A 44,845-nucleotide genomic window follows, 5' to 3' on the forward strand; every position below is an offset into this window, starting at 1 on the left:
CGGCGAGCAGCCGTTGGCCCGCGCGATGGCCGCGACCATCGCGCGGGCCAACGGCTGGGGGAACCTGACGCCCCGGGGCTCGACGCGCACCAGGCCCGCGACCTCCGCCGGGGCGAGCGCCTCCACCGCGGTGCCGGCGGCGGCCGCCGCCCGGACCAGGGTGGCCGTCCCGCCGTCCTCGTCGAGCGCGGCGAGCAGCAGCATCCGGCGGGTGTCCGGGGGCAACCGGTCCAGCCGGGCCCGGTAGGCGCGGCCCAGCGCGCCGTCGGCCGGCGGCGTGGTGGGCAGTGGCTCCTCCCCCCGCCCCTGCCCGGGGCTCAGCACCTCGGCGACGTCCACCAGCGCCTGCGGGTTGCCGCCGCAGATCGCGGCGAGCGCGGCCGCGACCGGCGCGGCCGGCCGCTCGGGCAGCCGGTCGGTGAGAACGGCGACGCTCTCCCCCTCGTTTAGCGGCCGGAGCCGGAGCGCTGGTATCCCGTCGACCGTGGTGGTGACGTCCGCGGTGAGCAGGACGGCGATCGGCAGGTGCCGCAGCCGGCGGGCGACGAAGGCCAGCACCTGCGCGGTCTGCCGGTCCCCGCGGTCCACGTCGTCCATGGTGGCGAGCAGCGGGCGGTCCCGGGCGGCGGCGGCGAGCAGCCCCAGCACGGCCATCGACAGCGCCAGTTGGCGGTCGGCCGGGCAACCGTCGCCGTCCAGCGCGCGCCGCAACAGGTGCCGCTGGTGCGACGGCAGGGCGGTGGCACGGTCGAGCACCGGATCGAGCAGGCGTTGCAGGCCGGCGTAGGGCAGTGCGGCCTCCTCCACCAGCCCGGCCCCGGCGAGCACGGCGCACCCTTCGGCGTACCGGTGGGCGTGCGCGACCAGCGCGGACCGGCCCGATCCGGGCTCGCCGTGCACCAGCAGGGCACCGCCGCCGCCGGTCACGCCGTCGAGCAGGCTCCGGACAGCCCGGCACTCGTCGTCCCGGCCGCGCAGCACGGTTATTTGCACTGGTGATGCATTAACCATGCATTCAGTGTCACCTATCGGTAACCGGATGGAAAGAGGTGGGCGCTAGCGCGCCGGACCCGCGTCCGCCGGCTGCGCCAGCAGGGCGCCCACCGTGCGCGTCATCACCGCGCGGGCCTGGTCCACGCCCAGCCCCAGGCCGTCGCGCAGCATCGACCAGGCCGGCCACATGCTCGCCGCGACCAGCGCGTTGAGCAGCTGCTCCCGCCCCGGCCCGGCCTGCGCCAGCTCGGCGGCGAAGAGCTGCTCGACCTCGTCCCGGACCCGGTCGATGTGCTTGAGGCGGTTGCGGTGCAACTGGTCGGAGACCGGCTCCCGCATCTGGGCGGCCCGCGCCGACGGCGCGATGAGCTGGAGCAGCCGGGCCCGCTGCCGGCAGTACGCGTCGATCCGCTTCGCCAGCGGCAGCCCCGCGGAGATCGGCCGGTAGGCGGCGTCCTGCTGGCGGAGCACCTCCGCCCCGCTCGCCTCGAAGAGTGTCTCCATGTCCTTGAAGTTGGTCCAGAGCGTCCGCAGCGAGATGCCCGCCCGCTCGGCGATGCGCTCCCCGGTCGGCCGGAGGTCACCCTCGGAGATGAGCGCGAGGTGCGCCTCGACGATGGCCACGCGGGTGCGCTCGGCCCGGGCGGTCCGCCCGTCGACCCGGCCCGCGACCTCGACCCCGTCCATCCGCCCTCGCCTCTTCACCGCCATGACGTCCCCCGACGCGCCGAGTCTAGACACGCGGTGATCAGCGCCATCCGGGCGACCATGGGCGTCATCCGGCCCGGCCGGTCAGCGTGACGCCACCGTCGCAGACGATGGTCTGCCCGGTGATCCAGGCGGCGTCGGCGGATGCCAGGAAGGCGACCGCGCCGGCCACGTCCTGCGGCAGGCCGAGCCGGCCGAGCGGGTACCGCGCCGCCACCTCGTCCTCCCGGCCCTCGTAGAGCGCGGCGGCGAAGCGGGTCTTCACCACGCCGGGGGCGACCGCGTTGACCCGGACCGTCGGCCCCAGCTCCACGGCGAGGCTGGCCGTGAGGTGGTTGAGAGCGGCCTTGCTCACCCCGTAGAAGGCGATGCCGGGTGACGGGCCGAGGCCGGCGACCGACGAGACGTTGACCACGCAGCCACCCCGCTCGGCCATACCGGCGGCGCAGACCTCCTGCACCCAGCCGAGCGCGGCCACCAGGTTGACGTCGAGGATCTTGCGGGCCGCGGCCAGGTCCAACCCGACCAGCGGGCCGTGCACCGGGTTGATGCCGGTGTTGTTGACCAGGAGGTCCACCGGCCCGAACGCGGCGCTCACCTCGCGTACCGCGGCGGCGCGGTGGGCGGCGTCGTCGGCCCGCCCGGGCACGGCCAGGGCGTACGCCGGCCCGCCGAGGGCCGCGACCGCGTCGGCCAGGGCCTCCGGTCGTCGGGCGGTCAGCCCCACCCGGGCGCCCTCGGCCACCAGCCGTTGGGCGATGGCCAGCCCGATCCCCCGGCTGGCACCGGTGACGATGGCGACCCGACCCGAAAGTCGACCTGAATCTGCATCCACGGTGCAGATACTAGGAGCAGCGATCGGTGTCGGTCAACGTCATGAGGGACCCGTCGGCCTGCGAGCAGGCCTTCCCTGGCCGCTGGTCAACGATCGCCGATCAGATTCGGTCGCGGCAGCGGGCAGCCGTACGACCGGACGCGGTCCCGGCGGTGTGCCGTGACCACGCCCGGTCGACTGCCGGGAGTGCGGGTCGTCAGGAGACCGTCGGCACCCCGTTCGCCGGCGGGGCCACCGGCGTGGCGGTGTACTCCTTGACCGGCCCGTCCGCCTCGTCGGTCTCGTATGCGGGCCCGAAGTAGCTCTGCACTCCACCGCTCACCCGGCTCAGCCGCTGCCCGCCGTAGCCGGAGTGGTCGTTGGCGGAGAAGCGCAGCGGCACCAGCCCAGGGCCCTGGAAGCCGCCCTTCTGCACGGCCTCGAGCACCTTCTCCCGGGTGAGGTCCTTGCCCGCGCCGAGCAGCGCCTGCACGAACAGGTACCCGACCGACATGCCGTAGACGGTGTTGCCGTCGAACGGCGCGTCCCCGTTGTGGGACTTGTTGATTCGCGTGAAGAGCTGGATCCACGGGTTCGCGGTGTCGTTCTGCATCGGCAGGTAGTTGGTGCCGACCATGCCCTCCAGCAGCGGGGCGTTGGCGCCGAGCTGCTTGGCGAGCGTCGGGTGGTCGGCGCCGACGTTGGAGACCAGCCACTGTGGCTTGAAGCCCAGCCGTGCGGCGGTGCCGATGGAGAGCGCGGTGAAGCCGGGCACCGTGGCGAGCACGACGACCTGGCAACCCGCCGCCTTGAACGCGCCGATCTGTGGCGCCACGTTGGTGTTGCTCGTGACGTACGTCTGCTTGACCGCCACGGCCGAGGCGCCGAGCACCTTCTCCACGCCGGCCAGGCTGTCCCGGCCGAAGTCGTCGTCCTGACCGAGGAAGCAGAGCTTCTGGCCGGCCAGGTCCGCCTTGGCGTAGTTGGCGAGGATCTTGCCCTCGACCGTGTAGTCCGGGTTGAACCCGAACGTGCCGGGATACTTGTCCGGCTGGTCCCAGCTGCGGCTGCCCGAGGCGACGAAGAGGTCGGGCACCCGGTTGCTCTTGAGGAAGTCGAGCACACCCGTGTGCGTCGGCGTGCCGAGGCCGTTGAGGATGGCGAAGACCTTGTCCTGCAGCACGAGCTGCCGAACCACCTGCTGGGTGTTCGCCGGGTTGTAACCGTCGTCCATGATCTTGTAGGTGATCTTCCGGCCGTGCACGCCGCCGTTGGCGTTGACGTAGTCGAAGTACGCCTTCGTCGCCGGGGCGATCTTGGAGTAGCCGGCCGAGGCCGGCCCGGTCAGCGGCATGTGGGTGCCGACGACGATCTCGGTGTCGGTGACGCCCGGCACCGATCCCCCGCCGGGGCCGGAACCGTCGTCGCCGCTGCAAGCGGCGGCGGTGATCAGCAGGGCGATGGTGCTGGCGATCGCGAGACCGCGTCGTGCCGTACGGTGCATGGGAAACACCGACCTTTCTCGGTCCGGTTCTCAATCGAACTTCTGTGGTGGTGGGGCGCCCGGCCGGAGGCCGGACAGGGAACAGCTCAGGAGCGCCGGGCCGGCCACCGGGCCAGCAGTGCCCGGCCGAGGCGCGACAGCAGGCCCTGCACGCCGCCAGGTGCGGCGATCATGACGACGACCAGCGTGATTCCGAAGATCGCCAGCGGGAGGTTGCCCTCCAGCCGCTGCGCCACCGCGGGCGAGAGGGTGAGCAGCTCGGTCACGGAGTGGGTGAGGTCGGGCAGGGCCACCAGCAGGACGGCCCCCCACAGGGCACCGGCGAGGCGACCCAGGCCGCCGATCACCACGGCCATCAACAGGAAGAGCGACAGCGTCAGCGAGAACGCCCCGGGCGAGACGCTCTGCGCGAGGACCGCGAGCAGCGCGCCGCCCAGGCCGGCGGTGGCGGCGCTGACCACGAACGCGAGGACCTGGGTGCGGGCCACGTGGATGCCGGCGAGGCGGGCCGCCACCTCGTCGTCGCGAACCGCCCGGAAGGTGCGCCCGTACCGGCTGCGGATCAGGTTGGCCAGCAGCAGCAGGGCGAGCAGGGTGGCCGCGCCGGCCAGCCACAGCTGCCACCGCTCGTAGGGGAAGTACGGGCCGAGCGACGCCGGCGGCGGCTCCACCGGCACCGACAGCCCCTGCTCGCCGTTGAAGACGCCGTCGAAGGTGACGGCCAGGGCCGGCACGACGACGGCCACGGCGAGGGTCACCCCCGCCAGGTAGGGACCGCGCAGCCGCGCCGCGGCGACGCCGACCACCGCGCCGACCGCGACCGTGCTGACGATCGCCGCGCCCAACGAGACCGGGAGCAGCCAACCGCCGGTCATCCCCCGGTCGGCGAAGGCGTTCTGGCAGAAGGCCACGGTGTACGCGCCCGTCGCCATCAACGCGCCGTGCCCCAGCGAGAGCTGCCCGTTGAGCCCGGTGAGGACGGTCAGTCCGGCGGTGGCGCAGAGGTAGGCGGCCACGGTGGCGAGCTGGAAGTTGCGGAACGGCTCGACGGCGTAGCTGACCGCGACCAGCACCAGCGCGGCCGCGAGCGCGAAGGCGAGGTGGCGCAGCAGGGTCGAGCCGCGCCGCCGGTCGACCGGGCGCTCACCGGCGCCGGCCGGCCGCTGCTTCGGCGGCACCGCCGCCTGGGTGGCGCTCACACCCGCCTCGCCACGACCGGGGCGAACAGCCCACCGGGTCGGACCAGCAGCACCGCCAGCAGCAGGACCAGCACCGCCAGGGGGGTGAGGTCACTGCCGGCGTAACCGCTGACGTAGGAGAGCAACAGGCCCACCACGAGACCACCGACCACCGCCCCTGGTGGACTGTCCAGACCTCCGACCACCGCCGCGGTGAACGCCGAGACGAAGACCAGATCCATGGCGTGCGGGTGCAGGCCCAGTTCGGTGGGGATGACCAGCATGGCGGCCAGCGCGCCCACGCCCGAGGCGAGCGCCCAGCCGAGCGTCAGCATGCCCCCGACGTTGACCCCGAGCAGGCGGGACACCTCGGGGGCGAACGCCGCCGCGCGCATCCGCAACCCCACCGGCGTCCGCGAGAACATCCAGGCCAACCCGACGACGACCACCCCGATCGCCGCGAAGACGAACAGGTCGTACGGGGAGAGCACGGCGATCCCGCCGACGGTGAGGGCGGACCGGCTGAACGGCGCCTCGGCGGGCCGGAACTCACTGCCGTACAGCATGCCCAGGACGGCCTGGATCAGCAGCACCAGCCCGAGCGCGACGATCACCGGGTTGAGCGGGGACGTGTGGTCGACGAAACGCATCACGGCGCGGTCCACCAGCGCGCCGAGCAGCAGCCCGGCGACGATCGCCACCACGAAGCCCAGCCAGTACGAGCCGGTCTCCGCGGCCACGGTGTAGGCGACGTACGCGGCGGCCACGGCCATCGCCCCCTGGGCGAAGTTGACGACACGCGCCGCCCGCCAGATGAGCACCAGGGCCAAGGCGAACGCGGCGTACACCGCGCCCCGGGACAGGCCGTCGATGGTGAGGAAGACGAAGCGGTCCAACAGTCCTCCCTCCGGGGAGACGGGGTGATGGTCAGAAACCGAGGTACGCGTGTCGCAGGTCGGCGTCGTCACGCAACTGGGTGGCCGGTGCGGCGATCACCACCCGGCCCAGGGCCATCACCACGCCCTGGTCGGCGACGGCGAGGGCACTGCGCACGTTCTGCTCGACCAGCAGCACGGTCAGGCCGGTACGGTCCCGCAGCTGACGGAGCAGGGCCATGGTCCGGGCGACCACCCGCGGCGCCAGGCCGAGCGAAGGTTCGTCGAGCAGCAGCAGGCGGGGCCGGCCGACCAGCGCCCGGCCGAGCGCCAGCATCTGCCGTTCACCGCCGGAGAGCTGGTGGCCCAGGTGCCGACGACGCCGGGCCAGCGGCTCGAAGAGCTGGTAGACCTCGTCGAGGGCACGCCCGGCGTCCGCCCGGTCGCGCCGCCACAGCCCGCCGAGGCGCAGATTCTCGTCGACGGTCAGCTCGCTGATCACGCCCCGCCCCTCCGGCACGTGCGCCATGCCGCGCCGGACGAGCTGCTCCACGGGAGTGCCGCGCAGATCCTCCCCGGCGAGCACGACCTGACCGGCGGTCGGGCGGATCATGCCGGACAGCGCACGCAGCAGCGTGGTCTTGCCGGCGCCGTTCGCGCCGACGACCGCCGCGATGGTGCCGGCCGGCACGCTGAGGTCGACGGCCTGCAGCACGGGCGCCGCACCGTAGCCCGCCACCAGCCCGCGCACCACGAGCAGGTCCTCCCCGCTCATGCGGCATCACCGTCCGTTCGCGACTGCGGGGCTCGCAAACCCGGCTCACTCCTCGCGCTCACCGAGCCACCGTCCGTTCGCGACTGCGGGGCTCGCAAACCCGGCTCACTCCTCGCGCTCACGCGGCGGCCTCGTCGACTGCCGCGCCCAGGTATGCGTCGGTGACCGCCGGGTCGTCGCGGATCTCGTCCGGGGTGCCGGCGGCGATGACCCGACCGAAGTCGAGCACCACGATCTCGTCGCAGACCGCCATCACCAGGTCCATGTGGTGCTCGACCAGCAGCACCGCGCAGGGGTCCTCGTCCCGCCGCGGCAGCTGCCGGATGAGCTCCGCGAGCTCGGTGATGTCGTCGCCCCCGAGGCCGCCGGCGGGTTCGTCGAGCAGGAGCAGCCGGGGCCGTGCGGCGAGCGCCCGGGCGAGGGCGACCCGTTGGCGTACGGCGAAGGGCAGCGTGGTCGGCGCGGCCTCGGCGTGCCCGGCGATCCCCAGGTCGTCGAGGATGTCCAGAGCGTGCCGGCGCAACCGCCGCTCGTCGCGGTCGCTGGCCGGCAGCCCGAGCAGTGCCGGGACGAAGCCGGCCCGGGCGGTGTGCGAGGCGCCGGTCATCACGTTCTCCAGCACGGTGAGCCCGGCGAAGAGCCCGGTCCCCTGCAGGGTCCGGGCGATGCCGAGCCGGGTCAGCCGGTGCGGCCGTGGTCGCAGCGGCCGGCCGTCGAGGGTGAGCGAACCCGACTCCGGCGCGACGAAGCCGCAGATCACGTTGAACAGGGTCGTCTTGCCCGCGCCGTTGGGCCCGATCACGCCCACCACCCGGTTCGGCGCCACCCGCAGCGAGACGTCGTCGAGGGCGGTGAGGCCGCCGAAACGTACGCCGATGTGGTGCAGTTCGAGACCGCGCTCCATCACCCATCCCTCTGTCGTGGCGGGTGTTATTTACACTCGCAGTGTACGTTTCTCGGATACCGCGTCAAGACCTTCAATGCCCTCACCGCCACACGCGAACGGGGCGGCCGCCACCGGCGACCGCCCCGTGATCACGCTCAGGCGCTGGGGCAGGTGTTGCGGTACTCCTCGATCTGCAGGCCGCTCGGCCCCGGGCAGAGGAACGGCTCGTAGCGGGTGTCGTTGTCGACGAACCGCTTCAGCCAGGCCACCATCTGCCGCGCGGTCGGCGTGTTCACCGACTGCGGGAAGAAGTGGCTCGCCCCGTTCAGCTCCAGGTACGCCTTCTCGGCGGAGGCCGGGATGCTGTTGTAGAACGGCTCGGAGTGCGACGAGACCGGCGCGACGGTGTCGCTCTCGCCACCGATGATCAGCGTGGGAACCCGCAGCTCGGACCAGCTCTTGTCGGTGTTCCACGGCGCGAGCGGCACCGCGGCCTGCAGCGACGGCCGCGCCGACGCCGCCTCCAGGCTGCCGCCGCCACCCATCGAGTGGCCGGCCACCGCGAGTCGGGTGCTGTCGATCCGGGTGCGCACCGAGCTGCGCTCCACCAGGTAGTCGAGCGCGGCGAGCAGTTGCTGGCCTCGGCTGTCCGGCTGGTCGAGCCGGGAGTTGGTCTCGATGCCGATCACCACGAAGCCGTGCGAGGCGAGCCGCGGCCCGAGCCAGCTGATGCTGGACCACGCGGCGGTGAAGCCCGGCGAGATGGCGATGGCGCCGAAGGTGCCCTCGCTCGTGCTGGTCGGGTAGTAGATGACGCCGCCGCCGAAGCCGGTGACGCTCAGCGAGGACACGTTCTGCGAGGACGTCGCGAAGGGGCCACGACTGGCCTCGAGGATCGCGGTGGTCGGGGCCGGGCCCCGCTCGTACGGGTTCTCCGCCGCCTGCGCGGCGCCGGAGGGACCGGTGAGGACTCCACCGGCGACCAGGGCGGCCGCCAGCGCGAGTCGGGCGGCCACGGAACGGGGACGGGTGGTGGTTGGTGACGACACGTCGGGCACTCCCTAGAGTCGAGGGATATCGACGTGCGTCAGTTTTAGCTTCTCCGCCGATCCACGCATCGGCGAAATCACCAGTCCAACGGTCGGCGCGGGTAGCGACCGGGGCCGTGACGCCGACGTCAGCCCCGCTCTGGGTCCCTGACCTGGGGTGGGGTACGGGCCCGCCTGGTCATCGACGCACCATGGCGGGTGCCGCTGCTGATCGCCCGCACGGTGGCATGGTCGGCGGTGTGCCGGTGCGACGGACCTTCGCCACCGGCCGGTCGGTCGAGTTCGACGTGGATCCCCGCGCGCTGCTCCTCGTCGAGGAGTGCTGGCGGCACGCGAAGGCGATCAGGGCCCGGGGCGCCAGCGTCACGGTGCTGGAGCAGGCGGGGGGTGGCCGGCACTCCCGGCGTCGTCGCGGCGGGCTCCGGTGCCGAGGCTCTGGCGGCGGTGCAGCGGCTACCGACCGCTCAGCGGCACCAGCCGTCCGTCCCGGGATCGCGACGAACGCCCTCCTCGCGGGCAAACGCTGGCGGGACCTCTACGGTCCGGAACGAACAAGTGTCAGCCACCGTCGACCTGTGGGTCGTCCTGCAGACGCACAACCACCGGTACCGGTTCCTGCGCCGGGCGACCCGCCGACTGCAACATGGTTTCGCCGTGCTGTCCTGCTCGATCGGAGCAGTGATCGTCCTCTCGATCATCGACCTGTTCCACGGGTAGGCCGCGCAGGGGGAATCAGCCGATGTCGGTCAACCGCGGCAGCACCTCGTCGCCGAGCCGCTGCGCGAACTCCACCGGGTGCCGATCGGGCGTGACCTGCACCTCGGTGACCCCGAGCGCGGCGTACTCGGCCACCTCGGCGAGGAACGCGTCGACGTCGGCCAGGGGCGGCCGGTGGGCGACCACGGTCTTCTCGATGGTGTCGTAGTCACGGCCCTCGGCAGCGCAGTGCTCGCGCAGCACGTCCAACTTCCGCGCCACCTCGCCCGCGCCGGCGGCGGTGCCGAACAGGTTGCAGGCATCGGCGTACCGGGCGACCAGGAGCAGCGTCTTCTTCTCGCCGCCGCCGCCGATCATGATGGGCGGGTGCGGGCGGCTCACCGGCTGCGGCGAGTTGATCGTCTCGGCGAGCTGGTAGTGGCGCCCCTCGAACGACCCGTTGTCGTCGCTCCACATCTGCAGGCAGATGCGCAGGGTCTCCTCCAGCCGCTCGAACCGCTCGGCCACCGGCACGACGGGCACGCCGAGGCCGCGCTGCTCCCGCTCGTACCAGGAGGCGCCGATACCGAGCCGGGCCCTGCCGCCGGAGAGCACGTCGAGGGTCGTCACGGTCTTGGCGAGCAGCCCCGGGTACCGGTACATCACGCCGGTGACCAGCACGCCGAGCGTCATCCGCTGGGTCTTCGCCGCGACGAAGCCCAGCGTCGTGTACGCCTCCAGCATCGGTTCCTCGGCTGAGGCCACCGCCTCCATCTGGAAGAAGTGGTCCATCACCGTGAAGGACGCGACGCCGGCCTGCTCGGCGATGGTGGCCGCCTCGGCCAGGGTCGGTGCGATCGCCGCCGGCTCCGCCGGGATCGTGTAACTCCAGTAGTGCAGCCCGAGCTTCATACCCTCGCCACCTCCGAGCCGAGCCTACTGGCCCGGGGCGGAACCCGCCCCCGGGTCGACTATTCGCCGGGCACGCCCGGCCCGGTCTCCGCCGCCCGCAGCCGACGATTTCCATTACCTGTTCATGACAATTCGCGGATCAGGCGGGGATATCCGGCTGACACCTTCTGGTGAGTGATCCGACAGCCCACAGCCACCGACACCCGGCCGCTCCTGCCGGAGCCCGACGTGACGCGCGTCCGGTTCCGCCACCGGAGGCGCCGGACGCTGCCCGGGCCCACGCCGGGACGGCCACACCGAGCGGAGTGGGCCGACGCCGCGAAGGGCGTCTGCATCATCCTGGTCGTCCTGTGGCACGTCGTCGTCAAGGACTACCTGCAGATCGACTGGCACATCGGCGTACCCGTGCCGGGCCTGTGGGGGACGGTGGGCGAGCAGTTCCTCCCGCTGCGGATGCCGCTGTTCTTCACCATCTCCGGCGTCTTCGCGGCGAACGCCGTCCAGCGGCCCTGGCGGGTCGTCGCCCGCAGCCGGATCGCCGGGTTCCTCTACCTCTACGCCGTCTGGCTGCTGATCCACACCGCGGTCCTCGCGACCGCGCCGAACTTCCCGACCGACCGCGCCACGTCCCTCCTCGGCCTGCTGGAACAGCTCACGATCACGCCCTCCAACCTCTGGTACCTGTACGCGCTCGCGCTCTACTTCACGGTCGCCAAGGCGGCCGGCCGGGCACCTCGCCTGCTGGTCCTCGTACCCGCCGGGGCGCTGTCCGCCGTCGCCGCCGCCGGCCTGCTCGACACGCCGGGCAACCGGGCAGGTCTCTACCAGAACCTGGTCTTCTTCCTCGCCGGCCGGTACCTGCGACCCCAGGTCGAGTGGTGGACGGCCACGGCGACCCGGCGCCGGCTCGTGCTGACCTCGGGCGCCTACGCCCTCGCGCTCGCCGCGATGGCGGTGGCCGGCGCGCAGCGGTGGTTCGGCGTGTGGCCGCTGGTCTCCGTCGTGGCGGTCGCCTTCGGCCTCACCGCCGCCGCCCGGTTGCGCCGGTGGCCCGCCCTCAGCCACCGGCTCGCCACGCTCGGGCGCATCACCCTGCCCATCTATGTCATCCACATGCCGGTCCTGGCGGTGCTGCACCGAATGCTGCTCGGGCCGGTCTCCGGGCTGGACCCGGTCGGCCAGGGGCTCCTCGTGCTCGGGTACCCGGTCCTGCTGACCGCGGTGGTGATTTGCGTGAGCCTGGCGGTCCAGCGCGGGCTGCTGGCGGTCCACGCGCGCTGGCTGTTCGCCCTTCCCGGGCACCGTCGGGTGGAGACGGCCGGATGAGCGCGCTGGCCGAGGCGGTGGTCGACCTCGGGGCGATCGCCGGCAACGTGCGGACGATCGCGTCGGTCGTCGGCACCGGGCTGATGGCCGTGGTGAAGGCGGACGGGTTCGGTCACGGCGCGGTGCCGGTCGCCCGGGCCGCGCTGGGCGCCGGGGCCGGCTGGCTGGGCGTGACGTCGGCGCCCGAGGCGCTGGCCCTGCGCGCCGCGGGCATCACCGCGCCCACGTTGAGCTGGTTGCACCGACCGGACGACGACTTCGGAGCGTTGATCGCCGCCGGCGTCGACATCGGCGTGTCGACGACGACCCATCTGCACGCGGTCGTCGACGCGGCGTACCGGCTCGGCCTCCCCGCGGTGGTGCAACTCAAGGCGGACACCGGGCTGTCCCGCAACGGCGCCGCCGGCAGCGACTGGCCGGAGCTGGTCAGCTGGGCCCGCAAGTACGAGGTGGAGGGCGGCGTTCGGGTGCGGGGCGTGTGGTCGCACCTCGCCGACGCGGACGTGCCGGGCAGCCCCCGGCTGGCCGGACAGGTGGCGGCCTTCGAGGAGGCGCTGCGCGTCGCCCGTTCCGCCGGTCTCGACCCGGACCTGGTCCACCTGGCCAACTCGGCGGCCGCGCTGTCGGCGCCCCGGACCCGCTTCGACCTCTGCCGGATCGGGCTCGCGCTGTACGGCGTGGACCCGTTCGGCGGAACCGGGCCCGGCGAGTTCGGCCTGCGCGCCGCCATGACGCTGCGGACGACCGTGGTGAACGTGAAACGGGTGCCGGCCGGCGCGGGCGTCTCCTATGGACCCGAGTACGTGACCGCCGCGCCGACCACCCTGGCCCTGCTGCCCGTCGGCTACGCCGACGGTGTGACCCGCGCCGCCGGGGGTCGCGCCGCGGTCTGGCTCGGCGGCCGGCGGTGCCCGATCGTCGGCCGCGTCGCCATGGACCAGTGCGTGGCGGACGCGGGCGACCTTCCCGTGGCGATCGGGGACCCGGTCGTGGTGTTCGGCCCCGGCCAGGGCGACGGCGGCCAGCCCACGGTCGCCGAGTGGGCGAGGTGGGCCGGCACCAACCCGCACGAGATCTTGACCGGAGTCGGGGCCCGGGTGGCCCGCGACCACCTCCACGAAGGGACGGAGATGTCATGACAACCCGACTGGCAGTGCTGTACGGCGGGCAGAGCGGCGAGCACGAGGTGTCCCGCCGCTCGGCGGCGAGCATCCTCGCCGGGCTGGACCGGGAGAAGTACCAGGTCGCCGAGGTGCTCATCGGTCGGGACGGTGGGTGGCACGTCGACGGGCGTCCGACGCCGCTCCCCCTGGCTCTGCGCGTGCTGCGCGCCCAGGACGTGGTGTTCCCGGCTCTGCACGGCCCGTACGGCGAGGACGGCACCGTCGCGTCGCTGCTGGAGTGGCTCGGCGTGCCGTACGTCGGCAACGGCGTCTTCGCCAGCGCGGCCGGCATGGACAAGGGCGTCACCAAGAGACTCCTCGCCGCGGAGGGCCTACGGGTCAGCCCCGGGGTGACCCTGCGCCCCGGCGACGACCTGGCACCGGCCGACCAGCGACGGATGGGCCTGCCCGTCTTCGTCAAGCCCGCCCGGGCCGGCTCCAGCCTGGGCGTCGTCAAGGTGACCGACTGGGCCCGGCTTCCCGCCGCTCTCGAGCAGGCCCGCCAGATCGACCCGAAGGTGCTCGTCGAGCAGGGGGCGCGCGGGCGGGAGATCGACGTGGCGGTCCTTCAGCACCCCGACGGCCGGGTGCAGGCCGGGCCGCCCCTGGAGATCAGAGTGGCCGGTCCCGGCTTCTTCGACTACGACGCGAAGTACGAGGGCGGGGCGGTCTTCCAGATCCCCGCCCCAGTCGATCCGGCCACCACCGAGGTGCTCCAGGACCGTGCGATCCGCGCCTTCCACGCCCTCGACTGCCGAGGGCTGCTCCGGGTCGACTTCTTCCTGCCCGCCCAGGGGTCCGCCGAGCCCATCGTGAACGAGGTGAACACCTTTCCCGGCTTCACCACCGCGTCGCAGTTCCCCCAGATCTGGCAGCAGGCCGGGATCGGCTTCGCCACCCTGCTCGAGATCCTCATCTCCGGTGCGCTGGCCGACCAGGGGCGGTCGCGGGCCGGCGGGTTGCCCCGGCCGGGGCGGGCGGTCGACCTGCTGTGAGCGGCCGCGCCGGTCACCCGATCGGGCAGGACCGGGCCGGGCGGGCGCCGTCCGGCCCGACGATGGTGACCGGGGCGAAGCTGTCCCCCTGGCCGGTGCGCGCCACGGCGCCGGCCACGGTGCAGATGATCTGGTCGGCGGCGAGCGCCGACAACGGACGCACGGCCGCCACCGTCGTCACCGTGAGGCCGGACCCGTCCGGCGTCGCCATCACCGTGAAGCCGGACCCGCCGGCGGCCGGCGTCGCCCGGACGGCCAGGCCCATCGGGGCCAGCGCGGCGGGCACCTCGCTGGTGAGGCCGGCGACCCGCTCGAACTCGTCCGGGCCGGCAGCCAGCATGCCGAGGGTCTCCTCGGGCGAGGGGACGCGATTGGCCGGGCGGACGACCAGCGTGAGCTGTCCCCGCGAGACCAGGTAGAGCTCGACGCCCACGGACGGGCCGCTCATCGCCGGGCGGCCGGTGATGACCTCGCTGGGCCGGACCCCGCAGCCCGCCGAGAACAGCGTGAGCAGGAGCCCGCCGGCGAGCAGCGACCGGGCCACCCGGCGGCCGGTCACCGTACGCCTCCGGCGTCCGTCGCCACCCGGGGCAGCCGGAGCGTGAACACCGCGCCGCCCGTCGGGTCGTTGCCCGCGAGAAGGCTCCCGGCCTGCCCGGCGTGCCGGTGCAGGCGCGCGTTCTCCCACGCGATGGCGAGACCGAGACCGCTGCCCTCGGAGCGGGTCCGCGCGGTGTCCGCCTTGTAGAAGCGGTCGAAGACGTGGGGCAGCACCTCCGGGTCCAACCCCGGCCCGTGGTCGCGGACCTCAATGGTGATCCAGTCCGGCTCGGCTCGCAGCCGCACCGACACCGGCTCGCTGCCGTGCCGGAAGGCGTTGCCGACCAGGTTGGCCACGATGACGTCCAGCCGGCGCGGATCCAACCGGGCCACGACACCTGGCGGAAGCTCCGCGTGCACCCGCTCGACCCAACCCCGGGCCCGCAGGGTCGCGGTGACCGCGACGGCGACGTCGACGTCGTCGAGGGCGAGCCGCGCGGTGCCGGAGTCGAACCTGCTGACCTCGATGAGGTCGTTGACGAGCTGGGTGAGGCTCTGCGTCTCCTGACTGACGAGCCGGGCGGCCCGGCCGGCGTCCCCGGGCAGCCGGTCCGCCTCCTCGTCGAGCACGTCCGTGACCGCCGTCATCGCGGCCAGCGGCGTACGGAGTTCGTGCGACACGTCGGCCACGAAGCGTCGCGCGTCCGCCTCCATCCGCCGCAGCTCACCGACCTGCCGTTCCAGCGTCCCCGCGGTGTCGTTGAAGGTCCGCGCCACGTCGGCCAGCTCGTCGGCGCCCCGAACCGCCAGTCGCGTGGTCAGGTCGCCCTCGCCGAGCCGGCGCGCCGCCCGGCCCAGTTCGCGGACGGGCCGCAGGACGCCGCGGGCGGCCAGCAGGGCCAGCAGGACCGCGAGGACCAGGGAGAGCCCGCCGGTCAGCCACGCCAGCGTGGCCAGCCGGTCGATGCTCCGCTGCTCGGAGGCGAGGCTGCGCACCGAGTAGACCTCCAACCCGGACGGCACGGGTGTGCCGCTGGATCGGTCGACTTCCAGCTGGGTCCCGATGAGCAGCACGGGAACTCCGTCGCGCGAGACGCGTTGCCAGGCGATGACACCACTCGCGACCGCCTGTCGCAGCTCCGGGGTGAGCGGCTCGGGCACCTGGGCGCCCTGCGCCCGCATGTCCCGGTAGAGGACCACCGCGTACCCCTCCCGGTCGGAGAGTCGCTGGGCCAGCGAGTCCAGCTCGTCCTGCGTCGGCGGGAGCCGGCGTACCGGGTAGACCTTCGTGAGCTGATCGGTCAGCGACGCCACCGCGGCGTCCTGCGCCTGCTGGAGGAGGACCGTCCGCGCCTGGAAGTAGCTTCCGCTGGCCACCACCGCCGTGGTCGTCACGCCCAGCAACGCGAAGGCCAGCAGCAGCCGGACCCGCAGGCCCGACACGCGCCACCGTGTCACAGCGGCCCGAACCGGTAGCCGAAACCCCGCACCGTCTGGATGAAGACCGGCGCCGACGAGTCGTCCTCGATCTTGGCGCGCAGCCGCTGTACGCAGGCGTCCACCAGCCGCGAGTCGCCGAGGTAGCCGTGCTCCCACACGGCCTCCAGCAGCTGCTGACGGCTCAGCACCTGGCCCGGTGTCTGCGCGAGTTCGAGCAGCAGGCGCAGCTCCGTCGGGGCGAGGCTGACCGGCAGGCCCCCCTTGCTGACCACCAGCGCGCCCCGGTCGATGGTGAGGGCGCCGTGCTGCTCCGGGCCGGACCGCTCGCCGCCGGCGCGCCGCGTCTCGCCACCGGTGCGCCGCAGCACCGCGCGGATGCGCGCCTCGAGCACCCGCGCCTGCACGGGCTTGACCACGTAGTCGTCGGCGCCGGCCTCCAGGCCCGCCACCACGTCCATGTCGTCGTTGCGGGCGGTGAGCATGATGATCGGCAGGTCGCCGAGCTGCCGGATCCGGCGACAGACCTCGAAGCCGTCCATCCCGGGCAGCATGAGATCGAGGACCACCACGTCGGACGAGGCCGCGCGCAGCCGTTCCAGGCCCTGCTCGCCGGTTGCCACGGCGTCCACCGTGTGGCCCTGCCGCGTGAGCGCCAGTTGCAGGCCGTCGCGCACCGTCTGGTGGTCTTCGATCAGCAGGACCTGGGACATGTCGTCAAGTATCCCATCATCGATAGATATGGCCTTCGGTCGATGGCCGCCGGTGTCACCCTCGCCCGGTCGCGTGCGGGCTGCCCAGGAGCCGCGAGTCGGACCGGACGGCGAAATCCGCCGAACGCGCCAGGAACACGACCCAGCCCACCAGCAGCATCGTCACCGCGGTGGCCGCCACGATGGCGACGAGCAGGCCACGCTGCACCGACGCGGCCAGACCCGGCATCACCACCAGAAGCGCCCAGAGCAGCACGACCAGCGCCACCGCCCCCTCGACCAGCCGGCGCCCTGCCGTGCTGTCCGGCTCGTCGCGCCAACGGGGGCCGCCGCGCTGGTCGTCACCACGCCGACCGGCCAGCGCGGCCGCGGCCAGGCAGAACAGGGCCACACCCAGCAGGACGCCGCCGAGCGCGTCGCTGAACCGGTGCCAGCCGGCGATCATGGTGGCCGCGGCAATCACCGAGACGGCCGCCGCACCCGGCAGCGCCAGCCAGCGCCGGGCCCACCCGGGCAGGACCAGCACGAACGCCAGCAGCAGGGTCGTCGCGGCCGCGACGTGGCCGCTGGGGAAGCTGTTGTGCAAGCTCGAACTCTCGATCCGGAGGTCGGCCCGGGGAAGCGCGGACTTCATCGCACCGGCCACCACGACCGCGCAGACGACCATGCCGACGCCCACCACTCCCGCCATCAGCCGCCGGCCGAGCAGACCCACCAGCAGCACCGCGCCGAGCAGGGCGGCCAGCAGCGTCGGGCGGCCGAAGGTGGCCAGCACGGTCTTGGCGGGACCGACCAGGACCGTCCGCTGTTCGTAGCCCCCACCCCGCTCGGCGCGCGGCAGCAGCAGACCGTCCAGCCACTGACCGGGGTACGTCCGCACGAACACGGCGCAGGTGAGGCTCAGGGCGAACAGGTGCCCCAGCCCCGCGCCGAGCAGCAGCCGGCCCGGCGACGCGCCCGCGCGGGCCGGTGACAGCGGTCGCGCCGGCTGCGGGCCGGGCGCCGACCGCCCCATGGGGTACGACGATTCGACGGACATGACGCCCATGCTGGGCCCGCAAGGTCCGGACCTCGTCCGCGGATTGTCATGGTTCTGTCACAGTATTCGTCCGGCAAAACCGACCAAGTCACCTCGAACGGCTTATGCGGTCCGCGAAAAGTCATTTATATGCTTCCATGCAACTATGTTTTACCCACCCGAGATCCGTCACCACTAAAGTCATGACACCGATCGGTCAATGTTTCGGTCGACGGTGCGAAAACCATCCGGAGTGAGCTGGGGAACCGGAAGGGGTTGGGGAAAAATGCAGGGGATTCCGGTCGCCTCCCTGGTCATCGGCATCGCGTCCGCACCGGCCGAACGCAGGCAGTTGGCGCGGCTGCTCGGCGGGAGCGACGCCTTCCTGATCGTCTCGAATGTCGACCAGGCACGGGAGTTTCTCGGGGTGGTCGAGATGGCCCCGGTCGCGGAGGTGTCTCCCACCGCCCCGAGCGGGACCGCCGAGGCGGCACCGGGCCCACAGACGTCACCGCCGCCCGACCTGGCCGTCGATTCCGACCGCCGAGTGCTGCGGTGGCGCGACCGGGAGATCGACCTGACCCGGTTGGAGCACGACGTCCTGCTCTGCCTGGTCGACGCGCCCGGCCAGGTCTGGACGTACGAGCGCCTGCACCTGCAGGTGTGGGGCAACCGGCACCTCGGCCGCGGTTCGGACATGCACTCCGTGGTCCGCCGGGTACGCCGCAAGCTGGCCGGGCTGAACGCCGCGGCGACGATCCACGCGGTGCGCGGCGTCGGTTTCCGGCTCGCCCCGGTCTGACCGACGGCGAACGCGGTCCGGCCCGCCTGGTCGGTGACCAGGCGGGCCGGATCTGTCGCTACCGGTCAGGTGTTCAGCACCGGATGGGAGACAACCCGAAGTTCTCCACCGTGGGCGTGCTGGTGTCGATGCGCGTCTGACGGGTCTGCGGCTTCCAGCCGTCCTTGGCGACGATCATGGTGAGCGGGTTGTTGCGACGGTCGACCCAGTAGGCGTACGTGCCCTGGGTGTCGGTGGCGAAGGTCCACGACATCGCCCACGAGTCGACCTGGACCACCGCGCCGGCGATCGGCGAGGTCGCGCCCTGGCAGCTGGTCCCGGTCACCGTGCCCATGAGCTTGCCCCAGGTCTTCGGAGGCGTCGCGGTCATGGTCACCGCCACCGGCGCCACCGTGTACGGCGTGTTCTCCTTGATGCCGACCGAGCCGGAGTAGGTGCCCGGCTGGTCCACGTTCGCCGTCACACCGACGGTCACCGTGACCTTCTGGCCCGGCGCCAGGGTGACCGCCGACTTGTCGATCGTCATCCAGCTGACATCGGCCGCCGCCTCGGCACAGCCCTCGAACCCGGGCAGCACCTCACTGTCCGGCGCCGCGTTGAAGCTGCCGGACGAGCCGCCGATCTTGTAGAAGCCGCACGCCGCGCCACCGCGGTACCGCGCGGTGTTGGAGTTCGGCAGGTTCGACCACGAGCTGGTGGCCGGGTCGTAGGCGAAGCCGGCGTTGCTGATGGCCCCACCCTGCGAACCGCCGACGACGAGGAGCTTGCCGCTGGCGACAGCGAACGAGCTGGCCCAGTTGTCGGCCGGCGCGTCGGCGATGGCGGTCCAGGTGTTGGCACCCGGGTCGTAGGCGTAGCTGGCCTTCTGCGAGGCGGCCCCGTCGTTGCCGCCGGTGCAGTAGATCGTGCCGTCGATCCCGCCGCAGGAGGCGAAGGCCACCGACTTCGGGTAGTTGGCCAGCGTCTCCCAGGTGTCACCGCCCGGGTCGTACCGGACGACACTGTTCGACATCGGCGTACAGGCCGCCGTGGTGCAGCCACCGATCGCGTACAGCTTGCCGTCGACGACCGCCTGGCCGGCGGCGGCCCTCGGCGCCGGGTTGTCGGCCAGCTCCGTCCAGGTGTTGGCCGACGGGTCGTACGACCAGGTGGCGGCGTCCGGGCCGCCGTCCGCCCAGCCGCCGGTCACGATGATCTTCCCGTCCACGACGCCCACCGCCACGGCGTTGCGGGCGCCCGGGAGGTCGGCGATCGCCGCCCAGGTCTGCGCGACCGGGTCGTAGGCGTAGTTCTTCGCGGTGGAGCTGGACCCGTCGCCACCGCCGATCGAGTACACCTTGCCGCTCAGGTTCACCACCCGGTTGTCCATGATGTTGGACGGGTAGTCGGTGATGTCCGTCCACGGGGCGGCCTGCGGGCCGACCGCGGCGGAGGTCGCCGTCGCCGCCCTGCCGGAGGCCTTGGCGGCGAACGACGTCGGGACGGCGAGCCGTTGCTCCGGTGCGCCGGTGGAGCCGAGCACCTGCTGCCGGGTCATGCGGGACCCGTCTGCCCGGAGGATCTCGAACCCGTTGTCGCGCTCACTGAACTCGACGTCGACCGGCGCGCCGCCGGTGTTCGTCACCGTGAACGTCCTGCTGGCCTTGCCGCTGGGCATCTGCACCGTGGCGCTGAGCTGGGTCGGCGCCACCGACAGCCGGCCGGCCGCGAGCTGGAAGTTCGCGCTGGTCGCCCAGTCGGCCTGGACGTCGACCTGCTTGCTCTGGCTGACGTAGTTGCCGGCCTTCGCGGTGAACGTGTGCGTGCCGGTCAGCGTCGAGTAGAGCCAGTAGAAGCCGTCGGCCAGCCCCGGGTCGTCCGGGGTCGCCACGGTGACGGCCTTCTCGGCCGGCCGCTCGTCGCTGGCGACGGTGGCGCCGTTGACGTAGCTGTTGTCGTTCTTGTCGCGGACGTTGCCGACGACCAGGCCGCCGTCGACCGGCACGCAGGTGACCTGGCTGCCGATCAGTACGTTGTCGACCTCCCACCACCACTCGTACGAGGCGTCGTAGTAGTGGAACCGCACCTGGACCTGCGCCTTGCCGGCCGCCTGCGGGATGGGGATCTCGGTGACCCTCGGCCCCCGGACGTCCGTCTCCTGCCGGAGCACGTTCGTCCAGGTGGCGCCGCCGTCGATGCTGAGGTCGACATCGCCGGTGTCGTCGGCCAACTGGTTGAAGTCCTGGTTGAACCGGATGACCGGGGTCGTGACGGCGGTCAGGTTGACCACCGGGCTGACCAGGGAGGTGTCCTGGCTGCCGCCCGCACCGTACGCGTCGCTGTCGATCATCGCGAAGTTGCCGCTGCCGCCGGTGAGGTTGCCCCGGTTGCCGTCGTCGGTGAACTTCCAGACCTGACCGCTGTCCGCGTTGTCCACCACGGACCAGCCGGCCGGCACCGTGGCGCCGTCGAAGGTCTCGTACTCACCGTCGGAGCCGAACGTGTATCCGGGCGCCGTCGTGCAGGTGGTGGTGTCCACCGGCACCGCGACGTTCGCGGTGACGTTGCCCGAGCCGACCACGACCTCCTTGGTCACGGTCTGGTAGCCCGGGTACTGCGACTCGTACCTCAGGCTGTACGTCTGCCCGGCGGGCAGCTTGATGCTGTAGCGGCCGTTCGACGGCGTGGTGAAGTCGTACACGCCCGACACACCCGCCACGGTCACCTTCGCGTACAGCGGCCAGCCGTGGCCGGAGCCGTCGGTGACCGATCCGGTGACGTTGACGCTCGGCACGGCCGTGAGCGCCACGTTGAGCGTGGTGGTGGCGCCCTCGGTGACCGTCGCCGGCTTCGTCGTGCCGCCGTAGCCGAACGCCGCCACGGCGACCTGGTAGTCACCGACCGGGAGGGTGGTCGAGTACTTCCCGTCGGGACCGGTGGTCACCTCGCGCGCGGTCGGGCCGGTGAGGGTCAGGGTCGCACCGGCGATCGGGGCGCCGGTGGCCGCGTCGGTGACCGCGCCGGCCAGGGTGCCGGTGTCGCCGGTCGGTGCGGCGTCGAGCAGCGCGAGGGCGTCCAGTCGGCCCTCGCCGTAGACGTTGTTGTCGGCCGGGGTGCCACCGCACTGGTCGTCGGCCTTGTCGACCGCGGCGCCGTTGAGCAGCGCACGGGTCGCGTCGATCTCACCGACCAGCGACGGGGCCGCCGAGTACAGCAGCGCGATCGCACCCGCCAGGTGCGGGGCGGCCATCGAGGTGCCGTTGAAGCTGGCGTAGGCGCTGCCCGGAACGCTCGACCGGACGTTGACGCCCGGCGCCGAGATGTTGGGCTTGATCTCGCCGTTCTGCCCGGCGCCCCGGCCCGAGAAGCCGGCGACGTTGTTGTTGATGTCGTACGCGCCGCTCGAGTAGTTGCTGGCCAGGCTGCCCGGCGAGCCACTGCTCTGGCATGCCGAGCCACTGTTGCCGTTGGACCAGACCCCGAAGATTCCCGACGCGGCCCAGGCCAGCGTCACGTCCTCCATGAAGGGCTCGGTGGAGGGGTTCTCGCTGCCCCACGAATTGTTGATGATGTTCGGTCGCTTGCTGGCGTCCGCGTTCTGGCCGTTGAGGTCGGTCGGCTCCAGCATCCACTGACCAGAGTTGACCAGCGCGGCGTCGTTGGGGCAGCAGCCGTTCGCCGCGATCCACGTGACGCCGGGCGCGACACCGATCTGGTTCGCGCCGTCGGAGCCGGCCATGGTGCCCATCGTGTGCGTACCGTGGCCGTTGGTGTCACAGGGTGCGGTCGCGCAGGTCCCAGCGGCGTTGAACCAGTTGTAGTTGTGGTCGAACGTGCCGTCGCCGTTGTTGCCGCGGTAGGAGTTCACCAGCGCCGGGTGGTCGAACTGGACCCCGGTGTCGATGTTCGCGATGGTGATGCCCTCGCCGGTGACGCCGTACTGGGACCAGACGTCGTCGGCGTTGATGTTGGCGATGCCCCACTCGAGGGCGTTCACCGCCTTCTCGTCGGTGCCCTTGGTGGTCTCGGGCACCTTGTAGGCGACCGGGGCGTAGAGGCCCTCGACCTCCGCGTGGGCGGCGAACTTCTGGGCCATCGCCAGGGAGCCGCTGCTCACCTTGATGGCGTTGGTCGCCCAGAAGGTCTGGTACTTCGCGCCCGAGCCGTTCAACTCGGCGCGGATCTTGCTCTGGCTCTCGGCGGCGGTCTTGCGCAGTGCGTCCGCGACCGCCGTGCCACGCTTCGCCCAGTCCTTGATCGCACTGGCCTTGCCGAGGTCGGCCCGGTCCTTGAACCGGATCCAGAAGTCCCCTTCGCTCTTGGCCTGGAGCTGCTTGGCGAGCTCCGGTCGGATCTTGTCCCCCGGAGCGGCCGCCCCCGTCGCGCCGGGCGCGGCCTGCGCGCCCGAGCTGATACTGACCAGGCATGTCGCGGCGAGGACCATCGCCGCGCCGGCGCTCACCAGTGATCTGGCTGTGCCCCTCCATTGTGGACGTCTGAACATAGGTGCTGCCTCCCTCAGGACGACCCAGGGCGAGAATGGGCCATGGTGAGGTGCGGGGAATCCGTCCCGATGGAAACGAGCGGAAGTCCTCATGCCCCCCATGCACCGCGCGGGTCACGCCGGTTGCCCGAGTGGACACTATGATCGAGAAGAAAGGACGATCAAGCACTTGCCGTGAGCAACTTGTCGCTAACGGTTGCCAGGCTGGCGGCACGCCTGCCAATCACTGTCAGGACCATGACGAGAGCTGGGCAGAATGATGCCCATGGATCCCGGGTGGGTGCGGTGGCCGAGGACGAAGCGGCAGTGAACGGGCCCGATTCTGTCGACGAGCCGTTCCCGCTGCTGATCGCGGTGACCTCGTCGCCGACCGAGCGGATCCGGCTCGCGGAGCGCCTCGAGGGCATCGCGCCCCTGCTGCTGGTCGCCGACCTCGACGAGCTGCGCCGGCTGATCGCGGTCCCGCAGCAGGCCTCCCGGCCGCCGTCCACGCCAGCGCCGCCCGCCGCCACGGCCGACCCCGCCCTGGTCATCGACTCGGCCCGGTCCACCGCCCGCTGCCGGGACCGCGAGATCGATCTGACCCGACTGGAACACGACCTGCTGATCTGCCTGACGACCGCGCCGGTCCGGGTCTGGAGCTACGCCGAGTTGCACCGGTCGGTCTGGCGCGACGAGGGGCGGGAACGCAAGGCGGACGTCCAGTCCCTCGTGAAGCGACTGCGCCGCAAGCTGCACGACCTCGGCAGCGACGCCACGATCGAGGCCGTGCGCGGCGTCGGGCTGCGGCTGACCGATCGCCAGGATCCGCGGGTGGGTCGCGCCTGACACGCCTGCCTCATGTGGGCAGCTCCGCGCCGCGCCACCGGGTGACGACCGGTCAGATCAGGCCGGCACGGGCCCACAGCAGTCGCCCCGGCCCGGCCACCAGGCCGGCGCCCGCCAGGTGGGCGTGCACCCGCTCCGCGGACCAGCGCAGTGTCGCCCGCCAGTGCGGGTTGGCGTGGGCGGCGGCCCGGCCGACCGCCGGCGGGATGCCCACCGCCGCGTACGCGTCCGGATGGACCAGGCGGTTGGCGATCGTGTGCGCGGCCCGCCCGACCAGCAGCCGGGCGTACGCCATGCCGAGCGGGCCGGTGGCCGCGACCTGGTGGGCCAGTTCCTCGCGGGCGAACCGGACGTGTCGCGCCTCCTCCACCACGTGGATGCGCGAGACCATCCGGATCAGGGGCTGGAGCGACTCGTCCGCCATGATCTCGCGCTGGAACGCGTCGAGGATCTCCTCGGCGATGAGGATCGCGGCGTACATCCGGGGACCGCTGGCGGTGGCCTTGAGGAACCGGCCGAGCAGCTGGTCCACCGGTTTCGCCCGGTAGACCGGGCAGCCCATCGCCTCGATCAGCCGGCCGAACATGATGGAGTGCCGGCACTCGTCGGCGACCTCGGTCAGCGCGTACTGGGCCTGCCGACTGGTCGGGTCGGCGTCGTAGTACTCCCGGATCAGCATCTGCATGAGGATCGTCTCGAACCACAGCCCGGCGCTGGCCGCGCTGGCCACCTCGTGCTTGGTGAGCTCGACGCGCTGCTCCTCGCTGAGCCGCGCCCACAGCGACGTGCCGTAGAGGCTGCTGCGGTGGGGTGGGAGCCAGTAGGCGCCCGGGGTGTGCGGTGCGTCCCAGTCGATCTCGACGACGGGGTCGTAGCTGGTCCGCAGCGAGGACGTGAGCAGTCGCTCGGCGACCGCCGCCCGCTCGGATTCCGCCGGTGCCGCCTCCATGGTTCCTCCATATTGACGTGACGTCCGGTAACTGTTACGAGTAGTAGCATGCAATCGCCGCTCAAGGATGTCAATGGATCCGACCCGCCGCCCGCCGGCGCCCGCAAGGCGAAGGGGACGGGCCGCCGGGACCGCTGGGCCGACCACCGTGAGCAGCGACGGCGGGAGCTCGTCGGCGCCGCCGTGCAGGCGTTGCTGCGGCACGGGCCGGAGGTCGACATGGACCAGGTGGCCGCGGCGGCGGGCGTCAGCAAACCCGTCCTCTACCGCTACTTCGCCGACAAGTCGCAGCTCTGGGTCGCGGTGAGCGAGGTCGTCGCCGCCCGGATCATCGACACCGTGGCGCCTGCGATCGACCAGGTCCGCGAGGAACGCGGCCTCGTGCAGGCCACCATCGACGCGTACCTGGGCGTGATCGAGTCGCAGCCCACGCTCTACCGGTTCCTCATGCACCAGTCCGGCGACCCGAGCATCCACCAGGTGGTCGCCGGGACCAGCCGGCAGGTCGCCGCCGGGCTGGCCCGGGTGATCGGTGACCGGCTGCGCGCGCTGGGCCTGGACGCCGGTCCCGCGGAACCGTGGGCGTACGGCCTGGTGGGTTTCGTGCAGGCGGTCGGCGACTGGTGGACCTCCCACGGGCAGCCGATCAGCCGGGCGGCCCTCACCGACTACCTGACCGCGCTGCTGTGGAGCGGAATCGAGGGCGTACGGGCCAGCGCCGACCTGCCGCGTGAACTCACCCGCGCCCACGAGCGGATCACGCCGTGACCTACCACGGCCCGGCGGAGGTCGCGGGCACGTCCGTCCGGGTGCACCTCGCCGGGCGGTGGGAGCCGGTCGACGGCCGCTACCACTGGGGCGGGCGGATCGAGCCCGACGCGCGGGTGGCCGGCCTGGTGCGCTCCGGCCGGCGCGACGTCGAGCTGCGCATCGCCGGTCGGGCCCGGCCGGCCCGGCTGGCCGAGGTCGACCCGTGGGGCGGCGTAGGCGTCACCGGCGTGGGTGCTCCGCCCTGGCCCGAGCCGCGTTCCTTCGGCACGAGCTCAGCGGGAGGGTAGTCGTGGGAGTTCACTTTCGTCGTGCGGGCAGCGGTGAGCCGCTGGTCCTCATCCACGGCATCGGCCACCGCCACCAGGCGTGGGAGCCGGTGTTCGACCGGCTCGCCGCCCACCACGAGGTGATCGCCCTCGACCTGCCCGGCTTCGGCGGCTCCCCGGTGCCCGACGGCGGCATGCCGGTCGACATGGCGGCCACGGTCGCGGCGGTGCTGCCGGTCCTGAGCGGGTGGGGCCTGGACCGTCCGCACGTGGCCGGCTACAGCCTCGGTGGGGCGATCAGCCTGGAGCTGGCCGCCACCGGGGCGGTCGCCTCGGCCACCGCCTTCTCGCCCGCCGGTTTCTTCACCCCGGCGGAACGCCGGCGCGCGCTGGCCATCCTCACCATGCTGCGGGCCAACTCCTACCTGCCCACCCCGATCATGCGTGTCGCGCTGCGCTCGGCGTACCTGCGGGCGTTGTGCTTCGCGCCGCTGGTGGCCCACCCGAGGTTGCTGGACGCCGAACGCGCGCTGGGCGACGCGCTCGCCCTGCGGCGGGGGCTCGGCTTCAGCGCGGTGGCCCGAGCCGCCCGCGACTACCGCTTCGACGGTCTGCGGCTGTCCGACGCGACGGTGCCGGTCACCATCGGCTGGGGTGACTGCGACCGGATCTTCGGCGTGCACCAGGCCGAGCGTGCCCGGGCCGGCCTGCCGGCGGCCCGGGTGGTGACCCTGCCCGGCTGCGGGCACGTGCCGATGAGCGACGACCCCGATCTGGTCGCCGCGCTCATCCTGGAGACCACCGGTGCCGTGCCCCGCGCGGAGCCGTCGGACCCGGCGGGTCAGGAACATCACTTCACAAACTAAAAACTTGCAGGGTACGCAAGTTGGCTCCTAGCCTCTCCCGGGTGACCGAGACCGACCAGGCTGCCACCGGGCGCCGGGACCGCAAGAAGCGGCAGACGCGCGCCGCCCTGACCGCGGCCGCGCTCCGGCTGGTCGCCGAGCGCGGCCTGGAGCACGTGACGGTGGAGGAGATCAGCGAAGCCGCGGACGTCTCCTCGCGCACCTTCTTCAACTACTTCACCTGCAAGGACGAGGCGCTCACCGACGATCCGGCGCTCGACAGCGCACCGGTCGTGCGGCGGCTGGCCGAGGCCCCGCGGCAGGTGCCGGCGTTGCGGGCCGTCCGCCTCGCCCTCGACGAGGCGATCGACACGATGCAGGCCGACCGGGAGCTGTGGCGGCTGCGACTGGCCGTCATCGCCCAGAACCCCGCTCTGCTGCCCCGGCTGATGACCGGCAGCGTCGAGACCGAACAGGCCATGGTGGCGGCCATCGCCGCCCGCCTCGGAGTCGATCCCGACCACGGTCACCCGGCGCTGGTCACCGCTGTGGCGGGCGCCGCCTTCCGCACCGCGATGCTGCGCTGGGCCGCCGACGACAGCCGACCCCTGCGCGCCTTCGTGGACGAGGCGTTCGGCGCGGTCGCCGCCGGCCTGCCCGATCCGGGGCACACGTCCTGACCCCGCCAGTCCCCGCCCCGGCGCACCAGTTCCGGGGCCAGTCACTCCGATCAGACCCGACAAGGGAGCGTCAATGACCACCACCGCCCCGCCCACCGACGTCGCCGACGTCGGCACGCGCATGTCGCGACGGGAGGTTCTCCAGGCCCTCTCCGGGCTGATGGTCGGCATGTTCGTGTCCATCCTCGCCTCCACGGTGGTGGCGAACGCGCTGCCGCGGATCATCGCCGACCTGAACGGCAGCCAGACCGTCTACACCTGGATCGTCACCAGCGAACTGCTCGCCATGACGGCGACGGTGCCGCTGTGGGGCAAGATGGCCGACCTGTACAGCAAGAAGCTGCTGATCCAGCTGTCGCTGGGGCTGTTCGTGGTGGGGTCGCTGATCGCGGGCTTCACGCCGAACGTCGAGGTGCTGCTGCTGAGCCGGGTCGTGCAGGGCATCGGCGCCGGCGGCATGACGGCGCTGGCCACCATCGTCATGGCGGCGATGATCCCGCCACGCGAGCTGGGCCGCTACGCCGGCATCTTCGGCGCGGTCTTCGGTGTCGGCACCATCGCCGGTCCACTGATCGGCGGCCTGCTCGTCGACACGTCCTGGCTGGGCTGGCGGTGGTGCTTCCTGATCGGCGTCCCGTTCAGCATCGTGTCCATCGTCCTGTTGCAGCGCACCCTGCACCTTCCGGTCGCCCGTCGTACGTTCAAGATTGACTGGTTGGGCGCGGTGCTCATCACCGCCGGCGTCTGCACGCTGCTGATCTGGTCGTCCCTGGCGGGCAACACGTTCGCCTGGGCGTCGGGCTGGACGGCCCTCATGGTCGTCGGCGGTCTGATCCTGCTGGCGCTGGCCGTCCGTGTCGAGTCGCGGGCGACCGAGCCGATCGTCCCGCTGGACATCTTCCGCAACCGCACGGTCTCGCTGGCGACGATCGCCAGCGTGCTGGTCGGTGTCGCGATGTTCGGCGGCACCGTCTTCCTGTCCCAGTACTTCCAGATCTCGCTGGGCAAGTCGCCGACCGTCGCGGGCCTGATGAGCCTTCCGATGATCTTCGGTCTGCTGGTGTCGTCGACGATCGCCGGCCAGCTCATCACGAAGTTCGGCCGGTGGAAGGCGTACCTGGTGGCCGGCGCCGCGATCATGACCGTCGGGATGCTGCTCCTGGGCACCATCGACGCCGACACCAGCGTCGTCGTCCTGTCGCTCTACATGGCCGTCCTGGGCATCGGCGTCGGCATGCTCATGCAGAACCTCGTGCTCGCCGCGCAGAACGACGTGCCGGCCCACGAGCTCGGCGCCGCCACGTCGGTGCTGACGTTCTTCCGCAGCATGGGCGGCGCCATCGGGGTCAGCGCCCTCGGCGCGGTCCTGGCGAGCCGGGTGACCTCGCTGACGACCGAGCGGCTCGGCCCGGCCGCGACGGCCGGCGGCACGGCCGAGGTGCCCGACCTGTCCACCCTGCCCGAGCCCGTGCTGCGCATCGTGCAGGACGTGTACGGCATCGCCACGGCCGACCTGTTCCTCGTCGGCGCGCCCATCGCCCTGCTGGCGCTGATCGTGGTGCTGTTCATCAAGGAAAAGCCACTACACACCCTCAGCGGGGACGAACGACGCGCCCAGGAGGAGGCGGCCGCGGCGGCCGCGACTCACTGAGTTGCCACGACGCGGTCGGGGGCGGGTGTTGGCCCCCGACCGCGTCGGGGGGCGCCCTGCCCTGCCCGTGAGCCGGGTCGGTCCCGTGGCGAACCCACCGCCATGTCGCTGGCCACCGATGACTGTTCGCGTTTTCCCATAACGACGAGCCGCGGACGGGTGGCCCCGTAACGTGGGGTACAGCCGATCAACGGCTGACGCCGGAGCTGCGTCAGGCCGCCCCTGTGGCGGCGAAAGCCGCTCGGCCAGCGCGGATTCTGCCCAGTGGGCACTGTGACGGTGCGAGGCTTCGGACAGCTCTGCGCCGCCTCGGCCCACTCAGCCGCAGGAGGCGGACGATGCCCATGCTGTCGGTACTCGATCCTCGGCACACCGTCGCTCCCCCGGGATACAGCCGTTGGCTCATCCCGACCGCGGCGCTGGCCGTGCACGTGTGCATCGGGCAGGTCTACGCGACGAGCGTCTACAAGAACTCGCTCATCGCGCACTTCGACACCAGTCAGACGGCGATCGGGGCGATCTTCAGCATCGCCATCGTCATGCTGGGTTCGTCTGCTGCGGTGGGCGGCAGGTGGGTGGAGCGGAACGGGCCGCGCCGGGCGATGTTCGTCTCCGCCTGCTTCTGGGCAACCGGGTTCCTGGTCGGCGCGCTCGGCATCGCGACCCACCAGCTCTGGCTGCTGTACCTCGGGTACGGCGTCATCGGCGGCATCGGGCTCGGCATCGGCTACATCTCGCCGGTCTCCACGCTGATCAAGTGGTTCCCGGACCGGCCCGGCCTCGCCACCGGGCTGGCCATCATGGGTTTCGGCGGCGGCGCCCTGGTCGCTGGCCCGCTCGCCCGTCAACTGCTCTCCCTCTACGACCCGGGCTACAACCCCGCCAACCCGGCTGCGGTGGCGTCGGGGCATGCCCTGGTGGCGCTCTTCGTCACGTTCGCCATCGGATACTTCGTGATCATGATGTTCGGGCCGTTCAACATCCGCGTCCCCGCGCCGGACTGGCGGCCCGCCGGGTTCGACCCCTCGCGCGTCGCCGCCCGGCCGCTGGTCACCCGGGCGAGCGTGTCCGCGTCGAACGCCGTGCGCACCCGTTCGTTCTGGTTGCTGTGGATCGTGCTGTTCTGCAACGTCACCGCGGGCATCGGCATCCTGGAACAGGCCAGCCCGATGATCCAGGACTTCTTCCGGGACAACGGGGTCAGCGCCGTCTCGGTGTCGGCGGCGGCCGGTTTCGTGGGAGTGCTGTCGCTGTTCAACATGGCCGGGCGCTTCGTCTGGTCGACGACCTCCGACCTCATCGGCCGCAAGCCCATCTACATGGTCTACCTCGGCGTCGGCATGGTGCTCTACGCGCTGCTCGCCGTGGCCGGCCACGCCGCGACGGCGGTCTTCGTGCTGATCGCCGCCGCGATCATCTCCTTCTACGGCGGCGGCTTCGCCACTGCCCCCGCCTACCTGCGGGACCTGTTCGGCACCTTCCAGGTGGGCGCCATCCACGGCCGCCTGCTGACCGCGTGGTCGGCGGCGGGCGTCGCCGGCCCGCTGATCGTCAACGGGATCCTCGACACGCAGGGCAAGCCCGGCACGCTCACCGCAGCGGCGTACCGGCCCGCGCTGTTCACCATGGTCGGCATCCTCGCCATCGGGTTCATCGCCAACCTGCTGGTCCGCGCCGTGCCCGAGCGGTTCCACGAGCCGGACCGGGGATCGACGTCGCCCGTGGCGCGCGCCACGGTGACCGATCCGGTCGCCCTCGGCCCGGACAGCCAGCCGTCGGTGCCGCAGAAGGTCGGCAGCCAGACGGGGCGGCTCTGGCTGTCGTGGCTGCTCGTCACGGCGCTGCTCGGGTACGGCATCGTCCAGACCGCCATCACCGCCGCGAAGTTGTTCACCGGCTGACATGCCGCGCGCCCGGCCGGGACTGAGGCGGCCGGGCGCCGGGCTAACGGGAAGCCGCGGGCCCCTTCTGGGCGAGCCGCTCGCGTTGCGGCGCGACCGTGTACTTCGGATCGCGCGCCGACACCCTGCCCGCCTCGAAGACACCGAACCGGGTGGCGACCGACGATGCCACGAGGGCCGCGCCGGAGATCGCCGACAGGATCCGGCTACGCCGGCTGACCAGCGCCCCGGCGGTGCCCACGGCGAGCAGGGCGCGTCCGGCCCGCACGAGCCGGCCGCTGCGGCCGTGCCCGTAGGGCTCGCCGGTCAGGCCCAGCCGCTCCAACTGGCGACCGCCGGCCAACTCGATCGCCGCGGCCGCCAGGGCGAGTCGCCGTAGCGGTGCGGTCTCCGCCGCCGGCGCCGCGATCAGTCCGACCCCGGACGCGGCGGCGAGCGCGCTGCCGGCGAAGACGAACGGCAACGACGGGTAGGCGTCGTGCCAGGAGGGCACGGCGGTGTCGGCGAGCAGGACCCCGGTGTACGTGGCCAGCGCCGGCGCGGTGGCCGCGGCGGCCAGGCCGGCGACGTTGCCGACGGGCGGCGCCAACCGGCGGGCGAGGCCGAGCGGGCCGTGCTGCGGCAGCAGTGGCGCCAGCTCGGCGACCGCGGCCACGCCGGCCATGGGCCCGAACGCGGCGAGGATCCAGGTGCCGACCGACATCGGCGAGGTCAGCTTGGCGACCCGGAGCATGTGGTGGAACCGGTCGGGCCGTCCAAGGTCGTGGATCAGCAGGTACGTGCTGGCGGCGACGCCGCCGAGGGCCGTCCAGCGCCCCACCGCGCGCAACCCGGGTCGCCCGGTCAGGTGTGCGCCCGCGCCGATCAACGCGCTCCCGGCGGCGAGGCCTCCGGTGAACAGGTAGCCGGCGATGTCGTGCTTCCACACCGGGGGCTTGAGGACAGGCCGGCCGTAATAGGAGGTGAAGTCGGCGGGCGGCACGGTGACCTGCTCGCCGCCGCGTCCGCTCCCCCGGCCGGGCTGGCGGTGACGCTGCCCGGCGGTCATGGCCGCCCGCCGAGGAAGGCGAACGCCGTGGCGGCGGCCATCGTCAAGGCCGCGAGGCCGGCGCGCTTCCACATGGCCGGCAGGTCACGGGTGGTCACGATCGGGTCGGGCGGCAGTCCGTACACCTCCGGCTCGTCCAGCAACAGGAAGAACGCCCCGTCGCCACCCACCCCGTCGTTCGGGTCGTCGCCGTACAACCGCGCGTCCGGCACCCCCTGCTCGTGCAGGGTCGCCACCCGCGCCGCTGCCCGCTCCCGCAAGTCCTCCAGGGACCCGTACTGGATCGACTCCGTCGGACACGCCTGCGCACACGCCGGCGTCATCCCCACACCCATCCGGTCGTAACACAACGTGCACTTCCACGCCCGACCGTCATCCTTACGCTGGTCGATCACCCCGTACGGACACGCGGAGATGCAGTAGCCGCACCCGTTGCAGATGTCCTCCTGCACCACCACCGTCCCGAACTCCGTCCGGAACAGCGAACCCGTCGGACACACGTCCAGACACGCCGCGTGGGTGCAGTGCTTGCACACGTCCGACATCATCAGCCAGCGGAAATCGGCACGCCCCTCCGCGCCGGTGCCCCGCCCCGGCGGCTGCGCGCCCGGCATTCCCAGGAACTCCGGGCCACCCGACATCCGGGCTGCCGCGGCGGGCGAGCCGGGCGGCAGACCCGGATCGGTGCCGGTGTCGGTGCTGGTACCCGCGCCGACCGCCGCCGTCTCCGGGCTGACCGCTGGGCCGTCCGGCGTGCCGTCGAACGCCGGCGTCGCCCAGCCGGCCGAGCGGGGCTGCTCGACGAACGCGACGTGCCGCCACGAGTTGGCGGTCAACGCCCCGGTGTTGTCGTACGACATGCCGAGCAGGTCCAGGCCGGAGCCCGGCACGTTGTTCCACTCCTTGCAGGCCACCTCGCAGGCCTTGCAGCCGATGCAGACGCTGGTGTCGGTGAAGAACCCCATCCGCGGCGGCGCGTCGACGTAGCCGGCGTCGGGCGCCGGGTCGAGCGGCCCGTACAGGCTGTTCACGTGGGGCATCGCTCAGACCTCCCGGTCGCGGCCGCTGTCGGCGACGTCGGTCGTGACCTGCGGTGGATAGTGCGGGCCGAGATCCCCCGACCGCCGTCGGTAGTCGACGAGGAGCTCCAGCAGCTCCTGCCCGCGCGGGCGTCGACCGGCCCGGACGTCGCAGGTGCCGACCTTGCTCTCCTGGATCAGCACGTTCGGGTCGAGGCTGATCCCGAACAGGTCGTTGGCCGACTCACCGGTCACCAGACCCTCGAACCCGAAGTGGTACGGCAGCCACACCTGGTGGATGATCCGGTCCTCGATCCGGAGCGGGGTGAGCCGGTCCGTCACCAGCACCCGCGCCTCGATGGCCGCGCGGGTCGTGACCAGGTAAGCCCAGCCGAGATGGTCCAGCCCGCGTTCGACCGCCAACTCCGGCGACACCTCCACGAACATCTCCGGCTGGAGCTCGGCCAGCGGACGCACCATCCGGCTCATCCCGCCGGCGGTGTGGTGCTCGGTGAGCCGGCTGACCGTGAACACGTACGGGAAAACCTCGCTGTGCGGCTCCGGTGGGCTCGGGTTGAGCGTGTTGATCGGGTGCGTGTAGACCTTGCGGGTCGGGTTGGCCTGCTGCCGGTAGAGCGGGTTGCGCACCGGCGACTCGACCGGCTCGTAGTGCGTCGGCATCGGCCCGTCGAGCACCCCGGTGGGCGCGTACAGCCAGCCCTTGCCGTCGCCCTGAAGGATGAACGGGTCGTCGCCGGCGATCCCGGCCACACCGGAGGAGTCCACTGGCGGCCGGTAGGACGGCGGCTTGCCCTTCTCGAAGTCCGGCACGTCGTAGCCGGTCCACTCGGCCTTCTGCGGGTCCCACCAGACGTACTTCTTGCGCTCGCTCCACGGATTGCCGTCCGGGTCGGCGGAGGCGCGGTTGTAAAGGATGCGCCGGTTCGCCGGCCACGCCCAGCCCCACTCCAGGGCCACCAGGGACTGCTCCCCTGCGGGCTTGCGGCGGGCGGCCTGGTTGACGCCGTCCTCGTACACCCCGGTGTAGATCCAGCACCCGCCGGCCGTGGACCCGTCGTCCTTCATCTCGGTGAACGACGACAGCGGTCGACCGCTGGCCACCTCGTAGCCGTTGATCTCGTACAGCACCGACTCGGCGCTCGGCTCCGCGTGCGGCCCGTGCGTCGGGTAGTTCCAGTTCAGGTCGAGCAGCGCCCGGTCGCGTGGCCGGGTCGACGTCGCCAACCGTTCCCGGATGATGCGCCCGAGGTGGTAGAAGAACCACAGCTCGGAGCGGGCGTCGCCCGGGGGTTCGACGGCCTTCTCGCGCCACTGCAGCAGCCGCTGCGTCTGCGTGAAGCTGCCCTCCTTCTCCACGTGGGACGCTGCGGGCAGGAAGAACACCTCGGTGCGGCACTCTTCGGGCACGATCTCGCCGGTCTCGATCTCCGGCCCGTTCTGCCAGAAGGTGGCGCTTTCGATCATGAACAGGTCCCGGACCACCAGCCAGTCCAGGTTGGCCATGCCCAGACGCTGCGCGCGGCCGTGCGCCGAGCCGACCGCCGGGTTCTGCCCGAGCAGGAAGTACCCCTTGATCTTGCCGTCGATCATGTCCAGCACCTGCTGGTACGTGCCGTGGTCGCCGGTCATCCGGGGCATGTAGCCGTAGCAGTAGTCGTTGTCGGCGGTGGCCGCGTCCCCCCAGTACGCCTTGAGCAGGTTCACCCCGTAGGTGCGGGCGTTGCCCCAGAAGCCCTTCTGCCCCGGGTGCCGGATGCTGTCCACCCACTCGTCCAGGGTCGGGTGGTCGGCGTGGTGCGGCATCGGCAGATAGCCCGGCAGCAGGTTGAACAGGGTCGGGATGTCCGTCGAACCCTGGATGCTGGCATGCCCCCGAAGGGCCATGACCCCGCCGCCGGGACGGCCGACGTTGCCCAGCAGCAGCTGGATGATCGCGCCGGTGCGGATGTACTGCACGCCGACACTGTGCTGCGTCCAGCCCACCGAGTAGACGAGCATCCCGGTGCGGTCCCGACCGGAGTTCCGGGTCCAGGCCTCGGCCAGCTCCAGGAACTTCTCCTGCGGGATGCCGCAGACCCGCTCCACCATCTCCGGCGTGTACCGGGCATAGTGCCGCTTGAGGATCTGGTAGACGCAGCGCGGATGCTGCAACGTCTCGTCCCGTTGCGTCTGGCCGTTCACGGGCGCGCCGTGCGACTCGTGCTCCAGCCCGGCCGCGGTCTCCCGTTGGGTCTCGGTGTCGCGGGGCGGAACGTTCTGCCCCTGCCCCTCGTACCGCCAGGAGGTCTGGTCGTAACTGGCGTTCTCCTCCTTGAAGCCGGAGAAGAGCCCGTGCAGATCCTCGGTGTCGCGGTAGTCCTCGGTGACGATCGTGGCGGCGTTGGTGTAGGAGACCACGTACTCCCGGAAGTCCAGCTCGTTGTCCAGGATGTAGCGCACCACCCCACCGAGCAGCGCGATGTCCGTGCCCGCGCGGATCGGCAGGTACGAGTCCGCCAGGGCGCTGGTGCGGGTGAACCGTGGGTCGACGTGGAAGACCTTCGCGCCGCGCCGCTTGGCCTCCATCACCCACTGGAAGCCCACCGGGTGCGCCTCGGCCATGTTGGAGCCCTGAATGACGATCACGTCGGAGTGGGCGAGGTCCTGCTGGAACTGCGTCGCGCCGCCACGACCGAAGCTGGTCCCCAGACCGGGGACGGTGGCGGAGTGTCAAATACGGGCCTGGTTCTCGATCTGGAGCGCCCCCATCGCCGTGAACAACTTCTTGATGAGGTAGTTCTCCTCGTTGTCCAGCGTCGCCCCGCCCAGGCTGGAGATGCCCAGCGTGCGGTTGAGCGGCCGGCCGGCATCGTCGACGTCCTCCCACGTCTCGTCGCGGGCCGCCAACACCCGGTCGGCGATCATGTTCATCGCCGTGTCGAGATCGAGGTCTTCCCACTGCGTCGAGTACGGCCGGCGGTAGCGCACCGTAGTCTGCCGGAAGGGGCTGGTCACCAGGCTCTTGCTGGCCGCGCCCTTCGGACACAGCCGCCCCCGCGAGATCGGGCTGTCCGGGTCGCCCTCGATCTGGGTGACCTGCCCGTCCTTGACGAACACCCGCTGAGCGCAACCGACGGCGCAGTAGGGGCAGACGGATCGGGCCATCGAGTCGGCCGTCTCGGTGCGGGCGGTGAGTGACAGGGAGCCGGCGGACTTGGCAGCGGCACCCCGGCCCAGCGGGTCGGTGCCGGTGAGCTGACGGTAGAGCGGCCAGCTTTCGACCCAGCGGCGCACTCCCATCGCTCCACCTTTCCGACGAAAGCGACCAAATGTGAACAGCCCGACACTAGTCGAGTCGCGGGTCGGCGCGCAGCGGATCCGGTAGCAACCATGCGATCAACGACAGGCGCCGTCCCGGCCCGCTGAACAGGCCGGGAAGCCTGGGGTACGACCGCCGGGGCGTCACCGCTGCCAGGCGTCGATGGCCCGTACGCCGTCGCGCGTGACCCGGTCCATGACGGCGGGGTTGCCGCTGCTGCCCTCCCAGCCCTGGTCGTTGAACACGGTCACCGCCCCGGCGACACGTGCCACGGTGATCTGGCTGGACGCGTCGCGGCCGGTGGGGTCGCCGTTCAGGCTCTCCTCGTCCCAGGTCCGGGTCAGCACCAATGCCTCGTCCCCGACGCCGGGCAGGGCTCGGCTCTCGACCGTGACGGGGTTCCCACCCTGGTCGTAGGAGGGGCACGCCTGCACGGCACCCCGGAGTCGTCGCATGTAGGCCGAAGCGCCGTCGCCCTCGAAGGTGAAGATGGTCTGGTGGATCATGCCCTGCGGCACGTTGCTGGCTGGTTCGTCCGGCTTCTTGTAGGTGACGGTCATCGCGGCGCTCGCGGTGACCTGTCGGCCTCCGGTGCCGAACTCGTTGCCGCACAGCGTCGGCAGGGCGTCCGCGACGGGCGTCGCCCGCCGGGGGGACTTCAGCAGCTCACGGGGCAGTTCGACGAAGGCGGACGTCGGGATGGTCGCCGGGGCGCTCGCGCTCGGAGGCGGCTGGTCCACCGTGTCCGTTGCCGCCGGCATGGTCACCGGTGGCGCGGGTGACGGGGTCGAATCGGTGGGGTCCGCATCGGCGGTGCAGGCGGTGGTCAGCGCCACGGCGCCGAGCAGCGGCAGGGTCAGCGCGAGCAGTCTTCGCGCTCGGGTGGCCGGCAGCGGTGTGTCGTGGCTCATCATCACCTCTTCGTTCCACCCAGGTTTCCCTACGACGACCCGCCCGAAACGACGACCGCCGACGGTCGTCAGCTCGGGTCGGGTATCCAGGACGCCAGCACGGTGGGATCGGCGACCGCGCCCAGGACCCGCGCACGCTCCTGCTCGGTCAGCGGGAGCGCCCGGAGCCGGGTGCCCCAGTCGGGCACCCGTTCAAGCTCGTCCAGCGCGACCGACAGCTCGATCAGCCCGGCGAGCGCCAGCGCCTGCTCGACCGTCGGCGCGTTGTCGCCGTGCCGGCGCCGCCCCGAGTTGAGCGCCCGGAACGCCGCCCGGTCGTCCATCTTGAACTCGCGCAGGATCCGGGCGTTGTCGAGCACCCGGGCCAGCCCCTGCAACTTCTTCGACCCGCCGTACTCCACCTCCGCCGGCTCGTCCCGCTGGATGAAGATGATGGTGTTGCCCGACGGGTCGACGATGCTGAACCGCGACGCGCCGGGGCGGTAACGGGTCATCCGGGGCAGTCCCCTGCCGAGCACCTTGCCGTAGGCGCCGCGCATCGCGTCGGTGAACGCCGCGTGGTACGCGGCGACCGCGTCGACCATCACCAGGCAGCCGCCGGTGTTCTCCGCCGACGGGTCCACGCCGCTCGGCGCGCGACCGTAGTGCAGCGCGAACCCACTCCACTGGAAGGCCAGGTAGACGTACGGCTTCGTCTGCTCGTAGGTCACCTCGAACCCGAGCGCACGCCAGAACGCCAGGGTCTCCTCCGGCGACACGCAGTGCAGCAGGGGCACCGTGGTCTCGTTCGGCTGGACACGGTCCTCGTTCGTCGTCATCGCCACTCCCGGTCCGGTCGACAGGCCGGCCATTGTGCCAGCGCCAGGGAAGGGCCACGACCGCGTTTCCTCCTACCCAGGGAGGAGGCCCACTCCGACCGTCGGCCGCAACCGGGGCTCGCGGTCGGACGCTTTCGGCGTACGTGGTGGGGAGCATCTACAGACATGACTATCGCGCTGCGTCGGGCGGCACACTGGCACCGCCCACTCATGGTCTTCGTCTACGCGATGGCGGTGCTCACCGTCATCTCGGCGGTCGGCATCCTCGTCGACTCGCGGGTCCTCACCGGTTCGCCGATCTGGCTCAAGCCGTTCAAGTTCGCCGTGTCCTTCGTGGTGTACGGCACGACCCTCGCCTGGATGCTCTCCCTGCTGCCGCGGCGCAGCCGGGTCGCGGAGTGGGCCGCCACGGTGGTCGTCGCGATGGCGGTGATCGAGATGGTGGTGATCGTCGGGCAGGTGGTACGCGGGCAGACCAGCCACTTCAACGACACCACACCCCTGAACATCGCCCTCTTCACGGCGATGGGTGCGGCGATCATGGTGCTGTTCGTCGCGCACCTCATCCTCGGGATCGTGGTGCTGATCCGGCGGATCCCCGACCGGGTCGCCGCCCGCGCGGTCGGGTGGGGGCTGGGCCTGTCGCTGCTGGGCATGCTGGCGGCGGTGCCGATGGTGCTGCCCGGTCAGGACCCGGGGGTCGAGGGGATCAGCGGCGCACACGCGGTCGGCGTGGCCGACGGCGGACCGGGGCTGCCGGTGGTCGGCTGGAGCACCACCGGTGGGGACCTGCGGATCGGGCACTTCGTGGGGCTGCACGCCCTCCAGGCGCTGCCGATCCTCGCGATCCTGCTGAGCCGGTTCCTCGGGACACGGCTCGACGAGCGCACCCGCGCGCGACTGGTGGTCGTCGCCGGCGGGGCGTACGGCGTACTCACGGTGTTGTTGACCTGGCAGGCCCTGCGCGGACAGCCACTGCTGCGTCCGGACGCGCTCACGCTGGCCGTCGTCGCGGCCCTGCTGGCCGCGACGGCGACCGCCACCGGCCTGGTGCTGGCTCGACGGCGCAGCCCGGAACTGGCGCTGGCCGCATGACCGCCACGCTGTTCACCCTGACGTTCACGGTGGCCGCGCCGTTCTGGGCGCTGATGATCCTCCTGCCGCGCTGGTCGTGGACCGCCCGGATCATCTCGTCACCGCTGATCGTGCTGCCGGTCGTGGTGATCTACGCGCTGCTGGTGCTCCCGGCGTTCGGCGACGTGCTGCCGGCCGTGGCGTCGCCGACCCTGGACGGGGTGCGCGACCTGCTCGGCACCTCGAACGGCGCGGCGGCGGGATGGGCGCACATGATCGCGTTCGATCTGTTCGTCGGGCGGTGGGCGTGGCTGGACAGCCGGGAACGGGGGGTACCGGCGCTGGTCATGGCTCCGGTGCTGGTGCTGACCATCCTGCTCGGACCGCTCGGCCTGGCCGCCTACCTCGCCGTTCGGTCCCGGTGGCGGCGGTCGACGGTCGCCGCCCCCGAGCCGCAGCGCCTAGGCTGACCTCCGTGGGGTGGGCGGGACGGCTGTTCGACACGCGGGACACGCTCGTGCGGATGGCGCTGCTCGACCTCAGCGGCCTGGGTTACCTGGTCTTCGGCACCCAGGCCGGCCGCCCGCCGACGGCCACGCAGTGGGTCCTCGCGGTGGTCGCGTTCACCGTCGCGCTGGTGCTGCACCGTCGGCCGCTGGTCAACCTGCTGGCGCAGGCCGCGCTGCTGGCGGTCGCGATCCCCCTGGTCGACGACATCATGATCAATCAGGTCGGCGCCAGCTGGGCCCTGCTCGAGGTGACCATGCGGGCGCGCCGGGCACGCACGATCTGGCTGGCCACCGGTCTGCTGGCCGTGGTCGATCTGACCGACTCGATCGGTGATCCGGTCGGCCGGGTCACCTCCGGAGTCTTCGGGCTGACCCTGGAGGTCGGCGTGCCGTTGCTGCTCGGTCTGGTCATCCGGGCCAACCGGGAGCTGGGTCGGCAGGCCGTGGAGCGGGCGGCGGCGGAGCAGCGCCGGCACGAGTCGGAGAGCCGCGCCGCGCGCGCCGACGAACGCAGCGCCATCGCCCGGGAGCTGCACGACGTCGTCGCGCACCACGTGGCGTCGATGGTGCTGCGGATCGGCGTGGCACGGCACGTCCTCACGGACCTGGATCCCCGGGTCGGCGAGGTGTTCGACGACGTGCACGGCACGGGGACCGCCGCGCTGGCGGAGCTGCGTCGGTTGGTCGAGGTCCTGCGCAACCCCGTCGGGGTACGCGGTGACGCGGCGCTGACCGCGATCGAGCCGTCGGCGCTTCCGGCCGCGCTCGGTGCGACGGTCGACCGGGCCCGCCAGGCTGGCATCACCGTGGAGGCCGACATCGACCCGGCCGTCGGTTCGCTCGACGCGGTACGCGGCCTGGCCGTGTTACGGCTGACGCAGGAGGCACTGACCAACGTGGCCAAGCACGCCGGATCGTCCGCGCTGGCGCGCGTCGTGGTGGCCGTACGCGACGGAGCCGTCCACTGGGAGGTCTCGGACGACGGGGGTGGCGCGGCGCCGGCGGCGATGCCGTCCGGCGGCGGTCACGGCATCACCGGCATGCGCGAACGCGTCGAGGTGCTCGGCGGCCGACTGGAGGCGGGCCCGACCGACGCGGGGTGGCGGGTGGGCACCGTCCTCGCGGCCGCGCCTGCCGCGTCCGCCACCGGGGCGGCGCCCCGGAACCGCGTGGCCCCGACCGACTCGCCCGCGCCGGCATGATCCGCGTCCTGCTGGTCGACGACCAGCACCTCATCCGCGCGGGGCTGCGCATGCTCTGCGACGCCCAGCCCGACATCGACGTGGTCGGCGAGGCCGACAACGGCCGCGACGCGATCCCCCTCGCCGCGCGGCTCCTCCCCGACGTGGTCATCATGGACCTGCGAATGCCCGGGGTCGACGGGATCACCGCCACGAGCCGGATCCTCGCCGAACGCCCCGCCACCCGCGTGCTCGTGCTGACGACCTTCGGCGACGACGACCACCTCTATCCCGCCCTCACCGCCGGCGCCTGCGGGTTCCTGCTCAAGGACGCGCCACCCGACGAGTTGCTGGACGGCATCCGCCGGGCCGCCGTGGGTGACAGCCCGTTCAGCCCCGAGGTGCTGCACCGCCTGGTCCAGCGCGCGGTGCACGCTCGCGCGGAGACCCCCCGACCGGTGCAGGGGCTGACCGCCCGGGAGCGGGACGTGCTGGACCTGGTCGCCGAGGGGCTGTCCAACACCGAGATCGCGGACCGGCTGCACATCGGCGTCACCACGGTCAAGACGCACATCACCAACCTGATGACCAAGACCGACAGCCCCAACCGCGTACGCCTGGCCCTGTTCGCCCGCGGCGTCTGAGTGGCCGCGTCGCCGCGGACACCTACCCCCTCATCCGCGCGGACACGGCGATCACGAGCACGAGCGGCACGATCAGCAGCGCCGGCGCGACCACCGGCAGGTGCAGGGCGACCAGGGCGCCGACCGCCGCGCCCGTCATCAGCGCCAGCAGGACCTGGGCCTTGGGTCGCAGGCTGCGCCACGGGTCGCGTGCGGCGACGCCGGCGATGAGGGTCGTGAGCGTCCCGGTCAGGTACGTGGAGGAGAGGCCGGGCACGCCGAACCGTTGGATGGCGCTGCTCTGCACCCCCAGCGCCGCCGCCGACAGCAGCAGGAGCGCGAGGTCGACGTGTTCGTCGTGGTGGGGGAGGTTGATCTCCCAGACGACGAGGAACACGACGAACACCAGGAGTTCCAGGACGAGCGCCCAGGTGACCCGTCGTGGCCAGACGGGATCGTCCGGCTGTGCCGAGCCGACGAGCCGGGCGCCGGCGAGGACACCGACGATGAAGCTGACGATGGCGCAGCCGGAGGTCAGGGCGAGTTCGGCGTCACCTCTGCCCGCGGAGAGTCCGAGCAGGACCATGTTGCCGGTCATCACGCTGGAGAAGGCGCCGCCGAGGGCGAGGAAGCCGATGGCGTCGGCGCTGCCGGTCAGGAAGGTGAGGACGACCACGAGGCCGTGCCGTCTCCGCAGGAGACGCTGCCGTCCCTCCGCAGGGGCCGAGGGGTGGATGACGCGGGGCACTGCGCTGGACACTGTCGGCTGCCCTCCAAAGATTGTTCTTCGTATACACTTTGTCCCGGATGATTCACGGAGAGGCGATCCAGGTGGCTGAAGACCTGCGGGACAAGCTCGGCGCCCAACACCTGCCGCTACGCGATCAGGTCCTCGCCGCCCTGCGGACAGCCATCATCGACGGCGACTACCTGCCCGGCGAGCGGCTCACCGAGGATCGGCTGGCCGAAGACTTCGGCGTCTCCCGCAACCCCGTCCGGGAGGCGCTGCGCGTCGCGGAGGCCGAGGGCTTCGTCGTGATCCTCCCCCGCCGCGGCGCGGTCGTCGCGTCGCCGAGCAGCGGCACCATCTCGGACATGTTCGTCGTCCGCGAGCGTCTGGAGTCACTCGCCGCCCGGCTGGCGGCCGAACGGGCGACCGCCGCCGACGTGGCCGCCCTGCGCGTGCTGCTGGAGCAGGGCCGCGAGGCGACCGAACGGCAGGACCTGCGCCGGGTCGCCGAGTTGAACAGCGCCCTGCACCTGCGGATCCTCCAGATCAGCGGAAATCCCTGGCTGTCGTCGATCGCCAAGGCGCTCTACCTCCATGTCCAGTGGGTCTTCCGGCTGGGCGCCGCGGAACGCGCCCCGCACTCGTGGGCCGAGCACATCCAGTTGGTCGACGCCATCGAGTCAGGCGACGGGGACCGCGCCGAGCGGGCCGCGCTCGCCCACCTCGACGCGGCCTCCGCAGCCGCCTACGAGAACGCCGAGGGCGGGTACGGCGCCCGCTAACGACCGCACGCGTAGCCCTGCATCCCCCGCGGGTTCGCCCCGGCGGCGAGCACGCCCGTGTCGGGGTCACGGGTCACGGCGCACAGCCGGCCGAGGCTCCACCCGTCGGAGAGCCGCACCTCGTGCCCGTACGCCCGCAGGGCCGCCAGCACGTCCTCGTCGAGCCGGTCCTCCACCACCAGGACGCCGGGCTCCATCTCCCGCGGGTAGAACGACCCCGGCAGGCTGACGGTGTGGAACGCGGGCGCGTCGATGGCCTCCTGGAGGGACTGACCGCCGACGAGATGGCGGAGCAGGAACGGCACCTGCCACTGGTCCTGCTGATCGCCGCCGGGTGTGCCGCACGCCAGCACCGGCTGCCCGTCGCGGTGCACCATCGTCGGGCTCAACGTCGTACGCGGCCGCCGGCCCGGAGCGAGTGACGAGGCCAGCCCCTCCTCCAGCCAGAACATCTGCAGCCGGCTGCCCAGCGGGAAGCCGAGATCCGGGATGGTGGGCGAGCTCTGCAACCAGCCGCCGCTCGGGGTTGCGGAGATCATGTTGCCCCAGCGGTCGACCACGTCCACGTGGCAGGTGTCGCCGCGGGTCACCCCGTCCGCCTGCACCGTCGGCTCCCCCGTCGTCGGGTCCGTCGGGTCGGCATGACGGGCGGCCCCCGGTCGGACGTGCGCCGGAAGGTGGGGTTCCGCCCCGTCGGGACGCCCCGGTCGCAGTTCCCGGGACGCCCGGTCGCCGATCAGGGCCGCCCGCTCCCGCGCGTACTCCCGGGAGAGCAGCGCCTTGGCGGGCACGTCGGCCCCGTCGCCGTACCAGGCCTCGCGGTCGGCGAAGGCGAGCTTGAGCGCCTCGACCTGGGCGTGGACGCCGGCGGCGGTCGCCGGGTCGTACGCGCCGGGGTCGTCGAGCGCGTCGAGGACGGACAGCGTCTCCAGCAGCACCGGGCCCTGGCCCCAGAACCCGGTCTTCGCCACCGAGTAGCCGTGCCAGTCGAGGGTGACCGGGGCCTCCCAGGTCGCCGAGTAGGCGGCCAGGTCGGCGCCGGTGACGAGACCGGCGTGGGGGCTCCCGCTGGAGTCCTGGAACGGCTCCCTGCTGAACCGGTCGATCGCCTCGGCGACGAAACCCGTACCCCAGGCGCGACGCGCGGCCTCGATCTGCGCCTCCCGGTCGGCGCCGGCCGCCCGCCCGGCCTCGACCAGTCTCCGCAGGGTCCGCGCGTACGCCGGGTTGGTGAACATCTCCCCCGCCGCCGGTGGCCGGCCGCCGCGCAGCCACAGCTGGGCGGAGGTGTACCAGTGCTCCTCGAACAGCGACCGCACGGCCGCCACGGTGTCCCCGACCCGGCCGATCAGCGGGTGGCCTGCGGCGGCGTAGCCGATCGCCGGCTCCAGCACCTCGTCGAGGGAGAGCGTGCCGTGGTCACGCAGCAGGAGGAGCCAGGCGTCCACGGCGCCGGGTACGGCCGCCGCGAGCGGACCGGACCCGGGGATGAGGTCCATGCCGAGCGAGCGGAAGTGCGCGATGGTGGCGCCGGCCGGCGCCGGCCCCTGCCCGCACAGCACCTTCGGAGCGGGGTCCTGGGCCGTCGCCACGATGGCCGGCACCTCACCACCGGGGCCGTTGAGGTGTGGTTCGACGACGTGCAGGACGAACCCGGCGGTGACCGCGGCGTCGAAGGCGTTCCCGCCACGTTCGAGGATCCCCATGGCCGCCTGGCTGGCGAGCCAGTGCGTCGAGGACACCATGCCGAAGGTTCCCTGGAGCGTCGGTCTGGTGGTGAACGTCATGACAACACCTCACTCTTGTGTGCGGCCCGAACGTCGGGCCCGCTGCCGTCCGGCTGGACCAGGTGGCACGCGGCCATGCCGTCGCCGATCCCCACCTGTGCCGGCACCTCCGTCGCGCACCTGTCGAACGCGAGCGGGCACCGGGTGCGGAACCGGCAGCCGGACGGCGGGTCGAGCGCGGACGGGAGGTCGTCGCCGAGCAGCACCGGCCGACGCTGCCGCTGAAGGACCGGGTCGGCCACCGGTGCGGCCGACAGCAGCGCCTGCGTGTACGGGTGGGCGGGAC

The 44,845-nt window shown here is 72.2% G+C and carries 41 protein-coding genes and 1 pseudogene; 18 read left to right on the top strand and 24 right to left on the bottom strand.

Translation table 11 applies throughout. The annotated features are described in order from the left end of the window. From DKT68_RS32410 to DKT68_RS16530, 9 genes are all read right to left on the bottom strand, one after another. On the bottom strand, positions 1-1,011 hold a 1,011-nt coding region (locus DKT68_RS32410), incomplete at its 3' end, for an ATP-binding protein (protein WP_146218384.1). Between the two features lie 45 nt (positions 1,012-1,056). Continuing rightward, on the bottom strand, positions 1,057-1,680 hold the full coding sequence (locus tag DKT68_RS16495; protein ID WP_109818301.1) for a TetR/AcrR family transcriptional regulator: 624 nt from the start codon (positions 1,678-1,680) through the stop codon (positions 1,057-1,059). Positions 1,681-1,768: 88 nt separating this feature from the next. After that, entirely contained in the window at positions 1,769-2,536 is a 768-nt protein-coding gene (locus DKT68_RS16500) for an SDR family oxidoreductase (protein ID WP_109818302.1), read from the bottom strand. A 196-nt stretch (positions 2,537-2,732) separates the two neighbouring features. Continuing rightward, positions 2,733-4,019, bottom strand: coding sequence for an ABC transporter substrate-binding protein (locus DKT68_RS16505; protein ID WP_109818303.1), 1,287 nt, complete (start codon positions 4,017-4,019; stop codon positions 2,733-2,735). 86 nt (positions 4,020-4,105) lie between these two features. Next, the gene (locus DKT68_RS16510; RefSeq protein WP_109818304.1) at positions 4,106-5,218 is read right to left on the bottom strand and encodes a branched-chain amino acid ABC transporter permease; all 1,113 of its coding nucleotides are present in this window, start codon (positions 5,216-5,218) and stop codon (positions 4,106-4,108) included. After that, positions 5,215-6,093 carry a branched-chain amino acid ABC transporter permease gene (locus DKT68_RS16515; RefSeq protein WP_109818305.1) on the bottom strand — a complete coding sequence of 293 codons (879 nt, stop codon included), beginning with the start codon at positions 6,091-6,093 and terminating at the stop codon, positions 5,215-5,217. Before DKT68_RS16515 ends, DKT68_RS16510 begins: the two co-directional genes overlap by 4 nt. Before the next feature lie 31 nt (positions 6,094-6,124). Next, entirely contained in the window at positions 6,125-6,847 is a 723-nt protein-coding gene (locus DKT68_RS16520) for an ABC transporter ATP-binding protein (RefSeq protein ID WP_109818306.1), read from the bottom strand. A gap of 118 nt (positions 6,848-6,965) precedes the next feature. After that, the gene (locus tag DKT68_RS16525) at positions 6,966-7,751 is read right to left on the bottom strand and encodes an ABC transporter ATP-binding protein (protein WP_109818307.1); all 786 of its coding nucleotides are present in this window, start codon (positions 7,749-7,751) and stop codon (positions 6,966-6,968) included. Between the two features lie 137 nt (positions 7,752-7,888). Beyond that, the gene (locus DKT68_RS16530; RefSeq protein WP_109818336.1) at positions 7,889-8,782 is read right to left on the bottom strand and encodes an alpha/beta hydrolase family protein; all 894 of its coding nucleotides are present in this window, start codon (positions 8,780-8,782) and stop codon (positions 7,889-7,891) included. Positions 8,783-8,953: 171 nt separating this feature from the next. Here DKT68_RS16530 and DKT68_RS32020 point away from each other — a divergent pair. Together DKT68_RS32020 and DKT68_RS31495 are read left to right on the top strand one after the other, a co-directional pair. Then, positions 8,954-9,253, top strand: a pseudogene (locus DKT68_RS32020) (catalase HPII); the annotation flags it as partial. An 84-nt stretch (positions 9,254-9,337) separates the two neighbouring features. Further along, the gene (locus DKT68_RS31495) at positions 9,338-9,499 is read left to right on the top strand and encodes a hypothetical protein (protein WP_201749070.1); all 162 of its coding nucleotides are present in this window, start codon (positions 9,338-9,340) and stop codon (positions 9,497-9,499) included. Between the two features lie 15 nt (positions 9,500-9,514). Here DKT68_RS31495 and DKT68_RS16540 read toward each other — a convergent pair whose 3' ends face one another. Next, positions 9,515-10,390 (bottom strand): LLM class F420-dependent oxidoreductase, encoded by an 876-nt coding sequence (locus tag DKT68_RS16540; RefSeq protein WP_109818308.1) that lies wholly within the window; start codon positions 10,388-10,390, stop codon positions 9,515-9,517. A 228-nt stretch (positions 10,391-10,618) separates the two neighbouring features. On the opposite strand from DKT68_RS16540, the gene DKT68_RS16545 reads away from it, so the two are divergent. Genes DKT68_RS16545 through DKT68_RS16555 form a run of 3 tightly spaced genes read left to right on the top strand, consistent with a single transcriptional unit; the run spans position 10,619 to position 13,874 of the window. Continuing rightward, positions 10,619-11,716 carry an acyltransferase family protein gene (locus DKT68_RS16545; RefSeq protein ID WP_236646926.1) on the top strand — a complete coding sequence of 366 codons (1,098 nt, stop codon included), beginning with the start codon at positions 10,619-10,621 and terminating at the stop codon, positions 11,714-11,716. Beyond that, positions 11,713-12,855 carry an alanine racemase gene (alr, locus tag DKT68_RS16550; RefSeq protein WP_109818310.1) on the top strand — a complete coding sequence of 381 codons (1,143 nt, stop codon included), beginning with the start codon at positions 11,713-11,715 and terminating at the stop codon, positions 12,853-12,855. The genes DKT68_RS16545 and alr overlap by 4 nt, the downstream gene beginning before the upstream one ends. Beyond that, a complete protein-coding gene (locus tag DKT68_RS16555; RefSeq protein WP_109818311.1) occupies positions 12,852-13,874 on the top strand; it encodes a D-alanine--D-alanine ligase family protein in 1,023 nt (340 codons plus the stop codon). Before alr ends, DKT68_RS16555 begins: the two co-directional genes overlap by 4 nt. 13 nt (positions 13,875-13,887) lie before the next feature. Here the strand turns inward: DKT68_RS16555 and DKT68_RS16560 are convergent, their stop codons facing one another. The 4 genes from DKT68_RS16560 to DKT68_RS16575 are packed head-to-tail and all read right to left on the bottom strand — an operon-like array spanning position 13,888 to position 17,603. Then, positions 13,888-14,433: a hypothetical protein gene (locus DKT68_RS16560; protein WP_236646927.1), complete on the bottom strand. Its 546-nt coding sequence runs from the start codon at positions 14,431-14,433 to the stop codon at positions 13,888-13,890. Beyond that, positions 14,430-15,857 carry a sensor histidine kinase gene (locus tag DKT68_RS16565; RefSeq protein WP_201749071.1) on the bottom strand — a complete coding sequence of 476 codons (1,428 nt, stop codon included), beginning with the start codon at positions 15,855-15,857 and terminating at the stop codon, positions 14,430-14,432. Before DKT68_RS16565 ends, DKT68_RS16560 begins: the two co-directional genes overlap by 4 nt. A gap of 11 nt (positions 15,858-15,868) precedes the next feature. Then, positions 15,869-16,564, bottom strand: a complete 696-nt coding sequence (locus DKT68_RS16570) for a response regulator transcription factor (RefSeq protein ID WP_109818313.1) — start codon at positions 16,562-16,564, stop codon at positions 15,869-15,871. A gap of 55 nt (positions 16,565-16,619) precedes the next feature. Beyond that, positions 16,620-17,603, bottom strand: a complete 984-nt coding sequence (locus DKT68_RS16575; RefSeq protein WP_146218385.1) for a phosphatase PAP2 family protein — start codon at positions 17,601-17,603, stop codon at positions 16,620-16,622. A gap of 265 nt (positions 17,604-17,868) precedes the next feature. Here DKT68_RS16575 and DKT68_RS16580 point away from each other — a divergent pair, with 265 nt between their 5' ends. After that, positions 17,869-18,384, top strand: coding sequence for a winged helix-turn-helix domain-containing protein (locus DKT68_RS16580; RefSeq protein ID WP_109818315.1), 516 nt, complete (start codon positions 17,869-17,871; stop codon positions 18,382-18,384). Between the two features lie 73 nt (positions 18,385-18,457). On the opposite strand, the gene DKT68_RS16585 is transcribed toward DKT68_RS16580, so the two are convergent. Continuing rightward, positions 18,458-22,825 (bottom strand): S8 family serine peptidase, encoded by a 4,368-nt coding sequence (locus tag DKT68_RS16585; RefSeq protein ID WP_236646928.1) that lies wholly within the window; start codon positions 22,823-22,825, stop codon positions 18,458-18,460. 327 nt (positions 22,826-23,152) lie between these two features. Here DKT68_RS16585 and DKT68_RS16590 point away from each other — a divergent pair, with 327 nt between their 5' ends. Beyond that, positions 23,153-23,695, top strand: a complete 543-nt coding sequence (locus tag DKT68_RS16590) for a winged helix-turn-helix domain-containing protein (RefSeq protein ID WP_236646929.1) — start codon at positions 23,153-23,155, stop codon at positions 23,693-23,695. A gap of 52 nt (positions 23,696-23,747) precedes the next feature. Here DKT68_RS16590 and DKT68_RS16595 read toward each other — a convergent pair whose 3' ends face one another. Beyond that, positions 23,748-24,644, bottom strand: coding sequence for an AurF N-oxygenase family protein (locus tag DKT68_RS16595; protein WP_109818318.1), 897 nt, complete (start codon positions 24,642-24,644; stop codon positions 23,748-23,750). A 48-nt stretch (positions 24,645-24,692) separates the two neighbouring features. Here DKT68_RS16595 and DKT68_RS16600 point away from each other — a divergent pair, with 48 nt between their 5' ends. From DKT68_RS16600 to DKT68_RS16625, 6 genes are all read left to right on the top strand, one after another. After that, positions 24,693-25,412, top strand: coding sequence for a TetR family transcriptional regulator (locus DKT68_RS16600; protein WP_109818319.1), 720 nt, complete (start codon positions 24,693-24,695; stop codon positions 25,410-25,412). Further along, positions 25,409-25,702, top strand: a complete 294-nt coding sequence (locus DKT68_RS16605; RefSeq protein WP_109818320.1) for a DUF4873 domain-containing protein — start codon at positions 25,409-25,411, stop codon at positions 25,700-25,702. The genes DKT68_RS16600 and DKT68_RS16605 overlap by 4 nt, the downstream gene beginning before the upstream one ends. A gap of 2 nt (positions 25,703-25,704) precedes the next feature. Next, positions 25,705-26,547: an alpha/beta fold hydrolase gene (locus tag DKT68_RS16610; protein WP_109818321.1), complete on the top strand. Its 843-nt coding sequence runs from the start codon at positions 25,705-25,707 to the stop codon at positions 26,545-26,547. Positions 26,548-26,588: 41 nt separating this feature from the next. Further along, on the top strand, positions 26,589-27,206 hold the full coding sequence (locus tag DKT68_RS16615) for an acyl-CoA-like ligand-binding transcription factor (protein ID WP_109818322.1): 618 nt from the start codon (positions 26,589-26,591) through the stop codon (positions 27,204-27,206). Positions 27,207-27,279: 73 nt separating this feature from the next. Beyond that, positions 27,280-28,857 carry an MDR family MFS transporter gene (locus DKT68_RS16620; RefSeq protein ID WP_109818323.1) on the top strand — a complete coding sequence of 526 codons (1,578 nt, stop codon included), beginning with the start codon at positions 27,280-27,282 and terminating at the stop codon, positions 28,855-28,857. A 344-nt stretch (positions 28,858-29,201) separates the two neighbouring features. Continuing rightward, positions 29,202-30,758, top strand: a complete 1,557-nt coding sequence (locus DKT68_RS16625) for an OFA family MFS transporter (RefSeq protein WP_109818324.1) — start codon at positions 29,202-29,204, stop codon at positions 30,756-30,758. A gap of 43 nt (positions 30,759-30,801) precedes the next feature. Here DKT68_RS16625 and nrfD read toward each other — a convergent pair whose 3' ends face one another. From nrfD to DKT68_RS16655, 5 genes are all read right to left on the bottom strand, one after another. After that, positions 30,802-31,806, bottom strand: coding sequence for an NrfD/PsrC family molybdoenzyme membrane anchor subunit (gene nrfD, locus DKT68_RS16630; protein ID WP_109818325.1), 1,005 nt, complete (start codon positions 31,804-31,806; stop codon positions 30,802-30,804). Beyond that, positions 31,803-32,846 carry a 4Fe-4S dicluster domain-containing protein gene (locus DKT68_RS16635; protein WP_109818326.1) on the bottom strand — a complete coding sequence of 348 codons (1,044 nt, stop codon included), beginning with the start codon at positions 32,844-32,846 and terminating at the stop codon, positions 31,803-31,805. The genes nrfD and DKT68_RS16635 overlap by 4 nt, the downstream gene beginning before the upstream one ends. A 3-nt stretch (positions 32,847-32,849) precedes the next feature. Continuing rightward, positions 32,850-36,125 carry a formate dehydrogenase gene (gene fdh / locus DKT68_RS16640; protein ID WP_269089857.1) on the bottom strand — a complete coding sequence of 1,092 codons (3,276 nt, stop codon included), beginning with the start codon at positions 36,123-36,125 and terminating at the stop codon, positions 32,850-32,852. 162 nt (positions 36,126-36,287) lie between these two features. Then, a complete protein-coding gene (locus tag DKT68_RS16650) occupies positions 36,288-37,055 on the bottom strand; it encodes a hypothetical protein (protein WP_146218386.1) in 768 nt (255 codons plus the stop codon). A gap of 68 nt (positions 37,056-37,123) precedes the next feature. Continuing rightward, on the bottom strand, positions 37,124-37,873 hold the full coding sequence (locus tag DKT68_RS16655; protein ID WP_109818338.1) for a VOC family protein: 750 nt from the start codon (positions 37,871-37,873) through the stop codon (positions 37,124-37,126). Positions 37,874-38,038: 165 nt separating this feature from the next. Between DKT68_RS16655 and DKT68_RS16660 the strand changes: the two genes are divergently transcribed. The 4 genes from DKT68_RS16660 to DKT68_RS16675 are packed head-to-tail and all read left to right on the top strand — an operon-like array spanning position 38,039 to position 41,281. Next, positions 38,039-38,968, top strand: coding sequence for a hypothetical protein (locus DKT68_RS16660; protein ID WP_109818330.1), 930 nt, complete (start codon positions 38,039-38,041; stop codon positions 38,966-38,968). Next, the gene (locus DKT68_RS16665; protein ID WP_109818331.1) at positions 38,965-39,417 is read left to right on the top strand and encodes an ABA4-like family protein; all 453 of its coding nucleotides are present in this window, start codon (positions 38,965-38,967) and stop codon (positions 39,415-39,417) included. Before DKT68_RS16660 ends, DKT68_RS16665 begins: the two co-directional genes overlap by 4 nt. A gap of 5 nt (positions 39,418-39,422) precedes the next feature. Next, a complete protein-coding gene (locus DKT68_RS16670; protein ID WP_109818332.1) occupies positions 39,423-40,658 on the top strand; it encodes a sensor histidine kinase in 1,236 nt (411 codons plus the stop codon). Further along, positions 40,655-41,281: a response regulator gene (locus DKT68_RS16675; protein ID WP_109818339.1), complete on the top strand. Its 627-nt coding sequence runs from the start codon at positions 40,655-40,657 to the stop codon at positions 41,279-41,281. Before DKT68_RS16670 ends, DKT68_RS16675 begins: the two co-directional genes overlap by 4 nt. 22 nt (positions 41,282-41,303) lie before the next feature. Here DKT68_RS16675 and DKT68_RS16680 read toward each other — a convergent pair whose 3' ends face one another. Next, the gene (locus DKT68_RS16680) at positions 41,304-42,020 is read right to left on the bottom strand and encodes a YoaK family protein (protein WP_161556672.1); all 717 of its coding nucleotides are present in this window, start codon (positions 42,018-42,020) and stop codon (positions 41,304-41,306) included. A 47-nt stretch (positions 42,021-42,067) separates the two neighbouring features. Between DKT68_RS16680 and DKT68_RS16685 the strand changes: the two genes are divergently transcribed. Next, positions 42,068-42,772, top strand: a complete 705-nt coding sequence (locus DKT68_RS16685) for a GntR family transcriptional regulator (protein WP_109818334.1) — start codon at positions 42,068-42,070, stop codon at positions 42,770-42,772. On the opposite strand, the gene DKT68_RS16690 is transcribed toward DKT68_RS16685, so the two are convergent. Further along, the gene (locus tag DKT68_RS16690) at positions 42,769-44,559 is read right to left on the bottom strand and encodes a gamma-glutamyltransferase family protein (protein ID WP_109818335.1); all 1,791 of its coding nucleotides are present in this window, start codon (positions 44,557-44,559) and stop codon (positions 42,769-42,771) included. The genes DKT68_RS16685 and DKT68_RS16690 overlap by 4 nt on opposite strands. Continuing rightward, on the bottom strand, positions 44,556-44,845 hold a 290-nt coding region (locus DKT68_RS16695), incomplete at its 5' end, for an oligopeptide/dipeptide ABC transporter ATP-binding protein (RefSeq protein WP_330848940.1). The genes DKT68_RS16695 and DKT68_RS16690, both read right to left, overlap by 4 nt.

The sequence above is a fragment of the Micromonospora acroterricola genome, from assembly GCF_003172955.1.
In the GTDB taxonomy this organism is placed as follows: Bacteria; Actinomycetota; Actinomycetes; order Mycobacteriales; family Micromonosporaceae; genus Micromonospora; species Micromonospora acroterricola.

Excerpts from the sequence above, each read along its gene's own strand:
- DKT68_RS16675 (WP_109818339.1), top strand. The coding sequence starts at position 40,655 with ATGATCCGCGTCCTGCTGGTCGACGACCAGCACCTCATCCGCGCGGGG.
- DKT68_RS16575 (WP_146218385.1), bottom strand. The coding sequence starts at position 17,603 with ATGTCCGTCGAATCGTCGTACCCCATGGGGCGGTCGGCGCCCGGCCCG.
- DKT68_RS16570 (WP_109818313.1), bottom strand. The coding sequence starts at position 16,564 with ATGTCCCAGGTCCTGCTGATCGAAGACCACCAGACGGTGCGCGACGGC.
- DKT68_RS16660 (WP_109818330.1), top strand. The coding sequence starts at position 38,039 with ATGACTATCGCGCTGCGTCGGGCGGCACACTGGCACCGCCCACTCATG.
- DKT68_RS16555 (WP_109818311.1), top strand. The coding sequence starts at position 12,852 with ATGACAACCCGACTGGCAGTGCTGTACGGCGGGCAGAGCGGCGAGCAC.
- DKT68_RS16665 (WP_109818331.1), top strand. The coding sequence starts at position 38,965 with ATGACCGCCACGCTGTTCACCCTGACGTTCACGGTGGCCGCGCCGTTC.
- nrfD (WP_109818325.1), bottom strand. The coding sequence starts at position 31,806 with ATGACCGCCGGGCAGCGTCACCGCCAGCCCGGCCGGGGGAGCGGACGC.
- DKT68_RS16690 (WP_109818335.1), bottom strand. The coding sequence starts at position 44,559 with ATGACGTTCACCACCAGACCGACGCTCCAGGGAACCTTCGGCATGGTG.
- DKT68_RS16540 (WP_109818308.1), bottom strand. The coding sequence starts at position 10,390 with ATGAAGCTCGGGCTGCACTACTGGAGTTACACGATCCCGGCGGAGCCG.
- DKT68_RS16620 (WP_109818323.1), top strand. The coding sequence starts at position 27,280 with ATGACCACCACCGCCCCGCCCACCGACGTCGCCGACGTCGGCACGCGC.
- DKT68_RS16495 (WP_109818301.1), bottom strand. The coding sequence starts at position 1,680 with ATGGACGGGGTCGAGGTCGCGGGCCGGGTCGACGGGCGGACCGCCCGG.
- alr (WP_109818310.1), top strand. The coding sequence starts at position 11,713 with ATGAGCGCGCTGGCCGAGGCGGTGGTCGACCTCGGGGCGATCGCCGGC.
- DKT68_RS16600 (WP_109818319.1), top strand. The coding sequence starts at position 24,693 with ATGCAATCGCCGCTCAAGGATGTCAATGGATCCGACCCGCCGCCCGCC.
- DKT68_RS16505 (WP_109818303.1), bottom strand. The coding sequence starts at position 4,019 with ATGCACCGTACGGCACGACGCGGTCTCGCGATCGCCAGCACCATCGCC.
- DKT68_RS16625 (WP_109818324.1), top strand. The coding sequence starts at position 29,202 with ATGCTGTCGGTACTCGATCCTCGGCACACCGTCGCTCCCCCGGGATAC.
- DKT68_RS16520 (WP_109818306.1), bottom strand. The coding sequence starts at position 6,847 with ATGAGCGGGGAGGACCTGCTCGTGGTGCGCGGGCTGGTGGCGGGCTAC.
- DKT68_RS16650 (WP_146218386.1), bottom strand. The coding sequence starts at position 37,055 with ATGAGCCACGACACACCGCTGCCGGCCACCCGAGCGCGAAGACTGCTC.
- DKT68_RS16655 (WP_109818338.1), bottom strand. The coding sequence starts at position 37,873 with ATGACGACGAACGAGGACCGTGTCCAGCCGAACGAGACCACGGTGCCC.
- DKT68_RS16685 (WP_109818334.1), top strand. The coding sequence starts at position 42,068 with ATGATTCACGGAGAGGCGATCCAGGTGGCTGAAGACCTGCGGGACAAG.
- DKT68_RS16580 (WP_109818315.1), top strand. The coding sequence starts at position 17,869 with ATGCAGGGGATTCCGGTCGCCTCCCTGGTCATCGGCATCGCGTCCGCA.
- DKT68_RS16525 (WP_109818307.1), bottom strand. The coding sequence starts at position 7,751 with ATGGAGCGCGGTCTCGAACTGCACCACATCGGCGTACGTTTCGGCGGC.
- DKT68_RS16635 (WP_109818326.1), bottom strand. The coding sequence starts at position 32,846 with ATGCCCCACGTGAACAGCCTGTACGGGCCGCTCGACCCGGCGCCCGAC.
- DKT68_RS16595 (WP_109818318.1), bottom strand. The coding sequence starts at position 24,644 with ATGGAGGCGGCACCGGCGGAATCCGAGCGGGCGGCGGTCGCCGAGCGA.